At 58.7% G+C, this 57,671-nt stretch carries 53 protein-coding genes and 3 pseudogenes (1 of these 56 running past the window's edge); 40 read left to right on the top strand and 16 right to left on the bottom strand.

The window, feature by feature from the left end:
- Positions 1–173, top strand: partial view of a hypothetical protein gene (locus LCF40_RS15000; protein ID WP_224829051.1) — the 3' end only. The gene continues 280 nt to the left of window position 1, outside the view; only the last 173 of its 453 coding nucleotides appear in the window; its start codon lies beyond the left edge, outside the window; the stop codon is at positions 171–173.
- 60 nt (positions 174–233) lie between these two features.
- Here LCF40_RS15000 and LCF40_RS14995 read toward each other — a convergent pair whose 3' ends face one another.
- Complete coding sequence (locus tag LCF40_RS14995; RefSeq protein ID WP_224829050.1) at positions 234–422, bottom strand: hypothetical protein; 189 nt, start codon at positions 420–422, stop codon at positions 234–236.
- Positions 423–530: 108 nt separating this feature from the next.
- Here LCF40_RS14995 and LCF40_RS14990 point away from each other — a divergent pair, with 108 nt between their 5' ends.
- The 3 genes from LCF40_RS14990 to LCF40_RS14980 are packed head-to-tail and all read left to right on the top strand — an operon-like array spanning position 531 to position 6,536.
- Positions 531–1,709 carry a TrbL/VirB6 family protein gene (locus LCF40_RS14990; protein ID WP_224829049.1) on the top strand — a complete coding sequence of 393 codons (1,179 nt, stop codon included), beginning with the start codon at positions 531–533 and terminating at the stop codon, positions 1,707–1,709.
- Positions 1,710–1,727: 18 nt separating this feature from the next.
- Positions 1,728–5,330, top strand: coding sequence for a VirB4 family type IV secretion system protein (locus LCF40_RS14985; RefSeq protein ID WP_224829048.1), 3,603 nt, complete (start codon positions 1,728–1,730; stop codon positions 5,328–5,330).
- Positions 5,331–6,536 carry a hypothetical protein gene (locus LCF40_RS14980; RefSeq protein ID WP_224829047.1) on the top strand — a complete coding sequence of 402 codons (1,206 nt, stop codon included), beginning with the start codon at positions 5,331–5,333 and terminating at the stop codon, positions 6,534–6,536.
- Positions 6,537–7,359: 823 nt separating this feature from the next.
- On the opposite strand, the gene LCF40_RS14975 is transcribed toward LCF40_RS14980, so the two are convergent.
- Positions 7,360–7,797 (bottom strand): hypothetical protein, encoded by a 438-nt coding sequence (locus LCF40_RS14975; protein WP_224829046.1) that lies wholly within the window; start codon positions 7,795–7,797, stop codon positions 7,360–7,362.
- Positions 7,798–7,923: 126 nt separating this feature from the next.
- Between LCF40_RS14975 and LCF40_RS14970 the strand changes: the two genes are divergently transcribed.
- From LCF40_RS14970 to LCF40_RS14955, 4 genes are all read left to right on the top strand, one after another.
- On the top strand, positions 7,924–11,163 hold the full coding sequence (locus LCF40_RS14970) for a helicase HerA domain-containing protein (RefSeq protein WP_318247901.1): 3,240 nt from the start codon (positions 7,924–7,926) through the stop codon (positions 11,161–11,163).
- A gap of 108 nt (positions 11,164–11,271) precedes the next feature.
- Positions 11,272–12,174, top strand: a complete 903-nt coding sequence (locus LCF40_RS14965) for a bifunctional DNA primase/polymerase (protein ID WP_224829044.1) — start codon at positions 11,272–11,274, stop codon at positions 12,172–12,174.
- Positions 12,175–12,179: 5 nt separating this feature from the next.
- Entirely contained in the window at positions 12,180–13,712 is a 1,533-nt protein-coding gene (locus LCF40_RS14960; protein ID WP_224829043.1) for a primase-associated protein, read from the top strand.
- Between the two features lie 1,106 nt (positions 13,713–14,818).
- Positions 14,819–15,310, top strand: coding sequence for a hypothetical protein (locus LCF40_RS14955; protein WP_224829042.1), 492 nt, complete (start codon positions 14,819–14,821; stop codon positions 15,308–15,310).
- Between the two features lie 431 nt (positions 15,311–15,741).
- Here LCF40_RS14955 and LCF40_RS14950 read toward each other — a convergent pair whose 3' ends face one another.
- Both LCF40_RS14950 and LCF40_RS14945 read right to left on the bottom strand, forming a co-directional pair.
- Positions 15,742–16,668 (bottom strand): hypothetical protein, encoded by a 927-nt coding sequence (locus tag LCF40_RS14950; protein WP_224829041.1) that lies wholly within the window; start codon positions 16,666–16,668, stop codon positions 15,742–15,744.
- 219 nt (positions 16,669–16,887) lie between these two features.
- On the bottom strand, positions 16,888–17,880 hold the full coding sequence (locus tag LCF40_RS14945; protein ID WP_224829078.1) for a transposase: 993 nt from the start codon (positions 17,878–17,880) through the stop codon (positions 16,888–16,890).
- Positions 17,881–17,990: 110 nt separating this feature from the next.
- Between LCF40_RS14945 and LCF40_RS14940 the strand changes: the two genes are divergently transcribed.
- The 7 genes from LCF40_RS14940 (at position 17,991) to LCF40_RS14910 (ending at position 24,095) form a co-directional block, all read left to right on the top strand.
- Positions 17,991–18,383, top strand: coding sequence for a hypothetical protein (locus LCF40_RS14940; protein ID WP_224829040.1), 393 nt, complete (start codon positions 17,991–17,993; stop codon positions 18,381–18,383).
- Positions 18,384–18,385: 2 nt separating this feature from the next.
- On the top strand, positions 18,386–18,946 hold the full coding sequence (locus LCF40_RS14935; protein WP_224829039.1) for a hypothetical protein: 561 nt from the start codon (positions 18,386–18,388) through the stop codon (positions 18,944–18,946).
- A gap of 959 nt (positions 18,947–19,905) precedes the next feature.
- The gene (locus LCF40_RS14930; RefSeq protein ID WP_224829038.1) at positions 19,906–20,766 is read left to right on the top strand and encodes a DNA-binding protein; all 861 of its coding nucleotides are present in this window, start codon (positions 19,906–19,908) and stop codon (positions 20,764–20,766) included.
- A 332-nt stretch (positions 20,767–21,098) separates the two neighbouring features.
- A complete protein-coding gene (locus LCF40_RS14925; protein ID WP_224829037.1) occupies positions 21,099–21,407 on the top strand; it encodes a toxin-antitoxin system TumE family protein in 309 nt (102 codons plus the stop codon).
- Positions 21,388–21,822, top strand: coding sequence for an HVO_A0114 family putative DNA-binding protein (locus LCF40_RS14920; protein ID WP_224829036.1), 435 nt, complete (start codon positions 21,388–21,390; stop codon positions 21,820–21,822). Before LCF40_RS14925 ends, LCF40_RS14920 begins: the two co-directional genes overlap by 20 nt.
- Positions 21,823–22,203: 381 nt before the next feature.
- Positions 22,204–23,352, top strand: coding sequence for a transcription initiation factor IIB family protein (locus LCF40_RS14915; RefSeq protein WP_224829035.1), 1,149 nt, complete (start codon positions 22,204–22,206; stop codon positions 23,350–23,352).
- A 71-nt stretch (positions 23,353–23,423) separates the two neighbouring features.
- Entirely contained in the window at positions 23,424–24,095 is a 672-nt protein-coding gene (locus LCF40_RS14910; protein ID WP_224829034.1) for a hypothetical protein, read from the top strand.
- Positions 24,096–24,404: 309 nt separating this feature from the next.
- On the opposite strand, the gene LCF40_RS14905 is transcribed toward LCF40_RS14910, so the two are convergent.
- Complete coding sequence (locus tag LCF40_RS14905; protein ID WP_224829033.1) at positions 24,405–24,935, bottom strand: hypothetical protein; 531 nt, start codon at positions 24,933–24,935, stop codon at positions 24,405–24,407.
- A gap of 210 nt (positions 24,936–25,145) precedes the next feature.
- Between LCF40_RS14905 and LCF40_RS14900 the strand changes: the two genes are divergently transcribed.
- From LCF40_RS14900 to LCF40_RS14890, 3 genes are all read left to right on the top strand, one after another.
- A complete protein-coding gene (locus LCF40_RS14900) occupies positions 25,146–25,451 on the top strand; it encodes a DUF5789 family protein (protein WP_224829032.1) in 306 nt (101 codons plus the stop codon).
- A gap of 151 nt (positions 25,452–25,602) precedes the next feature.
- A complete protein-coding gene (locus LCF40_RS14895; RefSeq protein WP_224829031.1) occupies positions 25,603–25,872 on the top strand; it encodes a MarR family transcriptional regulator in 270 nt (89 codons plus the stop codon).
- A gap of 376 nt (positions 25,873–26,248) precedes the next feature.
- Positions 26,249–26,635 carry a hypothetical protein gene (locus LCF40_RS14890; RefSeq protein ID WP_224829030.1) on the top strand — a complete coding sequence of 129 codons (387 nt, stop codon included), beginning with the start codon at positions 26,249–26,251 and terminating at the stop codon, positions 26,633–26,635.
- Positions 26,636–26,656: 21 nt separating this feature from the next.
- On the opposite strand, the gene LCF40_RS14885 is transcribed toward LCF40_RS14890, so the two are convergent.
- From LCF40_RS14885 to LCF40_RS14870, 3 genes are all read right to left on the bottom strand, one after another.
- A complete protein-coding gene (locus LCF40_RS14885) occupies positions 26,657–28,423 on the bottom strand; it encodes a glycoside hydrolase family 13 protein (protein ID WP_224829029.1) in 1,767 nt (588 codons plus the stop codon).
- A 377-nt stretch (positions 28,424–28,800) separates the two neighbouring features.
- Positions 28,801–31,107, bottom strand: coding sequence for an alpha-amylase family glycosyl hydrolase (locus LCF40_RS14880; RefSeq protein WP_224829028.1), 2,307 nt, complete (start codon positions 31,105–31,107; stop codon positions 28,801–28,803).
- Between the two features lie 702 nt (positions 31,108–31,809).
- Entirely contained in the window at positions 31,810–32,865 is a 1,056-nt protein-coding gene (locus tag LCF40_RS14870) for a TrmB family transcriptional regulator (protein ID WP_224829027.1), read from the bottom strand.
- Positions 32,866–32,984: 119 nt separating this feature from the next.
- Between LCF40_RS14870 and LCF40_RS14865 the strand changes: the two genes are divergently transcribed.
- Positions 32,985–35,003: a DUF7997 domain-containing protein gene (locus LCF40_RS14865; protein ID WP_224829026.1), complete on the top strand. Its 2,019-nt coding sequence runs from the start codon at positions 32,985–32,987 to the stop codon at positions 35,001–35,003.
- Between the two features lie 424 nt (positions 35,004–35,427).
- Here LCF40_RS14865 and LCF40_RS14860 read toward each other — a convergent pair whose 3' ends face one another.
- Complete coding sequence (locus LCF40_RS14860) at positions 35,428–36,558, bottom strand: ABC transporter ATP-binding protein (protein ID WP_224829025.1); 1,131 nt, start codon at positions 36,556–36,558, stop codon at positions 35,428–35,430.
- Between the two features lie 250 nt (positions 36,559–36,808).
- Here LCF40_RS14860 and LCF40_RS14855 point away from each other — a divergent pair, with 250 nt between their 5' ends.
- The 13 genes and pseudogenes from LCF40_RS14855 (at position 36,809) to LCF40_RS14805 (ending at position 46,398) form a co-directional block, all read left to right on the top strand.
- Positions 36,809–38,140 (top strand): extracellular solute-binding protein, encoded by a 1,332-nt coding sequence (locus tag LCF40_RS14855; protein ID WP_345777855.1) that lies wholly within the window; start codon positions 36,809–36,811, stop codon positions 38,138–38,140.
- Positions 38,141–38,148: 8 nt separating this feature from the next.
- The gene (locus tag LCF40_RS14850; protein WP_224829023.1) at positions 38,149–39,114 is read left to right on the top strand and encodes a carbohydrate ABC transporter permease; all 966 of its coding nucleotides are present in this window, start codon (positions 38,149–38,151) and stop codon (positions 39,112–39,114) included.
- Positions 39,111–40,193, top strand: coding sequence for a sugar ABC transporter permease (locus LCF40_RS14845; RefSeq protein ID WP_224829022.1), 1,083 nt, complete (start codon positions 39,111–39,113; stop codon positions 40,191–40,193). The genes LCF40_RS14850 and LCF40_RS14845 overlap by 4 nt, the downstream gene beginning before the upstream one ends.
- A 594-nt stretch (positions 40,194–40,787) precedes the next feature.
- Positions 40,788–41,291, top strand: coding sequence for a DNA cytosine methyltransferase (locus tag LCF40_RS23255; protein WP_263623716.1), 504 nt, complete (start codon positions 40,788–40,790; stop codon positions 41,289–41,291).
- Positions 41,276–41,320: pseudogene (locus tag LCF40_RS23720) on the top strand (hypothetical protein); the annotation flags it as partial. The gene LCF40_RS23255 and the pseudogene LCF40_RS23720, both read left to right, overlap by 16 nt.
- An 18-nt stretch (positions 41,321–41,338) precedes the next feature.
- Complete coding sequence (locus tag LCF40_RS14840) at positions 41,339–42,415, top strand: DNA cytosine methyltransferase (protein ID WP_380683541.1); 1,077 nt, start codon at positions 41,339–41,341, stop codon at positions 42,413–42,415.
- A gap of 194 nt (positions 42,416–42,609) precedes the next feature.
- Positions 42,610–42,957, top strand: coding sequence for a hypothetical protein (locus tag LCF40_RS14835; protein WP_224829021.1), 348 nt, complete (start codon positions 42,610–42,612; stop codon positions 42,955–42,957).
- A 5-nt stretch (positions 42,958–42,962) separates the two neighbouring features.
- Positions 42,963–43,367 (top strand): DUF7567 family protein, encoded by a 405-nt coding sequence (locus tag LCF40_RS14830; RefSeq protein WP_224829020.1) that lies wholly within the window; start codon positions 42,963–42,965, stop codon positions 43,365–43,367.
- 351 nt (positions 43,368–43,718) lie between these two features.
- Positions 43,719–44,210 (top strand): AbrB/MazE/SpoVT family DNA-binding domain-containing protein, encoded by a 492-nt coding sequence (locus LCF40_RS14825; protein WP_224829019.1) that lies wholly within the window; start codon positions 43,719–43,721, stop codon positions 44,208–44,210.
- The gene (locus tag LCF40_RS14820) at positions 44,207–44,650 is read left to right on the top strand and encodes a PIN domain-containing protein (RefSeq protein WP_224829018.1); all 444 of its coding nucleotides are present in this window, start codon (positions 44,207–44,209) and stop codon (positions 44,648–44,650) included. Before LCF40_RS14825 ends, LCF40_RS14820 begins: the two co-directional genes overlap by 4 nt.
- Before the next feature lie 245 nt (positions 44,651–44,895).
- Positions 44,896–45,735, top strand: a complete 840-nt coding sequence (locus LCF40_RS14815; protein ID WP_224829017.1) for a hypothetical protein — start codon at positions 44,896–44,898, stop codon at positions 45,733–45,735.
- 49 nt (positions 45,736–45,784) lie between these two features.
- Positions 45,785–46,012 carry a hypothetical protein gene (locus LCF40_RS14810; protein WP_224829016.1) on the top strand — a complete coding sequence of 76 codons (228 nt, stop codon included), beginning with the start codon at positions 45,785–45,787 and terminating at the stop codon, positions 46,010–46,012.
- A gap of 68 nt (positions 46,013–46,080) precedes the next feature.
- Entirely contained in the window at positions 46,081–46,398 is a 318-nt protein-coding gene (locus LCF40_RS14805) for an SWIM zinc finger family protein (protein WP_224829015.1), read from the top strand.
- 481 nt (positions 46,399–46,879) lie between these two features.
- Here LCF40_RS14805 and LCF40_RS23715 read toward each other — a convergent pair whose 3' ends face one another.
- Both LCF40_RS23715 and LCF40_RS14795 read right to left on the bottom strand, forming a co-directional pair.
- Positions 46,880–47,437 carry a transposase gene (locus LCF40_RS23715; RefSeq protein ID WP_224829077.1) on the bottom strand — a complete coding sequence of 186 codons (558 nt, stop codon included), beginning with the start codon at positions 47,435–47,437 and terminating at the stop codon, positions 46,880–46,882.
- A 14-nt stretch (positions 47,438–47,451) separates the two neighbouring features.
- Positions 47,452–47,931, bottom strand: coding sequence for an IS630 family transposase (locus LCF40_RS14795; protein WP_224829014.1), 480 nt, complete (start codon positions 47,929–47,931; stop codon positions 47,452–47,454).
- Between the two features lie 181 nt (positions 47,932–48,112).
- On the opposite strand from LCF40_RS14795, the gene LCF40_RS14790 reads away from it, so the two are divergent.
- The 3 genes from LCF40_RS14790 (at position 48,113) to LCF40_RS14780 (ending at position 50,901) form a co-directional block, all read left to right on the top strand.
- Positions 48,113–49,084, top strand: a complete 972-nt coding sequence (locus LCF40_RS14790; RefSeq protein WP_224829013.1) for a DUF7995 family protein — start codon at positions 48,113–48,115, stop codon at positions 49,082–49,084.
- Positions 49,085–49,684: 600 nt separating this feature from the next.
- Positions 49,685–49,960, top strand: coding sequence for a PadR family transcriptional regulator (locus LCF40_RS14785; protein WP_224829012.1), 276 nt, complete (start codon positions 49,685–49,687; stop codon positions 49,958–49,960).
- A 263-nt stretch (positions 49,961–50,223) separates the two neighbouring features.
- Positions 50,224–50,901 carry a helix-turn-helix domain-containing protein gene (locus LCF40_RS14780; RefSeq protein WP_224829011.1) on the top strand — a complete coding sequence of 226 codons (678 nt, stop codon included), beginning with the start codon at positions 50,224–50,226 and terminating at the stop codon, positions 50,899–50,901.
- A 151-nt stretch (positions 50,902–51,052) separates the two neighbouring features.
- On the opposite strand, the gene LCF40_RS14775 is transcribed toward LCF40_RS14780, so the two are convergent.
- The 3 genes from LCF40_RS14775 to LCF40_RS14765 all read right to left on the bottom strand — a co-directional run bounded on the left by LCF40_RS14775 (position 51,053) and on the right by LCF40_RS14765 (position 52,645).
- Positions 51,053–51,271 (bottom strand): hypothetical protein, encoded by a 219-nt coding sequence (locus LCF40_RS14775; RefSeq protein ID WP_224829010.1) that lies wholly within the window; start codon positions 51,269–51,271, stop codon positions 51,053–51,055.
- A 95-nt stretch (positions 51,272–51,366) separates the two neighbouring features.
- On the bottom strand, positions 51,367–52,218 hold the full coding sequence (locus LCF40_RS14770) for a VOC family protein (RefSeq protein ID WP_224829009.1): 852 nt from the start codon (positions 52,216–52,218) through the stop codon (positions 51,367–51,369).
- Positions 52,219–52,228: 10 nt separating this feature from the next.
- A complete protein-coding gene (locus tag LCF40_RS14765; protein ID WP_224829008.1) occupies positions 52,229–52,645 on the bottom strand; it encodes a DoxX family protein in 417 nt (138 codons plus the stop codon).
- 163 nt (positions 52,646–52,808) lie between these two features.
- Between LCF40_RS14765 and LCF40_RS14760 the strand changes: the two genes are divergently transcribed.
- Complete coding sequence (locus tag LCF40_RS14760; protein WP_224829007.1) at positions 52,809–53,165, top strand: winged helix-turn-helix transcriptional regulator; 357 nt, start codon at positions 52,809–52,811, stop codon at positions 53,163–53,165.
- 180 nt (positions 53,166–53,345) lie between these two features.
- On the top strand, positions 53,346–53,954 hold the full coding sequence (locus tag LCF40_RS14755) for a trimeric intracellular cation channel family protein (protein WP_263623719.1): 609 nt from the start codon (positions 53,346–53,348) through the stop codon (positions 53,952–53,954).
- A gap of 209 nt (positions 53,955–54,163) precedes the next feature.
- On the opposite strand, the gene LCF40_RS14750 is transcribed toward LCF40_RS14755, so the two are convergent.
- On the bottom strand, positions 54,164–55,078 hold the full coding sequence (locus LCF40_RS14750) for a transcription initiation factor IIB family protein (protein WP_224829005.1): 915 nt from the start codon (positions 55,076–55,078) through the stop codon (positions 54,164–54,166).
- A 106-nt stretch (positions 55,079–55,184) separates the two neighbouring features.
- Here LCF40_RS14750 and LCF40_RS14745 point away from each other — a divergent pair, with 106 nt between their 5' ends.
- The 3 genes and pseudogenes from LCF40_RS14745 (at position 55,185) to LCF40_RS14735 (ending at position 56,149) form a co-directional block, all read left to right on the top strand.
- Positions 55,185–55,418 (top strand): DUF8129 domain-containing protein, encoded by a 234-nt coding sequence (locus tag LCF40_RS14745; RefSeq protein WP_224829004.1) that lies wholly within the window; start codon positions 55,185–55,187, stop codon positions 55,416–55,418.
- Between the two features lie 147 nt (positions 55,419–55,565).
- Positions 55,566–55,868, top strand: a pseudogene (locus LCF40_RS14740) (hypothetical protein); the annotation flags it as partial.
- Positions 55,869–55,951: 83 nt separating this feature from the next.
- Positions 55,952–56,149, top strand: coding sequence for a hypothetical protein (locus tag LCF40_RS14735; protein WP_224829002.1), 198 nt, complete (start codon positions 55,952–55,954; stop codon positions 56,147–56,149).
- A gap of 204 nt (positions 56,150–56,353) precedes the next feature.
- Here LCF40_RS14735 and LCF40_RS14730 read toward each other — a convergent pair.
- Positions 56,354–57,538, bottom strand: a pseudogene (locus LCF40_RS14730) (IS4 family transposase); the annotation flags it as partial.
- Positions 57,539–57,671 lie beyond the last annotated feature (133 nt).

Below are 57,671 nucleotides of genomic sequence, written 5' to 3'. Positions count from 1 at the left end.
GTGGCGCGATCGAGGCGCTGCCGGTGAGTGGCTGGTGGATGCAGACCGGCTACTCAATGATGGGGCGAATCCCGATTGCCGTCGGATTCGTCCTCTTCGGGATCAGCGTGCTTGTGCTCGCTGTGGGCGTCGGTAGCCTCAACGTCCCTTCGTGCATCCCGATTCTGGGGTGATGTCCAGTGCGCCGAGTTAGTTGGTTCCGTGTCATCCTCCTCATCGGGTTGGTACCCGGTCTAGTGCTTGCGCCAGGGATTTTTCTCGACGGAGTCACTGCTCAGGAAGGAGGCAATGAGACGGACGACGATGGGCCAGTGCCCGACGTCGAGGATGACAACGAAAGCGATGACGGGGCCGGTGGTGACGAGAACGCGAGTGGTGACGGCATTCTCGACGGTGGAAGAGGAGATGAAGTCGCTGACCAAGAGGGAGACGACGCTGATGACAACGAGAGCGATGACGAGGGCGGGATTGGAAGAGGCGGCGGTGGGTTTGGATTCTCGCAGTTAGACCCACGAAACATCGCCGTCGCGATGGTCAATCACGTTGTTGAGTGGATCGATGAGACGGCTCAATCCACGTTTGAGGCGATTCTCGAGGGCTCAATCGAGTTCGCTACGAGCACGCCAACGATGGATAACGACGGCTGGATGGGTGTCTTTGGAACGCCGACAGACGACCACTATAACGCGCTCTATGACGAGATCTACATCGGAGCGGTGTCGCCGGTCGTCCTGTTCTTCATGGTGCTATCGATCATGGTCGTCGCGACGATCCTTCCGTTCGGGACGTTCTTCAACTCGTATCAGGCATCGTCGTGGGCGCTGATGATTATGGGCGGTATCGTTGCGTTCGCCCTCGCATGGCCGCTCACTTCGCTCCTGCACCTCGCGGCAGACTCGATCGCTTCGTGGTTCGGACCGACAACGGAGGAACTGACCGCCAACCTCCCGCAGTTGGGGAGCGCGTCAGTCGCTGCAGCCGGTGGGATCTACCTCTTCGGATGGCTGAAGGCCATCGTCTTCGCGCTTCTCTGGGGCTTTCGCTGGACGCTCCTCTACATGGTCATGCCGTTCCTGTTCCCGTTCGCGATCTCGTTTGCCTTACTCGGCCCCCACAAGATCGTTCGCCGGATCGGGTCGTTGTTCATCTGGTCGTATATCGGGCTGTTGATCATGCCGATCCCAGCAGCTGTGCTGTTCAGCGCAGCGATCAGCATCGAGTGGGGCTTCAATGCGAGTGGCATGGCTGGGGTGATTCTCACGTTGGGGACGCTCGTGATTGCGATCCTGGTCCCGCTCGCGATCATGAAAGCGATGTTCGTTACGAACGCGCTCATGGCTGGTTCAGCAGGAGCGATCGGTGCAGGACTCCAGCGCCGAAGCCGGATGGGTTACGACGTGAAGACCCCACAACAGGCGAGACGCGCTGGGGGCCGTGCTCGTGACATCGTGTCAGGTGGTGCAGCCGCTAGTCGAAGCAGGGCGGTGAATATCGGGGAGCGGATCGGACTCATCTCGACCGAGAAAGAGCCGTCGCTGGATCCGCGTGTCCACAAGCGCGGTCCAGGTGCCGGAAGTACGCAGGCCGAGCGGACGACGATGGTTCGCCAAGCGTCTCGCGACCGTGAGCAGGCGTCCTCGGCGCGTGCAGTCGGTTCAATCGGCGGGCGTCGAGACGACGTGGATGCCTATCGACAGGTGTCCGACTAGGAGGCTTCAGATCACACCATGACTACTGAACAATCGGAACGACGGCGCGATCAGGTACTGAATACGATCGTGAAGCAGCCGGAGATCGCCGGTCGAGCGCTCTCCGAGTTCGTGATCGTGTACGCGGTGGCGTTCGCGTTCTGGACGGTCGCGGTCGTCCTGTCGCCACCGGGAATGACGTTCCCGCTCGGGGCAATCGGCCTCCTGGCGTTCATCGTCTCGACGATCCTCGTGTTTGCGGCCCCGTCGCACCGTCGGATTCACCGCTACGTCATCGACCTGTACCGCCACTACACCGATCAACCGGAATACGTCCATACCATGAGCAACGAGACCACCAGCGACCGCCAGCCCGAGCCAGAATCGTTTGTGAGACGAGTCGCGTCCCTGCCGCTCATCAAGTGGAGTGTGTTCGGATCAGGGACAGACGATTCGACCCAGGAGTTTATCGAGGTCAAGAAGGCGTACCGGGACTCTCATGCAGTCGAGCGGTCAGACGGGACGCTTGTCGGCGCGGTGCGCGTGACGCCCGCGAACATGGCGACGAAGGACGAAGACGAGTGGCGGACGAAGGTCAACCGTCTCGCCCGATCGCTCGCGTCGAAGGTGCACTATGGCGCACAGTGGTTCAACACGATGCGGTCGGTCGATTACGAGAGCCGGGAGAACACCTACCGACAGCGAGGGTCTGAGTATCGGTCGCAGGCAATCTCTGCTGAGGAGGACGGCGACGACCAGACGACACTCACCCGGAACGTTCTCACGGACATTTGCGAGGAACGAGCGTGGACGGTGAGCGTCTTACAGGAGACGACGATGACCCGCGAGTACTATTTCATCGTCGCTGTCGATCCCGAGGACGTCGTTATTTCGGTGGACGACGAGGGGCTCGCAGCGGTGCCAATCCTCGGGAAGTTCGTGACGGCAAAGCGGCTTGCAGAGCGTGAGGGCTCCGAAGAGCACCTCCAGGAGATGGTCGAAAAGCTTGAGATGCGCTTGAACGAGGTGGCGGAGCTCGCCCGCTCGGTTGATTCGGACATTACGGCCGTCCCCTTGTCGTCGTCGGCATTTTCGAAAGTGCTCGCGGACTACTACCGAGGCGACGACGTCTACGAGTACGAGGATTTCACGTCGCTCGTTCGCCAGTGTCCGGTGCCGGTAGACGACGAGGAATCCGGTGATCCCGAGCACGACCTCGACTATAGCCATCTCACCACGGATCGCCCAGACCCGGGAAACACCAGATCACGGCGTGAAGCGGCCCCAGGAGTCTCCGCGTCGGCGACAGCCCCGGACGGTGGGACGGTCGTCGGGCAGGATCAAGAGCAGAGTCAGGACCGAGAGCATGATCGGAAGGACCGAGGGCGGAGTCGAAGTTCAACCCGTGGCGGTGGCAGTGATCTCTCCACGTTGCTCCGTGAGCAGATCAGCGGGGACGGCCAGAAAGGAGACGAAAGACCCAGGAGCGACTTCGGTCCCAGTCCCGACCCGGAGGACCGTCCCGACAGCGACCGCCGCCCCGACGACGATCGAGGAGCAGACGACGGCGAGCAGGGCGACGACACCGACGACCAAGAGGGGAAAGAGGAAGGCGAAGACGACGACAGCGAGTTTTCCGAGATTGAGTACGAGCCCGAGGCGTTAAACAACGGTGCGACCGTCGGGATCGTGACCGACGAGGACGAACTTGAGTGGCGCTACCAGTCACTCCTCTCGCCGGACTCAATCAACCCTTCCGAGAGCCCGCGCTACGTCGTTCTCGACGATGATACGTACTCGACAACGCTAGCGATCCGTGACTGGCCGGGACGTCCTCCACTCGGAATGCTCGAGCCAATCTTGAACTTCGATGAACCAGGGGTTCGAGCCACGACCTCGACGCACTTCCAGGGTCTCGACGTCGATAACAAGCGTCGGGAGTTGAAGAGTCAGGTCGATGCGATGGAGCAGAAGACGGCGAATGCCGAGGAGAAAAACAGCCCCTTTGCCGAGCGTTACAGGCAGAGCTACGAGGCCGCCCGCGACATCAAAGAGTCCGTCGAGCAACCCGACACGGGACTCTTCGAGAGTACAACGTATATCGAGCTTCGAGCTCCTTCGCCGAAGCTTCTGAAGAAGGCCATTCGCTCCGTCCGGACGAGCCTTCGCGAGTTGAACGCCGACGCGAAGGAGATGAAATACCATCAGGTCGAGGGCTACCAGACGGCCGCCCCGCTTGCGAAGGACGACACGGGGGAGGAAGTAACTATGACGAGCAATGGGCTCGCAGCGCTCATCCCGTGGACTTCCGAGAACCTGATCGAGCCGGGCGGCGTCGAGATTGGAACCCATGCCGATCGGTGCGAACCGACGGTCCTCGATCTGTTCAGCCGAAGTACGGGCTACAACATGGGGATCTTCGGCAAGATCGGCTCGGGGAAGACAACCACCCTGAAGACGTTCCTGCTTCGACACAAGATCCAAAATCCGGAGACGCGGATGGTTCTCATCGACCCGGTTCGCGAGTTTACGGGACTCTGTGAGATCTTCGATGGCAACCACGTCGTGATCGGTGGAGAAACGCCAATCAACCCCCTCGAGATCGAAGCAGTGCCCGAGGAGAAGCTGAAACGGATCGGCGAGTCGACCCCACTCAAGGACGTCAAGCGCCGGGGAATGACGTTCATCCAGACGTACTATCGGCTCGAGGATCTGGATCTCACGGACAAGAAGGGAACGTGGCAGAAGGCAATCGAGGTAGCGTTTGACCGAGCGGGGATCACCGAAGCCCCTGCCACCCACGACCGCCCGAGTCCGACGATCACCGACGCCATCCAGGTACTCGAGGACATGGTGAACGACCCGGACCAGTTCGTTCGCGACGAGATCGCTGACGACGAGGAGTCCTGGGAGGATCGGAAGGAGACGGCGATTCGGATTCTGAACAACGACATCTCAGCGTTCGAAGAGGGTGGGATCTACCACCACCTGACGAAGCCAACCGAACTCGATATCAGCGAGTCCGATACGCTGTACCTAGACCTCCAGCGCTACGAGGGCGAGGCGAAGACGGGCCTGATGATGCAGACGCTCACCTCGCTGGTTTATCAGCAGGCCAAGCGGAGCGAACACCCGACGATCATGGCGATGGACGAGTCCCACTACATGACCAAGCACTCGTCAGACCTCTCCTTCCTCAAACAAGCGATCCGTCACTCGCGGCACTACGATCTCTCGATGATCTTCAGTACGCAGTCGGTCGGGGAGTTCTACGGCGAGAAGGATACGGTCGACGACGAGAATCGCGAGCAGAAGCAAGAGGACGCCCAGATCATCATCGACCAGATGAGCGTGAAAATCTTCCACTATCTCGAAGAGATGGACGACACGTGGGCCGAGCGGTTCGATCTCACCGACTCGGAGAAAGAATACATCCAGGGAGCGACTCCCGGGAAAGAGGAGTACGGCTTCTCGGAAGCACTGCTGAAGGTTGACCAGAAGGGCTGTTATCCGCTTCGCGTCGAGATGGGGGATCATCACAATCCGTGCGAGTTCGCCTTCGTACAGTACGACCCGTCGAATCACGGGGAGAACATGGCGTCATTTCTGCGCGAGCAGACGGACGAGTGGAGGTGGCTGTAGATGGCGACTCGAAACCGGCGGCGAACGCGACCACGGGATACGGTTCCGCCGATTGAAGACGCGTTGAAATCTCACACGGACGATTACCCGCCGCTCGTCCATCGGACCGACCGGCTTACGCTCCGAAACGAGTCGCAGACGCCCGTGGTGTATGTGGATGATGATCCACTGATGACGCTCGCCCCGGACGCAAAGACACTACAGGATGATCCGCTTGCGATCGATCTCAGCGATATTCGTCATCAACACTACACCGTCGACGCCGAGACGCTCGCTGAGAGCAAGACGGTCGTTCGAGACCTCATAGACCAGTTCGATGCTGATACCGGACGGAGCTTCTACTATACTATCGCGGGTGAGCGCGCACAGATCGGTGGGAACGGTCTGGACGACTATTTCGAGGCGACCGAGAACGTTCGACGGATCTATACCGATCTTGAAACCCAACTCGACCCTCCTGGCGAGCGTCAGCGTCCCGGCTTCCCCCACGGAAACCAATACATGACCGTTCGCTGCATCGGGCTTACTGCCGTTGAGGGTGTCTGGTTACGCTTCACAATCCGATTGACCGAATCTCCCGACGAAGAAGTCTATTCGTGGACGTCAGTTTCCGTCACGACGCTCGAACAGCACGGCCCGCTCGTGACACAATGGCTGAACGATCGCCTCAGCCACCCTGCGCTCGGTAGCCCGTCGGCAGTCGATCGACAGCATACAGAGGCTCAAGCACGCCTCCTGCTCGGTCCTGGCCCACTTGTGAACGTCAGCGAACACCGTCTCATTGGTTACAGGGGTCGCGAGAGCCCAGTCGAGTGCATTTCGTGCGCGAACCCGTACTACCGCCCTCGAACGGCAGCAGACGAGCGTAACGAGCAGTACGATCGCCTCGACGACGCAGGCGTGACGCGTGAGGTGATCCCCCAACTCCTCTCGATTGATCGGTTCCCACTTCGCCCGAAAGGTGGGTCCCACGGGGTTGATGAGGACTATTTCATCGGCAGCGAGGTTGCACTCACACGATTCGGGACGGGCAAGGGGTGGGGAGGGGATCACGTCACACTGCTCTCTGGGAAGACGACGCCCGTGTTGAAAGAAAAGTATGCAAAACAACATCAGGAGACCGCCGAAAGCGATCGAAATAGCAAACTGGGCAGATCGTTGCGCGGCGTGAGGAACGTTCTCGATTTCAGAGGTGACTGTCGATGATGCCGGCGACGCTCGCACCCTGGACACCGCTCGGTTCATCCACCCGATATCTGGAGGTGGTTCACGCATGACCGTCTCAGCCGACGCCGATACGTCCATACCCGAGAACAGCAGTATCACCGATCACGAGTCCCTCGAGTGGATCGTCGAAGAAGACGACCAAGTGACTGACGTCGCCGATCTTGAGGTCCAGTGGGTCGGCAGTCCGTTGGCCCGGAGCGGCATTCGTGCATACGTAGGTGCGATTCTTCTCGCCGGGCTTGCAGTCGCCCTTGCGACGACTAGCTTCGCTGGCTATCAGACAGGGCCGAACGTCGTCGGACTCGCACCGAACGAGATCGGACTGATGGAGGCCTCTGTTGTGATTCCACTGAGGTGGGTGGGAGTAGTCCCGGTTATCTTCGGAGGCGCGAGTGTTGTCGTCGGCGGATTCCCACTGGTGCGGTCGGTTCGGACGGAGTACGTTCTCACTCCAGACACGCTCTACGCGCGAACGCGACGCATCCGAACGGATCGATTCACGAAGCTTGATCTCGAACGGGTGGTCGAGACAACCTGCCAGCAGTCGATTGCCGGGCTGCTCTTCTCATATGGGACGGTCACGTTCCGTACCGTCGACCCAGATATCCCGAAAGTGGCCTGTAAAGGCGTTCATGATCCGAAAGGCGTCCATTCGACCGTCCTCGCCCTCGACGCTTCCGCTGACTCGCCCCTCGATCGCAAACAGGAGTACGTTCGCGTCATCCCCTCGACGGGCGAGCGAGCACCGTCCGAGATCGTCAACCAGATTCGCCCCTTACATACGCTGAGTCCGGCAGAGGAGTCAGTCTGGCAGACGATGAACCCGTTTACTAGCCCAGAGCCGCTCACGTTCGAGTTTACGATCTACAGCAACGGCACGGACGCGCCGATCGAGTTCTACTATTCGACTGATCAGCACCTCTCGACGCTTTACGACCGCCTCAACTCGGCCTATCCGGATACCGTCGAAATCGATCGAGTAACTGTCGACCTCGCCGAGAAGCTTGTCGCTCCAGAGCAGTACAGCTACGACGAGTTCGAAGCGGCACTCCAAAACGGAGCGCTGCAAACGTCGGTCGAGGAAGTCGAGGCGATCACACGTGTCCACAACGATCAGTCCCTCGCAGCTGATGGAGGGGTTGCCAGTACCAGCGCGGGTTCGGAAGGGGACGCCCCACTGGGACAGCAACTTCCCAGTGTTGACCTCGATGCCCTCCGAGCCCGAGAAGAGGCGGAGCATCGCGATCCAGGCTCGCTCACGTTCGGACTCGACACTCCCGTTGATACCGGCGAAGGTGTCCTCGCTCGGCCCCACCCGGACGAGGTCGAACCGTACAGTATCCGGTGGACGGGCAGCGGCGATCCCATGACGCCGATCCGGCGTTTCGACGAAGAATTAGGCGACGAAGACTTCACGAAAGACTCCTCGCACGCGCCGCTGACAGTGCTGATCGACCACTTCGCAACGACTGACCACCCTATCGTCTTCCAAGCCGCATTCGAAGGTGGGCCGGACTCCACACGAAGCGGGAATCAGCGGATTGAGCACATCAGAGGCGACCGAGACACTTGGCGAGATGTGTTCGTTCGAGAGCTCGAAAATATCGTCTCTGGAGACGAATCCCCGCACGAGCGCCGGCAACGAGAATCCAAACCGATTCCCGAAGCCGATCGCGATCTAATCGACAAGCTCCAGACCGAAGACTGGGGCCATACGTTCACCGTCAATTTGCGAGCGGTGATTGTCCCGTCGAACTCGGCGAGCAGCGACAAATCCGAGCTCAAGCACACGCTTCGGAACATCAGTACGGTGTTCGACCCCCTGGAAGGCGAGTTCTATTCGATCGAGAGCGAGAAACTATACGACAAGGGGCTGGTCGCCCGTCGTAGCCGGACGTACTCGCGGCGCTGCTTCAACCGTGTCCTCGATCGCGATGTCGTGGCCGGCAATCGTCTTGGCCGTTCGACGCCCGACCTCCATCTCGATCCGAACGAACTCTGCAACGTAATCATCGTCCCGAGCACGGAACACCTCACCGACGAGGCCACCAAGGAAACCCACGCGAATCCCGAGAGTCGGACGTCACTTCCCGGCCTGGAGACCGCCCAGCGCCGGCAGTACACGACAGGAATGGTGCTCGGAGGAGACCCCACCAGTTCCGTTGATGGCCCGCTTCGATTACCACCGGCTCAACAGACGCGCCACTGGCTTGTCTGCGCGACGACTGGGTCGGGGAAGAGCCAACTCGTCAATCGGATGCTCCGCTCGCTGACAGAGACGACGCCGGGACCAAACATCCTCTTCGAGCCGAAAGGCGACGGAATGTGTACTAATTACCTCATGGGCCACTACAAGAAGTACGGTTCACTTGAGGACGTCTACTACTTCCGTGAGCCCGAAACACTCCCAGCGGTCTCGTTTTTCGACCTTCGACCTGCGCTCGAAGCCGGACATGATCGGGAGACTGCGGTCAAGGAGAAAGCAGACCACTTCCACGCGCTGATGCGGATGATTATGGGTTCAGAGCGTCACGAACAGGCGTTCGTCGCGAACGAGATTCTGACGTTTCTCATCCACGCGCTGTTCGATCCCGTTCACGGTGACGACGTGTTCGGGCTGGACGATCTGGTCGAGGCGGCAACGCAGATGCAGCGTGCGCGAGAGCTGCCGGACGTTTCGGGGATCAACGACGATATCCACGAGTCGTTAGCCAGCCAGTTTGACAAGGAAGATCACCAGTTTCACACGACGATGGGTGCGGTGCTCAATCGACTCAACCGACTGAAAGAGGACCGTCACCTGTACTGGATGTTGCGACACAAGCCCGGTCGGGAGGCCGAAGGCGACAGCCTCTACGGGTTCCACGATCAGAACGTCCATTTCGATTTCCGCGACATCCTCGACGAGGACGTGACGATCCTGTTCGACCTTGGCGACCTCACGCTCGACGCTCAGCGTGGATTGACGACCGTCCTATTGAGTAACCTGTGGCACTCGATTCAGCACCGGCGGCGGGCGTCGTCGGATAACGTGGTGAACGTAATTCTCGAGGAGGCAGCGCCGTTCATCGCGACGGAGTTGGTCGCCGATCAGCTGCTCCCACAGGGCCGTTCCTCTGGATTGAGCCTGGGATTCGTGATGCAATATCCCGAACAGGTCCAAAGCTGGGACACCGGCAACGGTGCCTACGAGGAATTGTTGACCGAAGTGCACACGAAGCTCGTCGGGGACATCTCGATCACGGACCGGTTTGCGAAAACGTTCACGCACGACGAGCTCTCCGTCGAGGACGTTCGCAACCGGAACAACCGGATCGCTGCTGGCGAGTGGTTCACGAAGCTCGGGAGTCCCAAGTTCGGCGAAGACAGACCGGCACCGCTCACATTGCATTCGCTACCGATCATCAGCGGCCATCCCGAGAGCGATGAGCCGCTCTCGGTGGCCGAGCAGAACCGCTTCGACGAGGAGATCCTGCCGGAGGTCATCGAACGGACTGACGAGGAGTACGGGTTGGACGTGCCGACGCACGAGGACACGCTCGAGTGGTCGCCGTGGAACGATTCTGGAACCGAACGCAGTGTTGGATCGCCGCCAGCACCAGATACGGAATCGACACCGGAGGCATCCCCAGACTCGGTGACAGAGCAAACGGGGACACCTGGGCTCAATACAGAACTGGATTCCGAGTCAGACACGCCAACATCTTCGTCAGCGACCGAAGTTGCGGGCGATGAGACGGCTGACCCTCCCGAACGGGCAACGTTCGAGGAGATCGAAGATGACGGAGACTCCGACTCGACAGCAGACACAGAGGGCAACGACGAGTCGTCGGACGAGGCAGCAGGGAGTTCGTTCTTCGGTGGTCATGAGGAGACGACGGACACCTGCCCGATCGACGACGAGACGCTTCGAGCACGGGGCCTCTCTCGCGATGACGCGACCTTCCTGAAACGGGTAGTGGATGCGATGAACCGGGAGCTTCCAGACTATACGCTCTTGGAGGGGATGGACAAGTTGAAAGAGGACCTCTCTGGGCTTGACGTCGAGGTGCTGATCGAGAACGAGTTCCTCGAAAAAGTAGAGGTTGATCGACGGCCGTACTACACAGTTCTTCCAGAGGGAAGGGAGCTACTCGATGAAACGATCACGGCGGAAGCCGGCGTCGGTGATCTCGGAGAGAAGACACCTCACAAGGTCGGTGTAGAATTGCTGTTTCAGTGGCTGAGGGGGAAAAAGGACGTCGAGCGCGCTGAGCGGTATTACCAGCAGGATCCCGAAACGATATTCGATGTCGCTGGATTCGACGCTGATGGCGATCTCATTTGGGTTGGTGAGGTCGAAATGATGTCGAACAACCCGACCGCAGCCGGGGATGATTACGATAAAATGGCTGCTGTCGATGCCGACGCAGTGTGGGCTTTCCGCTCGCGGAGTGATCTCCTAGAAGTAGTGAATCTCCTTGCTGAGGAGGGTCGGCTTCCGAATCAAGTAGCCGGTCGAGCAGCCCGTTCAGTTGTCAAGATACAAGAGAAAATTAGCGAATTTGAATCGGATGGCATGACCACGGTTCAAACTTTCCGACGACTGGAGGATGATCTGGACTGATGACTCCGTCAGTTTCCTGCAGAAGTCTATTTCAGAATTGGGCAGTGTTTCGCCGGCGATCTCTCAACACATGCTGATCGCCGGATGCGGGATAGCGAGAAGAGAATCATGATCTGGAGAGAAGCGACCCGAAGTGAAATCTACGCCTACTACGATCAAGAGTTCCCGGAGTACACGGATCAGCTTCCGGGGTTCATCACAGCCACTGGACCGAAAGAGTTCGGGCTCAGTTTTCGGGATCGTCACCCAATCCGCAAAGACGAGCGTCCCGATCGAGACTTTATCCGACGGGCAACATGGCGGACGGACTCATCTGGCGAGCGGATTGCACAACATTTCGATGGGTTCGAAGAGGTTCGCTCGTTCATTCAAGCCCCCGCACGCAACGATCCCTTCGGTGACAGCGAGTACGCGCTTGCCGATCCCGGTCTCCTCGTGAAATCTGACCCCGTGTCAGCAGGCGTCTACTACGGGTTGGATAACTGGGAGCGCCCCTGGGTGCTCGCCGTCGACATCGACGCGAAAGACATCGCCATAGCACGGGCCGACCGAGAACTCAAGGACGTCGAGATCGATAGCCACGACGACGATCGGTCCCGTAACGAGGTCCTGCTCACAGAATCAGGCATTCAAGCGACTGCTCCCGCCGGCTATCCCTACGCGTTCGAAGACCTCAAGCGGACCATCGAGTACGGCTTTGAAACGCGCGACATCTTCGAAACCGAGTTCGACGCTGACGACACGATGGTCGTCTACTCCGGGCAAGGCGTCCACGTCTACCTGCTTGATGACGATCCAGAACATGACTACGATGAAAGCAGCCGCGAAGTGCTCAACGACCTCCTGATCGAGCGATACGAGATCCCAATCGATCCCGTCGTGACAGCCGACCGAAGCCGGCTGCTTCGGGTTCCCTACTCGCTGCACGCGGAGGTGTGCCGAGTCGTCCAGCCGATCGATAGCTCTGCATTCGATCCCCGAACGGAAGCCCGACCGCAGTTCCTTGAGTGATCCCAATGGTTGATCCGCGTAACTCCGAACGAGATGCCTACCTGGTCGCCGCAGTTCCAACCCAATACACAACGAGCGAGATCATCCAACTGTTCGCCCGTGGCTACGATCGCTATCTCGTCGAGGATGAACCGGATCCCGATGCGGTGCTTTCGGACGTTGAACGGTTCGTGACCGCCGCGTTTGAGCCGGCCCAACGCGAACGGACACTCGAGCGATCGTTCGTCGATCGGCCCGCGACACTCGTTTTGGTCGCGACCGTGGGGACGATCTGCGTGATGGAACACTCCCGGTTCGACAATACGCCCATTCGGCGCAACCAAGCCATCCACAATATCCGCGAACTGTTCGCCAACAACCTCATTTCGCTCATCCGCGAGTACAACGACCCCACGCTCTACCAAGACGGTGCAGAAGTCCTCTACGCGAAATCGCCCAGCGAAGATGGGCCACATCCGGGCCGGGTCTGTACCGACGTTACGACGATGTCCCAGTTCGACACTGACGGGTTCGACGAAGACACTCTCTACATCGAGATTCCGATGGCAGCGGCCTCACGGGCCTGTCTCACCCGGACAACCGACGAAGCGACCAGTGCCGAAGAAACGGGCGAAATCAGGACACCGCTCGTGAACAACAGCCTCTACATTTCCATCGAAGATTTCGAGGGGGACTATCAGGAGTACGCCGAAACCGGGTTCGCTCGCTTACGGTCTGCCCAAGAGGAGGAACTGGGCGAAGACGAGCGCAGTTGGCTCACAGCCAACGAAACAGCGATCACCGACCGAATCGAACGAGCGCTTCGCGGCGGTCACTACGAGAAGCTCTGGAAGAATTGGAACCAGGGACAGCGTCTCGTGCGGCTCCTTCGATCGGCCATCAGCGCCAGTCCGAACATCCAGGTCGGCGAGTTCTACACCTCGCGAGAACTTTACGACGCTCTCGAAGCGTACGACCCTGAGAGTAACGGTGAGGAAGCACAACTGCAGCAGTTCACTAGTCCGCGAACGGTCGGAAACACGCTCGCGAATAAGGATGCACACCAGTCGATTACGATTGATCGGGGTGGGCGAATCAACACTTACCAAGTTGCACATTCAAGTAGTGGAGCGCGGCTGGTCGAAGTCGACGAGCTCGAAGACCTGTTCGAACTGCCGTGTCTAGCCGCTCTGGACGAACGCCTGCATGAAGAGAAACCAGTCCGGAAAGACCTCTTCAACATCGTCCGGATGGTGATGTGGCTTCCACAGTACCAGGAGGCATCTCTCGAGAAAACTATCGATGATCTTCAGGATCTCTTTAGTCGGTGGCCGTGGCATGATCCCGAGATCACCGAGTACCAGATCAAATACGAAGCGCGTCGCGGAGAGCGCGGGATTGGCCCCAAGGGCACAACACCACTCCCGATGAACTGCGATAACGACGACATGCAACGGTACTGTATCGGGCAAGACCAGTGCCCCTACTCGATCTACGGCAGCCTCCCATTCCCCGACGACATGTATGATCAGCTAGATGGAAACGACGACTGGTTTTGAGGCGCTTTTCCCACTCGTTTCGCTGCGTAGGAAGGAGGAATACCTTTTCAAAATAGCATCGTCTCCCCATGATTGAAACAAGATTTGTATACTTGATAAAAACGTCCCATTGGAACAATTTCTTCGCTCACTGTGCCCCCAAATTGTGTGGTGTGATCTCTCGTATAGAGACGAACCACTACCGATTATACCTAAGAGAGGAACTGTACTTTTGAATATCACTACTTGTGCGCTACCATCCCGTCGAGCGTTTACTGAGGCTTGAAACTCCGGAAAAACCTGTTCGAGCCATTTTGGTCCAGAATATCGGGATCCCAGTAACCATTAGCTGTCCATAGCAGATTAACACTATTGGCCTTATTCAGTCTATATCGGCCGTTTCACCCCCTCGTCGAGCAAAATATCGATTTAATCTCTAAAATCTGATTCCGTCGACCACCGATTAATGGCTTTAGCGGCGCCCGACGGGCCTATAATCTATTCTGAACTCGTTATATTGGCTTCGTATACCTCAAAATCGTCCAAAGGATAAGGGGGGTATGCAGAAACTAAGCGATGCCCGACGGGGTGCGAATAGCGGACGGTGAGGGAGGTGGAGGAGAGAGGATGTATCAGATCGCATAAGAAGAGTGAAGGGGAAAGGTGGGGTGGATGGCGACGATGTGAGATGGGGGGAGATAGGGGTAACAGAACGGCGGGGAAACAGGGTCGGAGGCCAGCTGGGAGAACAGTGTGATCAGGGAGGGTGAGAGAGCATGGAAGAGGCGTCTTTCTGAACAGGAGAAGCGGGGGAAGTACGAACGAAGAGAACGGGGTTTTCGGGGGGATGTATCAGATACCTAGGCAGAGCGGGGGGAGGTAAGAAGAGGCGGAGAACGGTGCGGCATAACGAGCGGACAAGTGAGTGGATTCCAGGCTCGAGGAACGGGGCTGGAGAGGGAGCAGATTCCAACTGGGTAGACTCGAGTGCATGGTGGTGACTCGATTGACAATCTGGCACCCCGTGAGAGCGTGGTACAAGATATGGAGCGCGAGAGACTGAGCGACCAACCGTGCTACAGCGTACGCGGTGGTGTCGGTCATCCCCTGGGAGGGGTAGAGGTCTCATGAGTTGGAGTGATCGGCACGAGGCAGACGACGAATCGGACGACGATCAAGAGCAAGTCCTGGGCGACGAGTTCGACGAGTGGGCTCGAGAGGGGAACCAGCCAGTGTCAGAGGGTCGGACGGAGTCCAGCGGAGACGACGTCGCAAGAGGCCGGGAGCTCCGACCACGAGAGGGGGCAGACGAGCCACTACAGATGACGCAGTGCCCGCGCTGCGACTGTCGGGAATTCGTCTCGAAAAAACTCGTCTACGAGGAGTTCCACTACAGCGAAGGCGGCGACCTCGAGCATCATCAGAATCGGGTCCGGGCAGAGTTCGAGTACACGTGTATTGGGTGCACCAAGCGGTTCCATGAACTCCCCACGGGAGCGCGATCGTACTACTCGGAGGTGGCCGTCCTCAAGCAGGACCTGCGGCGGGCGATCCGAGTGCAAGTACGAACGTGGCTCGACTCACTCGGGACTCTCGTTCGCAAACCCTTCCGGGACTGACTCGAGGGGTGCACCTCGGCTGGAATCCTATATCCATTATTGACCGGAGTCAGACAGTATCAGACGGTCAGGAGAAGTGTGAGTAGAGAGATCCAACTCCCAGAGAACGATTCGACCGCACAGCACAACACCGCCCTCCCACGATCCCCCACCACCTCCAGGGTCCGGGCTGCTCATCTCGCTCTAATCGCTCCCTTCGGTCGCTGTGTTCGCTCGATCGCTGCCGGGCTTTCCCTGACTAGTGCTTGCCTCCGCTTCGAAACTCGCTCGCCGTGGCGTGGGCTCTGGGGTGGGTTGTCTTCTTTCAACACTGCCTGTCCAAGAATCTCGCGTTACATCGAGCGTGCGAATGGACCGTTCTGGTATATTCGGATTCTCAGAATAGGATTAAGGGGTGAGGAGATTGCTACTATGCGACACCTCCTTCAGGGCTACTGCGTTGCAACGAGAGAGAACGCGATAGTGTGCTGGTAGTCGGTGATCCCTTCACTGTCTTCGTCATCAACTCCAAACTCCGTAGCGAACTCGAACTCCGAGGGAACCGTCTCCGGGAACTCTTTATGCGGTCGGCGTATCAAGACGATTTCCCGAGATCGTGTTTCATCTGGTTCGAGTTCTCCCACCAAACTCGCCGCCCCGTAGCTGATTGTCTCGGTCGCAAACCACATTCGTTCCTCCTCGTCGAACGAATACTCATGTTTTTCACTCGGTCTCGCGCCGCCTCCCCCTCCTAGCTCCGGCGCCGAACTTCCCTCGAACGTCGGAACCAGAAAAAATTCACCATCAGTTTGATATATTCCCATGACCGGACGCATGCTTCCATAGGAGATCGTCTCGTCGGTCGTATTCGAGATCGAGACAGTGACCGTGAGCGGCGAGTCCGGCGAGTGAATGTCGGGCTGAGTGACTTCGAACTCGTGTTGAATCGGGCTCTCCGATGACGTCTCCGCTTCTATCTCGTAGGTCCGTGATTCACGGTCGTGGTCGTCCTGATCGGTCCTGTTTCCATCCTTCTCTTGGGCTGACCCGTTCGTCGCGTTGTCCTGGGCCGTCCCGTTTGACGTGTCGGTCTGCTCGCTCTCGGGTGAGTCGTTAGTGTGACCCGATCCGTTCGTTCGATCATCCTGGTCAGTCCCGTTTCCGTCGTCTTCTTGCGCTGATCCGTTCGACGTGTTGTCTTGATCCGTAGTGTTCGAGTCGGGTTCCTCGACGGTTCCGTTCGATTCGTCTCCCTGATCTGTTCCGTTATCGTTCTCCTCTTGGTCAGTCCCGTCGGAGCCTTGCGTGTTTTCTGCCCCGTTCTGGAGGCAGCCACCGAGGACACCGACACCTGCGATCAGAAGTGCGCGTCGTTTCATGATAGCTATGTTAGGTTACCAAGGGATATATGTTGGTGACGGTGAACGGCGCGTATGAGCTACCCGAAAGGGTATATAATAGAAGCAGGACGGCCAGAACGTTTCGCCCTTTCCTGAACGTATTTCTCGCGTTGCCTGAGCCCTCTGTATGTAACGATGGGTGGTCCGGTGAGCGTGATTCAACCGGATGCTTACTGAGAGCGTGTCATAGAATGCATCTCATAGCTTCTCGCAGCCCGGATCGTTTCCTCGCTCGTAGTTGGTGATTGCAACGACTAGTCGGAGGCAGAGCGCAACGTACACTTCTGTTCGAGCGTGGACGCGGCCTCGGGCGCGAACGTGCCCGAGGCCGCAGCCCTTGACTGCATCGTTGGTTCGTTCGACGCCTGTCCGGTGGTTGTACGTCTCGTCCAAGATGGAGTGGTTCAGCTGAACGTCCTCACTGTGTTCGGCGATGCGGTTTTCGACCCTGTACTCGATATCGAGTGGATCGTCGGCGTTTCGCGGGTTGTACGGAGCAATTGGCACGACCCCTGCGGCCAGCAGGTGGTCGTGCCAATCAAGGATATCGTACGCGCTGTCTCCAAGCATCCAGATCGGTGTGTCGACGGCGAGCGCGTCACGCGTGACGCGCATCGCCGTCTCTTGATCCGCTTGTTTGGTTTGTGTGAATTCCGCTGCTATCGGGATCTTTTCGCCAGTTGAGACGATCGTACAGCCGAAGCCGTAGTAGTGCTCCTCGGCTGTTGGATCGTAATTCCACGAGGCAGCGTCGTTGTATTGGATCGCTTCGACATGGGTCGAATCGATCGAGTACGTGGAGTCGAGCAGGCCGCGGGCGGCGGCCTGCTCGACGAGCCTGTCGAAGACGTTGTCAACAACGTGTTCGAGGTCGGTGAGAAAGCGGTCAATGGTGTCTCTGGAAGGCGGTTTGTCGAGTCCGCAGTAGTACCAGACGAGGCTGTGCTGGAGTTCGCGTGTGACTAGCCGTGTACCGTAGATATTCTTGTAGTAGCAGTGTAGAAAGCCGCGAAAGAGATCTGGCGGTTGATGAACTCGTGTTCGCCCCCGGCGAGCGGGGGCGAACACGTCGTACTCCAGGAGAAACTCGAACTCAAGGTGTTTGAACAACGGCACTGTTTCGGTAGCCGCCGCATTCAAGAAGTCGTCTACCGATGCTGCGTCTTGCAGGGCGTTGGTACTGCTGGACACAGTTTCCAAGCCCTGCGGCCTCCCTTGGGAGGCTTTCTATGACACGCTCTACTGATCGAATTCTGGGTTCCAGCATCAGCCTTATTCATGTGTAGGTTCTACACATAGCCATGACGCCAGAGGAGAAAACTCGGGTCGATTTCAACGCCCCCGTTTCGCTCGTCGATCAGGCGGACGTGGTCGCTGAGCTTCTCGATGTCTCTCGGACCCAACTCCTCATTGAGGCGCTTCGGGACGAAATTGAAGAACTCGCCACCGATGACGGTTTCCGGCGGATGATCAGCGACGCGTACTATTCCGGGGAAATTGACTTCAAGACCGTCGAATCGATTCTCGGGACGGAGGAAGCGATGCGGATGAAACTCTTGCGAGCCTCACTGAACCGCGATCCACCCGAGCCGCAGATCAAGGGCGAACTCCCACCACCAGCGGAATTTTACGACGGTGACGTTCCCGAGTGGACTCCTCAGGACGAAACGGACGATCCGGAGTCACGCGCATAGCGATGGGCGAACGGGCCGTCATCGTCGTCGATACGAACGTTCTCCTCAACCTTGCAACACCAGTGGTTGACGGACGCTCTCGGGCCCCGACTGGTGAAGACCCACTCAAAACGGTATTAACGGGATACGACGTCCACGTCCCGTCGAGTGTCCTTGGCGAAGTAAGCGAGGCACAGGGAAGCGACGATCTCCTCTCAGCAGCTGCGGATCTAGTGTTCCAAGCGTCGCATCATCTGACCACGCACGACGTCGATGCCGACATTGGCGATCCACTCGAGTTTGGGCTAGACCGGGGTGAGTCACACGGAATTTGGCTCGCAAACGAGCTGTCCGCTGCGATGTTCGTCACGGACGAATTCAACACGACGAACTATCTCTTTGTTTCCTTGGCGCTCGATGACCGCAACATCTTGTTCACGACGCCACATATCCTGTGTGTACTGGCCGATCGCGGATTTCTCACCCCTCAGTATGTCGATGCTGCATTGACGTACTATATTGAGACGAAACAATGGGACCGGCAGTACGTCGACCAACTGCGAACCATCTATCTCACCGAGTAACCCGATCTCACGGATTGGTTCGAACGAGATCAAGCAGTCGAGTGGTTCAGTTTGTCGTTTCAGTTGGCACGTTGAACAAGGCGATGAGAGTGAGAGCGAGATAGAAACCAGTTCCGTGAATAAGTGTCTCGGTGAGGAGTTCTTCTGGTGTGCTGATCCCGATGATATGAGTGAGCCACATATCACTGAGGGAGATGAGAAACGCGACGGAATAAGTCAATACCGCCCGACGAATGCTGACGAGACGGCTTTCCTGCAGATTTACAACCACATTGTCAATTCCCTACACAGACAGTATAGTCTTTTCCGATATGCAACGCTGTGCCCCTCTGTGACCTCCTGCATCAGTAGCTTCTCGACGTCGGAGTGCTTTCGAGCCGTTCTCCACAAGCCCTCGCCCGCTCGACATCCCGCGACCCCGCTGCGCTCCTCACTCCGTTGTGGTGCTTACAGGGTCGGGGGACGATCGAGGCGGGGCTCGCCCTGTGTATCCACCAGGCGGAGGGATCGATAGCCGGCTGTCCTCGAGGCGTCTGCCCGGTATGTTCGAGACGGCACGCCCCGCTCACCGCGTGCCGCCCTCCGCGTCGCTCGCGACCGACCATTCCGGGCTGCTCGCTCCCGATGGTCGCTGCGCTGCCGGGCTAAAATGGATGTGGTTTCGGCGCCAGCGCTTCACCCGTTCGGGTCCTACGGACCGCGGCTGCGCCGCCCGCGACGGACGTGGTTGCGTCGCGGCGAACGGGGAATGCGCTGGACGCTCGCTCCGGGCGGGTCGGCGCGCGGTGCTGGTTGGGTCCCCTCCTGAGGCGCGCTCTCGCTCGCGCCCAGGGGCGCTCGCGAAGGCGCAAGCGAGAGCGCGCAGACGAGTCTGTCGGACGGTGACGTGCGTTGAAAACCGCGATGTATAGGCATCGCGGTGTCGGGCGCGTGAGCGCCTTCAGGATCGGTGAGATCCAATGTCTAGTAACAACCCAAGCGACAAGGACGTTTCGGTCGATGAACAGACGGACGAACAGAAGGGCGGACGAGCGGTCGATGAGGATGGGTTCGAGGTCGTCGATGAGACGCCGGAGTTCGCGGCGTCGGTCGATCAGGAGGTGCACACGAAGGTCGAGACGAACCACCCAGAGACGGTGGTCGGACGGGACGAGAACGAGTTTGGACACCTGCCGTTGGCCCAGGAAGAGGAGATTCGGGCTCGGGAGGAAGAGCTCGATCGGATCAGTGCGAAAGCGGCGTTCGGCCAGCAAGAGGGGCGTGAAGAGCGCACCCGAGAGGTGGTCGTCGAGCAGCGTCGCGAGCGGCGGATCGAGCGGATCGATCCCCGGTCGGAACTCGAGCGGACGGAGGTTGCAGAGGTGAACACGCAGTCGGTGCGAATCACGGAGAGCGTGCGCAGTGGACCAAGCCGGGCGGCGGTGAGCCGTGGGCTGGCCGAGAAGGTCGAGAAGGGGAAGTCGATGATCGACGCGACCCTCGAGCAGATGGACGAAGTGAAGGCTGAAGCGGGGACGATCGTGGACATCGCGGACGTCCCCGAAGTGGAAACGGGCGAAGTGGACGTGGAAGGCGAGATCATCGAACTGTGGAAGCCCTCGAAGCCGTCGATCCAACAGGTGGGACTGATCGCGGACGAGACGGAGAAGATCAAGTTCACGGTCTGGAAGAACTCCTACCAGACGAAGGTGAGCGAGAGGGACACGGTGCGACTCAGGAACGTCAAGAAAAACTGGTACGACGAGACGTGCAACCTGGCCGTGACCGGGTGGAGTCGGATCGAGTTCCCCGAGCACGGCCGGTGGTGGACCGAGGAGTAGCCGACACGACCTCTCTTTTTTGTGTGTCCGACCACACGCTCGCTTCGCTCGCGTCCTCCCCACCCTCCTCCCTGCGGGGCGCACTGGCGTGCGCGTCCTCGGTCGTCCCTCGCGCGTTCAGCGCTTCACCAGAAGCGCTTTCATCGCGCGCCACCGCAACTCTACTGTCACCGCGCCCGTTGGCGCGACCGGCAATTGTGATGCTCCCAGGCCGTTCTCGAGGCCGAGGATGGCGATACTCGAGGGGTAACGCCTCCGTCGTCGATTTTGTGCCCTGTTCGTGTTGCCATAGACAACAACAGTTATTGTGTTGTGGAGAGTAGCAACACGCGATGACAGATGACGGGGCTCGGGAACTGGTCTCGCACACGGAGGACTTCGGCGGGCGGTACGTCGAAGTGGTGGTGTGGGAGGTCCCGGTTTCCGAGCGGTACCCCGATGGACTCAAATACTCGATGCAGTACGGGACGGTCGGCGGCGAGACGATCATCCGGTACGACAACTTCCCGGACCACCCTGACGCGACCCACCACCACAAGCACACCCGTGGCGGCGTCAAAGACGTCGATTTCGAAGGCCTGGGCCCGCTGCTCGAGACGTTTAAAGACGAGGTGAACGCACATGGCGACACATGGGACTGAAACGCCCGACGACGGATCGGCCGAAAAGCGGACGCTCTACATCCGATTTCGAGAGGGCGACCGCGACGGACTCGAACAGACACTCACAGCGATTGATCGTGGTGAGACACCTGATCCACATTTCGAGAACATCTATCACGATCCAGCCGACATTGATCGAGTCACGCGGCCGAAGAACCTCGAACTCCTCCGGACGATCGCTCGGCACGAGCCCGAGAGCATTCGCGAGACTGCCCGGTTAGTCGACCGCGACGTCCGCCAGGTCCATCGTAACGTGACAGAGTTAGAATCACTTCACCTCATCACGCTCGAAGACGATGGCCACTCGAAACGACCCACCGTCTGGTACGATGCGATCGAGGTCGATCTGCCGCTTCTTGGCGCGAGCAAAGCATACGATGCGGCCGACGCGTGAGCAGCATCGCCACTTTTCGTTTTTGAGACGGTCGGTTACAGGTCGTTGCACCCTCGATCGCAATACGGCACTGCGACCGAACGGTACATCGTTGTAACCGGCCGTATGAGCGACACGCCTCGGAACCTCGACGTGATCACCCCGCGTACCGAGTGACAACCAAGACGAGGAAGTATCCTCATCTCGTCCTGGCCGAGTTCCGCTGCGAGCGCGATCGCTACCGCCCGTGGTGTCGGTTCACCCCCACGAGAGGGGTGAGGGAGAGTCGAAATGGCCTTCTCAGCTCCGTTCAGTCAGCTCGTTGGATCTACTCGAGTCAGATCCGTTGACGTCGATGTTGGCAGCGGCAGTTGCGTGAGAGCCTTCTCCCCGTGAATTTCCATGTCAACAACGCCCACGCGCTTTGCCCAGTTCGACGGGTCGAACGAACAGGAATCCGAACACGACGACGCGACGACCCGCTCGGTTACGAGCACAAGCACGAACACGGAGACAGAGACCAAATCGGAGACAACGCACTCGATCAGAGAGACAGGTGAGCGCGAACCCGCTCACCAGTCAACGTGTGTCGAGTGCGGCGGACGTGTAATCACTGAAGACAACACGTCCCACTGTCAGGAGTGTGGCCTGGTCGTGACCGCAGACCACATCGATCACGGTCCAACCCGGCGATTTCACGGACCACAGAGCGGAGGCGGTCCCGCCGAGTGGAGCTGTGAGTCGGTCACACAGTTGCGGATCGACAAGGGGCTGCACACGACGTTCTACCTTACCAGTGACGGCTACGGGAACGCGCTTTCGAGCGATCAACAAGACAAATACGACCGGCTGAAGCACCGACACAAGCGCTTCCAGGTCGAGAGCAAGCGGGCGATCCGGCTCAACGAGGCGCTTCGAGACGTCCAGATGATCGGCGGGAATCTCGGCCTGCCCTCTCACGTCGTCGTCGACGCCGGACGGCTGGTGAAAGAGGCTGGTGACGCGCGTGTCCCGGGTGCGTGGACTTCGTGGGAAGGAGTCGCCGCTGGTGCCGTATTACTTGCAGCGACCGATGCTGGGGTGAATCGCCCGGTTCGAGAAGTCGCCTGCTACGGGAAAGTAAGCCACGTGCGGCTGTGTGCAGCCGCGCGCAAAATTCGGTGCTACGTCTCGACCGACGTTTCACCGATACGAGCAGACGCGGTTGCTACTGTCCTTGAGACGCTCGACAAGAGCGCGATCGATAGTGGGACCTACCTGCGTCTCAAGGACGTTGCACAGCGCTTAATGGAGGTTGCCGACGAAGAAGCGATTGGTGCGGGCACGCCACGACTGACCGTGGCAGCAGCCGCAGTGTACGCTGGGGATCGGTTGCTCGGCAGTGAGTGCCTCACCATGCAGCAGGTCGCCGATTCGATCAGTGTGATCGTCGAAACGAGCAAAGACAAAATCAATCGGTATTCCTCCACACTCCGGACTGAGTACGCCGAGCGAGACGAGGCTGCCACGCCGAGCGCCCTTCCCCAATACGGGCGGATCGTGATGGAGTAAGAGTCCTTAGACAGCGGTCGAGAGGGGGTCTGGTGTTGGTCGCTCCCTCTAGAGGATGGAGGAAGAGACTCATGCCATCAGATTCGTCAATCACGCTTGATACCGAGACTGCAGTCACCGTTGGGAGCTGGCTCCAGAGTATGAGCCAACATGACTCACTTGAGCCAGCGGTTGCTGAGCCGCTCGCCGGCCTCGCGGCTGCGATCGGCGACCGTGTCCGCGAGCAGGAGGTGTCTGAGGCTGCACCTCTCGAGCTCAGCGTCACGACGGTCGCTCCGTCGAACGGCCCGTCACACTCCAATGATGAGGATCACAGTGCGAGTGCGGGTGAACCCACGGATGAGAACCCTCCAACTCCAACCGGGCACGGCGATGAGGGCAGTCTCACCGAGCCGTCTGCCAGACCTCCGTCACAGGTTTACGATGATCTGCCGGCCCACGCCTGGGACGCCTGCCCTGCTCATGGTGACACCAGCTCGAACCGCGATCATGCAGGGGCGGCCGATGATCCTTCGTCGCCGCTTGGTGGAGCCGGCGGTGAGGCGTGGGAATCGGAAGCAGCACCGCCCTCACAGTTCGTCACAGCGTACGAGTGTGAGGTGTGTGGCGGCGTTCACGAGATGGAAGCGTCAGTGAAAGTCTGTGCGTACGTCGCGGACTGTCCAGTATGCGGCGCTGTTGACACCCGGTTCACGGCGATCGAGATTCCAATGCCGCGTTCGGAAGGAGCTCGTTCGAGCTAATCCAGTCGTGCTCGTTCTGTGTATACAGCCACCTACTCGCTTCGCTCGTATCCTCCCCAGCCGACTCCCTGCAGAGCGCACTCCCCGAGTGCGCGTCCTCGGTCGTCCCTCGCACGTTCAGCGCTTCTGGTGAAGCGCTTTCATCGCGCGCCACTGCTCAGACCGAACGTGTTTGTCACGAGATCGCGGTCGAGAACCCTATCGAGACGCTCACGGAGTCGCCGCGTTCTGGAATCTCCGTAACTGCATCGAGTGGAGGGCGTCGGTATCATCGTGTTGAGGACGCGACCAGACACGATGGGAGCAGCTTCAGGTCGTATAGTCCTCGACGATATTGGTGAGCGGTTGGCGGACCTGTCCATCGCCGTCGACGTCTCCGGTGGGATGGATGTGGTACTGCTCGTCAAATTTTTCGACGGTCAACAGGAGTCCCTCTCGTTCTGTCGTCCAGTCTGCATCCTCGAGATGGGTTTGGAGGGCAGCCATATCGACAGTGGTCTGTGCCTCACGGAGCGCGTCAGCGTCCTCAGTGGGGACTGTTGTGAGTCGTGTCTCGGGGAACGTGTATCGTTTCACGTCGTGGTCTCGTACCCCATCTTCGAGTTCGTCAGGAGCAGCGTCGGTCCAGTCAGGCCACCCTGTGTCGAGTCCTGTGACGAAGGCGACGACCACAGCTGGCATCTCAGAATCGTACTCAGGGTTGTCGTCAGCAACCGTACGTGTGTCGCCATCCCCTGTAGTGACTGGTCGGTCTGCGATCGTCCCTTCAGGTCTCTCAACGACAACAGCGAGGTCCGGGGACTCATCATCGGTATCGATCACGTAGTCACCAGGATTCATAGCCGGCCGTACTGGTCCAGCTGCGTTAACTGTTTATCCTCAAGTGGATCTCACCAAGTGTCATAGTGATGTCTGGTAGTGGAAACAGGCCCAGGCGACGATGGGGGAACGTATCGGTTTCACCCCTTCGGTCAATTTGCTCTTCCAGGGGATCCATGGTCAAGAGAACATACACGAAGGATTATGCAGCTCGAACCACTGTGAATAATCATGCAGATAGAAGACCTTCCAGAGCATTTCGACGAGCAACTCACGTATCCGGCCGACAGAGCAACTGTTATTGAGCAACTCGGAGAGGTTGAAGTTGAAGCCCCAGACCAAGGCGATTCTGAAACGGTTTCCACTATTCTCCGCCCTCTCACTGACGAAACGTACGACTCGTCAGATGAGCTGTACACGACCATCATCGGTAATCTCAACGAAGAGTATATCGGACGGAAATTCTACGATGATCGAGGCCAGCAAACTATAGACACGTCTGAACGATCGGAAGACGAACGTGATATCTCGTTCTAACAATAATCGGCAAGGGCCCCTCTCTCGCTCTCTCTTCGTTTAGCCGTCGTTCTCAGGACATTATCGACTTGATCCGCGAATAACGCTATTACTATACGTCATTTGCAAAAAGGGAAATATTATTATCCTGTATGTCAAAACCTATAGTGCGATGACTGATTCAGAGTCAGTACGCCAAGACACTCATCCTCGTGGGACGTGGGATGATATCAAAGAGTTACCTCCGAGTGCGAAACTAGTCGCGAAAGTTCTCGAGCAAAATGAGGCGATGACTCAACAAACGATTGCAGAAGAGACGCTCTTGCCCGATCGAACGGTCAGATATGCTCTGAATCGTCTCGATGAGAAGAATACCATCTCGTCTAGGTTTTCAGTTATGGATGCCCGCCGACAGCTGTACACACTCGACATCAATCCCTAAGTCGATCAAGTATGTCGGCAAGGAAGAAGTCCCTCCAACTCTTCCCCGATTCCAATTGACCTTTGGATCACATGAATGGCTTCGCCTTCTATGAAGGCGCCCTCCCGGTTCATTGTCGCTCATTTACAGGGCCCGGGCTGCTCACATCATTCACAGCACTCCCTATCGGTCGCTGCGTTCGCTTGTTGTGGCTGCCGGGCTTTCCCCTCGATTTATCCCTCGGACGGTACTAACGCGCCTCAGCGTACGTCTCTGTTCGTGCGTTGCCTTCTCGCTCGATCCTGCCGCTCTTCTACAGCCCCCAACTGGACAGTGGCCGCACCGGACATCTGGTGGCGTTAATTCCCTCCCTGCGAGGGAGTGGAGGCGAACAAAAATGGCAACACTCCGAGCAGTGACCGCTTCGAGCGGTGCGATGGTCACTGACCCAGATGCAGTCGAACAGCTCTGTGAAGCACACTGCTTCGGCGGCCTCAAATGGCGGCTCACCGACGACGGCGAGTTCTCCGTGTGGGGCTACGAAGCGTTTCGAGTCTACGTCCAGGCAGACGACGGCACGATGGATCTCGACGCCAGCGAGGTGACGCGGGAGTTCCTCTGGAAGCTCGCCGAATACATCGAGGAGGGTGACGAACTCGACGTCCAGAGTGCCGGGTTCACGAAGTGTCGGTATCCAGTACACGCCTGTCGATACGTCATCCGGAACGGCGCCGTCCTGCGCGCAAATCTTGGCGGGCTCGAATCCCTCGAATGCGGGACTTGATTCGAAGAGTGCCGATCGGCCCTACTTCCAAACCGCGCCCGACATCGACGGTAGTTCGAAGACTGAGTCGCCGTCTCGCGGAATCTCTGATTCCGTAGTGGCCACGAGGGTCTCGGGAGTGGCTTCCGACGGAACCCGAATCTTGGCCGGTGACTCGCCGCGGTTGACGCCCACGGTGATTCTTTCCGCGGCGTCACGCTCCGAGCACGAGTAGACGACTTGGTCGCCGTAACATTGATCTCTATCGAAGGAGAGGGTTCCCCGCCGGAGCGGTCGGTGGCGCGCTCGCATATTGATGAGGTCGGACACATACCGGTGGAGGTCCCGATTTTGATCGGCTTCGTCCCACACCATCGTCCGTCGACAGTCGGGGTCTTCGCCGCCGGTCATGCCGATCTCGTCACCGTAGTAGAGGCAGGGCGTTCCTCGGAAGGTCAGCAACATGAGTAGCGCTACTCTGACTTTTCGCTCGTCTCCGTCATATCGGTGTTTGAGACGAGCGGTATCGTGGCTTCCGAGCAGATTGAACAGGACTTCGTTGACCTGTTCCGGGTAGCGCATGAGGAAGCGATTGATTTTGTTAGTGAACGTCGCGGCGTCTATAGACTGCTCGCCGAGGAAGTCGTCGGCCGCGTACGTGAACGGATAGTTCATCACGGCATCGAATTGGTCGCCCCGGAGCCACGGCCGCGAATCGCGCCAAATTTCGCCCAAAATGTAAGCGTCAGGCTTGACTTCCTTGACCGCCCGCCGGAACTCGCGCCAGAACTCGTGGTCCACTTCGTTCGCCACGTCAAGACGCCACCCATCGATGCCCGTCTCCTCAATCCAGTCCGTCGCCACGTCGATGAGATAGGACTTGACCTCGGAGTTCTCGGTGTTGAGCTTGGGCATGTAGCTCTCGAAGCCGAAGGTGTCGTAGCTCGGTCGGGGCTCGAATTCGATGGGAAACTCGTGGATATGGAACCAATCGACGTACTCGGAATCACGACCGTTTTCGAGTACGTCTTGAAACGGCTCAAACTGTCGTCCACAGTGGTTGAAGACTGCATCAAGCATAACGCGCATGTCCCGATCGTGGGCGGCGTCCACAAGTCGCTTCAAAGTCTCAGTGTCGCCGAAATGGGGGTCGATGCGTTCGTAGTCAGTCGTGTTGTACTTGTGATTCGACGTTGATTCGAAAATGGGCGTGAGATATAGCGCGGTGATGCCGAGATCGTCGAGATAGTCCAGATTCTCGATGATCCCCTGTAAATCGCCCCCGAAGAAGTTATCCTGTTCGGGGTCTCCGCCCCAGTCTTCGACCCCGTCGGGGTTAATGTCGGGGTTCCCGTTAGCAAATCGCTCAGGAAAAATCTGGTAGAACACCGCGTCGGCGACCCACTCAGGCGGGTCGATGACGTCCACGGGATTGATGAATGGATACTCGAAGTAGTGTAGCGGCTGGTCGGTCCCGGCAGTCGGCAGGTCGTTGTCGGCCTTCGACTCGAAGCCCCACTCGGTGAACCACAGCTCCTCGCCGTCGGCTTGAACGAGAAACGCGTAGCACAGTCGGCGATGGTCGGGTTTGACCGACGTCTCCCAGTAGTCGAAACGCGAATCGCTCCGAACCTTTTCGAGGCCGGTCAGATTCCGGTTCGCCCAGTCGAACTTGTCGGCGTGGAGCACTTGACAGCCATCGAGATCTCCTTTCTTCGCTCGGAGACGGAGGCGGACGGTCTCCTCATCCTCCGCGTATGCGAGGTTGCTCTTGGGTCGATGGTGAATAGCTTCACGGCAGACTGACATTATGCCCCCTCCGTGCCCGTTCGGCCCGCTTTGTCATACGTGTTCGCGTACATTACAACCAGTTCGTCACGAGACTGGGAAAAAAATGTTTTGTATAGATTCTTCAAACTTATAGATGGGACAGACGAGGCAGAGTAATTGGGCTAAGACCTGAATACGCTGCTTTGTCGAAGGGCGGATGAACCAGTCGACACCGTCGGTTACAAGCGGGTAAAGTCGAAGAATCCGATTTGGTCCATGGAAGTCGCACTATCCGATCTCGTTCGACAGTGAAAGCGTCTAGCCAAACCACAGTCCGCAGTATCGGGGCCCGACCCGTGGGATCGGCCTTGCATTTGCCTGGTACGGCCCGGCTCCGGGAACGATATGTACCTTCCCTACTCGTCTTCCCACCCCTGGTGATCCGGGTGGCGGTCGTCCTCGTCGTGGTTCTCGCCGGCCTCCCAGACGTCGCCGTCCTCGCCTTCGGGTCCGCGTCGGGTCTTCCACTCGAAGGTACCGGGATCGTCGATCGTGACCGCCCAGACCTCGTCCTCGGTTCGGGTCGCCTCGACTCCGCCGCCCCACTCCGTGAGTGACTCAGGACTTCCGGTGAAATACACCGACTCGCCATCCTTTATCTCGACGGTCGTTCGGAGTGTGATCTCTCCGTCTCCGTCCTCGTCTTCCCCCTCGTCCTCGCTGCCTCCGCCATCGCCACCGTCGAACCCGTCTTCCCACCCCTGGTGGTCGGGCGAGCGGTCGGCGGCCGAGTGATTCTCGCCGCCCTCCCAGACGTCGCCGCCCTCTCCCTCGGGACCGCGTCGGGTCTTCCAGGCGAAAGTGTCCGAGTCCTCGAGCGTGACTTCCCAAATCTCGCCTTCGATGTGGTTGCCCTCGATTCCCTCGCCCCAGTCGGTGAGTTCCTCGCTGCTCCCCGTGAAGTACACCGACTCGTCGGGGGCCGTCGGCGCCTCGATCCGGAGCGTGATCACCTCGTCCTCGCGGACAATGAGGGTCGAAACGTCCGCGTCGTCCGGGGTCGAACCGATAAGTTCGTACTCGCCCTCGTCGCGATCGGTATCAACCTCGAACGTGACCGTCATCGATTCTCTCGCGCCGAGACAGACCCGCTCGCTCGCCACGGTCTCGCCTGAAAGCGAAACAGTCAGATCGTCGTAGAGGTCCTCGCGGCCGGCGCGAACCACGGCATCGATGGTGGCGGTCTCACCGCCCTCGGCAGCGTACTCGAGGGAGCGAAACGAGACGGTAGGCTCGGTCGGCGGGCAGTCGGCGACGTACATCACGTACCCCCTGGCGGGAATCTCGATGGTCGCCTCGCCGTCGGCGCCGACCGCGACGAGGTCCCCGGTACCGGTCGCGTCCGAAAGATCGGTTCCCCTCCAGGCGGTATCAACCGTCACTGATGCGGGTTCCTCGCCCGTGTTGATCCCCGCTAGCAGGCTTCCGTCGCGCTCGAAGACGTAGTAGTCCTCGCTGACGGCGCGGTCTACGACATAGCCCTCCGCGTGTTCGTCGGCGATCCCCACGAGCGTCGCCAGGTCGTCGTCGGCGAGTTCGTGGTACTCCTCGGGGCCCGAGCGATAGATCTTGGGCCGGCCCGCGTACGCGAGGACGAACGCCTCGGCGAGTTCGACCGCCCGCCCCTCCGGAACGGTCGCGGCATCGTCGGTTGGCTCGACGCCGGGACCGATGGCATCGTGGTTCTGGACAAACGTGACCGCCGCGTCGGGGTCACGGTGGGCGACCCCCGGCGCGACGCTCCGGGAGAGATCCGCGAGACTGCCGCCGTCGAAGGCATCGGCGATGGCCGAGTAGAGGGGGAAGTCGAAGACGGTCATTCCCGTGTCGGCCCACTCCACGAGCCCCTCGACGTCGCTTTCCTCCCAGACCTCCGCGACGCGCCAGAGGCCGAGGTCGTCGGCCAGCGGGTTGACGTGCTCGGCGAAGTACCACGGCCAGACGTGGGCCGCGGCATCGTACCGGAGGCCGTCGGCGCCCAGTCCGGCGATCCGCTCGATATACGCTTCGTGGGCCGCCTGCACATCGGGGTGGGAGACGTCGAGCGAGGGCAATCCGAGGAGATCGCACTCGTAGTCGGCGGCCTCGCCCTCCAACTCGCAGTCGTCGCCGAGCGTCCCGTTGTCGTGGAAGTGTTCATCGGTATCGAACTGAGGCCACTCGACTGTTCCATCGGGACCGTCGGGGGCAGCCATGTGGTTGAGGACGACATCCACGATCACCTCGATCCCGTGGTCGTGGGCGGTCCCGATCAGGCGCTCGAGTTCGGCCTCTGTCCCGAGCGCAGAGTCAAAATTCCGGAGATCGACCGGCTGGTAGCCGATCGGCGGGTGCGGATCGCGGTGGCCGTAGGGACCGACTTCGTCGTAGAAACCGATCTTGCCGTCGTAGGAGAGGTCCTCCCAGCCGAGTTTCGACGCCGCAGGCTGCTGTATCCAGATCGCGTCGAACCCACTCCCCGCAATCTCGGGGATCCGCTCCTCGATCGTCGTCCACTTGCGGTGAAAGACTTGAAGGAGGACGCCCTCGCCGGCGGGCGGCTCCGAGAGGGCCCTGGCGTTTCGCGAGCCGATCGAAACGCCGGCGAGCGAGAGCCCGCCGAGCGCTCCGACTCCCCGGAGGACGGTTCGGCGACCGATATCGTGACTGTCGTTATCGAGCATGACGGATCGACGTTCAGTATATGGTGTAATAAAACATCCCACTTTTTACTCGAGTCGGTAATCGCGTATGGTGTTTCAGTTATAGCCGACTTTCAGTACCTCTTCTAGGTTGACAACGTTATTTCTGCTGAGGAGTAGGATCAATTCTTGAGAGGTCAGACAAATTCACGGTACAGTGTGTTCGTTTGAGAAAATCCTGGCGCCAGGCCCTTCATTCGTGCCGTCTGTGCGGAGAGCGGCGTCATTGATGTTCTCGACGAAGAACTCACCTGAAATGAAGACCACTCTCAGCTTTCGCCTGGGTTGCGGCTCATGACGTTAATCTTGAAATATCTAACCGAGGAGCAGCTGATGGAGTGGTCTGGTTCACTACGGTCGCACGCCCAGCTCATCCTCGATAAACTGAGGGAATATCTCGCCTACTCATCCTCATCACTGTTACAGCGACTGATCGAAGGCGGTCGGAAAATCCACCAACAACGACCACTTCTCCAGGAACAGCTTGCTACCATCCTTCAATCGACTGTTGAAGCTTAGCTAAAGACCAATGGCCTCTTTAGAGGACCTGAGGGTATTCCCCCAAGCAAGCTAACGTGTATGCGCAAATATTGGTTCGATTAGGCACATTCTCTTAAATTTATGTGTTGCAGTAATGACCTTGCGCCATCCATTCGGTGGCTGAGAAGCGTCGATTGTCGGCAGTTATTGAGGAGTAAGAGTGATCTTGGAAGCCTCATACTCTTCAAGGAACGACCCCGGGCCGCCCACAGTCACTCGTCCTCCTTCCAGTTCCACGACGAGGGTGTTCTGGACCGGAAAATCGTTCGTCATGGGTTCAATCAGCCCCTGATAAGTATCTACTACCGTTCCAGTGAGCGTCTTGTGGTCGGGATCGCCCGATGACGGGGTGACAGTGGCCTCGACAGTGATTGGCCGGTTGTCTCGAAGGTGGAGGGTCGCATCGAGTACCGCATGTCGAAAGCTCCGGTACTCCGCCGGGAGCGACCGGGGTTCAGCGATGTAGACCTCATCGGCCATCGACCAGTAGTTGCCCATAAACGATCCGACCAGCACGGGGACTATCTGTTGCTGAGCGAAGGCAATGGCCCGCTGGTCGGTATTCGACCGTGCCACCATCTCGACGGGTGCCACCACCCCGTACTGCTGGTCGACCGTCAGAATTAGTGGTGTCGCATGCTCCCATGTCCGGACGACCGTTGCGACGCCATCTACCTCCTCGATGTCGAACCCACTCGGAGGCGTGTCGTTGACCAGTACGAGTGCGAGGACGCCACGCTCAACTGCCTCTTGGAGTTCGTCTCGAACCTCTGTGAGATGCTCGGAGGGAACCGACAGGGTAAGCTCGCTGTCGGCTGCCGAAATAAACTCAGCGATTCGCTTGACGACCGTAACCCGCGATTTGACTACGTCGAACTGTTGAACGTCGCGTTCGGTCCGGGAGTATCGCTCGGAGAGCGCAGGCTCCATCACAGCGAGTTCATCAGTGAGCGTCGCCATGACCTCCTCGGGGGGCCGAGCCCAAATCTTCGTCGGCACCACGTGGTCATCTACATCGACGAATCCCCGGTCTTCGAGTGCTTCGCTGATGCTGTAGACATATCGCTTCGAAACCCCGGTGACGTCGGCGATTTCGCTCGCCGTCGCCTCGCCCTGTTCGAGAATCGCGAGATACGTGTCCACCTCTTTTTCCGATAGTCCGAAGTGACGTAGCTGCTCCGAGAGCGTCAGGTCGTTCATTACTGTCTATTTCGTCCGCCGGTTTTTTAATCTACGCGATTAACGGACTCTCGTACGGTATCAAGGGGGAGAAAATATTACAACAAATTTTATTGCAGAGCATTGCGCGTCTTTCGAGTATGAAGTTGCGACATGCACTGAACGACTACAAGCGTCACCGGGACCACGATACGAAATTCCCCGGTGAGCGTCGGTCGACGACCGGCATCTTTTCCGGGACTGATGGCCGCCTCGTCCACGTCAGCCAAGAAGGCGCACTCTGTGACTACTCCGACCCGCTCGTCGAGTTATCCGGCATCGAGCGGTCCCGCTTCGGCGTCGAGATCGACGACATCCGATGGTTCACCGAGACATCAGAGCAGGGGTACGTTGGCGACTCGGCGATAGTCAAGACGGTCCACGAGTTTGACGACTGGAGCGTAATCCAGTACGATCTTACGATCGGACTTGCCCACGTCACACGGTTTGAGCTGTCGGGCGACCCACCGCTCGACGCCCGTCTGCGGGGCGTCATCGGGTTCGCACCCGATGGCCAAGAGGGTCAACTAGCAAACCTGATCCATGAGGATGCCATTGAGGTCTACCATCGGGACGAACACGATTATGTCGGCGTCTCGACCGATCTGCGCGATATCGCGGGGCAGGTGCCCGAACGTCTAGGAGATCTGGTTTCTCCTGCACCCGTAGCGTTCCCGCGATCGCTCGACGCATCCAACTACGAGGAGCCGACGCTCTCTGGCACTGTGGCATTCGCTGCACCGTTCGAAGACGGCGGTGTGACCGTGGTTTCACTCCTCGCCGACAGCGGCGAGCTCCCTCGGGAAGCGGCACTGACACGTGTAGAGGAGCTGCTGACGAGACATAACGATGTGTCTACGTTGCGGAATCGCGGTGACGAACGTGCGCTTTCGGTCGGCGAGGACGTTCCGAATCGGCGGGCTGTGACCGCAGATCTGCGCGCACTCTCGTTCCTTTCGGCGTCGTCAGGGGCTCGAATCGCGGGTCCTGACTTCGACCCGTTCTTCGAACACTCCGGCGGCTATGGATATACGTGGTTCCGTGACGACGCCGAGATATCGCGGTTTTTGCTGACCGCTGACCAGGTTCTGGCGCTCCCCATCGACGACTGGCATGCACGCTCGGCGACGTTCTACCGCGATACCCAACTCGAGGACGGAACGTGGCCTCATCGGGTCTGGCCCCAGAGAGGGATACTTGCACCTGGCTGGGCGAACGCGCGACTCGAAGCCGGGAGCAACGCTGACTACCAAGCCGACCAGACTGCGAGCGTCGCGTCGTTTCTCGCAGCCTACCTTCGCCAGTGCGATGGTGATGACGCCGACGCCGTTGAAACCACGCTCGGGAGAGCGGTTGGTGCGCTCGACACGACGCTGGCCGATGACGGACTCCCGGTTGCCAGCCAGAACGCGTGGGAAAACATGCAGGGTCGATTCGCTCACACGGCCGCCACCTTCCTCCACGCGTACAGTGCGGTCGCGCGCGCACCTGTCAGGGAGAACATTCGGAGCCACGCACTCTCGCAGGCCGAGACGGTACTCGCGAGTCTCGACCGGCTTTGGACAGGCGACCACTACGCGCTTCGGCTTGCTAATGGTGAGCCGGACTTACGACTCGATTCGAGTACGCTCGCGCTCGGTGCCGCCCATCGGGAGTACACTGCAGTGGGCACCCTCTCCAATGAGGAACGCGACCGACTTCTTGCACACGTCGAGACGACGATCGACGGTCTGTACCGCGAGACCGATTCAGTCCGTGGACTTGCGCGCTTCGAGGACGACCCGTGGCGACGACGCTCCCAGGATGAGCCAAAGATTTGGACCGTCTCGACCGCATGGGGGAGCAACGCGGCCGCGCAGACCGGGACGCTCCTTGCGGATTCGGACGACGACCGCGCGGCACGTGCCTACGGTCGTGCGCGCGGTCTCCTCCGAGAACTGCTTCCTGGGGGGTCGCTCGTCCAGTCAAGCGGCTACCTTTCCGAGCAGGTGTTTGACGACGGAACTCCCGATTGTGCGACCCCACTGGGATGGCCGCACGCACTTCGACTCGCGACGGTAGCCCACCTTACCGAGGTCGACGAACTTCGGGCTGAGAACGCGGTCCCACAGACGGACTAAACAGAAACGTTCGGACGGAGTCCCCGGTCGGGAGAAACGTTCGGTTGAGCGTGTCATAGAATACGCCTCATACCCTCTACCTGCGATTTTACAGCCTTCATTTCGCGTATAGCCTGGTGAGTCTCGTCAGTCATGGATTTTATTCGGGATCGAGACCGTGGATAATGGCTGTTGGGAACCATTGTATGACACGCTCTTCGGTTGGTTTTGACCCTTCGTCCGGTCGCGGAAATCTGGTAACGAACGCTAAGGGCTCAGTATCGCCTTTAGACGTCCAACCGTGGTCGGAATGCTTTCCTCAGGCGAGTACTGCACTCTCAGCAAGAACAAACATCGTAACCTTTGGCAAGAGCCTAACCGCCCGCGACCGAACAACCAATTTCGAGTTCGCCTCGCATTTCGAGTTGGGGTCGACAACAGTGTCTCAAGCGGTCACAGCGTGCTGATCGGGTTCAGCCTCGAACAGGACCGATTCGCCGTCCTGGTCGAACAGGTGGACGTCCGACTGGTCGAACTCAACCACGACGGTGTCGCCCCGGGTCGGTTCGAGATCGGCGTCTACGCGCGCAATAAAGTTCTTACCTAAGTCAAGATAAAGGTAGTTGTCGCTTCCGACGGGTTCGACCACGTCCACGACGGTTTCAATGCCATCGCCCGACAGGTGTTCGCTGACGATGATGTTTTCGGGACGGATACCCAGACGAGCTTCTGCTAGGTCGGCGTCGGCGACCCGCTGGCCCTGGTCGCCGTCGAGTGTGTATGTGAATCGGTTGCCGTTCGCGAGAATGGCCCGATCGCCCTCGGTTGTGACCGACACGTTGAGCATGTTCATGGCAGGCGATCCGACGAACGTGCCGACGAATTCGTTGGTGGGATTCTGGTATACCGATTTGGGGTGGCCGGTCTGTTGGAGGATCCCGCCATTGAGGATAGCGATGCGATCGCCCATTGTCATCGCCTCCTCCTGATCGTGAGTAACGTAGATGGCGGTCGTACCAAGTTCGTCCTGCAGTCGCTGGATTTCGGTCCGCATCGTGGTTCGGAGTTTGGCGTCGAGGTTCGAGAGGGGTTCGTCGAACAGGAACACGTCGGGTTCACGAACGATGGCCCGTCCGAGCGCAACTCGCTGTTTCTGGCCGCCCGAAAGCTCGCTGGGCCTGTCGTCAAGCAGTTCCTCGATATCCATCATCTCCGCGGTCTGATGTACCTTCTCTTCGCGCTCAGCCCTCGAGAGGTTTGTACTCATCCGGAGACCGAACGCCATGTTCTGCTCAACCGTCTTGTGTGGATAGAGCGCGTAGTTCTGGAACACCATCGCAACGTCCCGGTTCCGCGCATGAACGTCGGTCACATCCTCGCCGCCGATGAATATCTGCCCCGACGTGGGCTGTTCGAGTCCGGCGATCATCCGAAGCGTCGTGGACTTTCCACACCCCGAGGGGCCGACGACAGTGACGAACTCACCGTCTTCAACCTCCAGTGAGAGATCGTCAACCGCCACGATTCGGCCGTTGTCGAACTCCTTCCTGAGTGATTGGAGTGTAACGGTCGCCATTTGAGATGAGTATTGTTAAGCAGCGGGATAGTTCTTACGGAAATGTTGATGTATGATTTCGTATTACTTTCTGGGATGGTGCGGTTAGTGACCACGATGATTGGGTAACAGACTATTTGATCTAGAAGAACTCAGACTGGTTCTCATGGACTGACAATATTCATCCTGGACGGCGGTGAACGATATGAATATTCGTGCAAGAGTCCAAAAGGTTTAATAGATGAACGACTATTTCCTCACTCGTACACTCATGGCACTCGACCGTAGAAAGCTACTGAAGCAGATCGGCGGTGCGGGCACTGTCGTGACGCTCGCGGGCTGCGCTAGCGTTCAAGAGAACTCCCAAGACACGGAAGGAAACGGAGGAAGCGACTCCGATAGCGACAGTGACAACGGAACCAATGGGAGCGATGAGAATGGAGGCAATGAGAGCAACGAAAGTGACAGCACCGAATCGCAGGGACCATCCGGGACCGCGACGGTCTGGTATTCGCTCTCGGATACCGAAAAGCCGCTACGTGAGGACATTATACAGGCGTTCAACGACGAGTCTCACCACTCGGTCGAGGGATCGGATATTTCGGAAATGCAAGATAAGACGACGAGTTCGATTCCCGCCGGACAGGGACCCGAAATTTTTCAGTGGGCTCACGATTGGGTCGGCGACTACTACGAGCGCGACTTCGTGGTTGACCAGAGCGACCAACTCTCGGTCAATATGGACCAGTTCTCTGAGGCGGCGGCCGGTGCAGTTCAGTACGACGACGCAGTCGTCGGCCTTCCATTCTCCGCGGAGACAGTGACGCTCATTTACAACGCTGACATCGTAGACGAAGCCCCCGAAACCTTCGCCGACATGGAGGCCGCGATGGAAGACCACCATAATCCGGAGAACGGCCAGTACGGTCTCGCGTACCCGTTTGATCCGTACTTCGTGAGTGGCTTCGCGCAGGCGTTTGGCGGCTACTATTTCGATCCCGAAGAGGACCCAGCCCTAGGTCTCGAGGCGGACGAGACGATTCAGGGTCTCGAATTTGCGGTGGACAACCTCACGCCGTACATGCCCAACGACCCCAGCTACGAACCCCAAGAGGCGGCCTTCTTAGAGGGGAACGCCGCGTTCGCCATCAGCGGACCGTGGTATCTCGCGGGCCTCAACGACAACGACATCAACTACGAGATTATGACATTCCCCGAGATGGACGGCGGGCAGTTCACGCCGTACACCGGCATCAAAATCTGGTACTTCTCGAAGGCGATGGAGGAAGATGGCGCGGACGCCGCCGCAGGCAGGGAGTTCGCCGAGTGGTTCGTCACCAACGAGGATCACCTCTTGTCAAGAGCCGAGAACCAGGGACACATCCCGGTTCTGGCCGATCTCGTTGGAAGCGACGAACTACCCGGCCCGGTGCAGGTGTACTCGGAGGCGGTTGACCAGGGTGTTCCGATGCCGACCGACCCGCGGATGAACGACGTATGGGCCGCCTTGGAGGAACCGATGGTACAGGTCTTCAATGGGAGTCAGTCTCCGGAGGAGGCGCTCACCGGTGCCGCCGAAGAAGTGCGAAGTAATTGGGAGTGAACTGATACATGAGTACGGCTTCACGCGTCGTACACCGATTAGAGGAAGTACCGTTCCTCGAATCGCGAGACGCATCGCTCCTTTTCGTCCTTCCGGGACTGTTCGTCTTCTCGACGTTCATGCTGTTTCCCGTCTTGTATCTCATTGGAGTTTCATTCACCAATGCAGCACCGTCCAATCTCTTCGCTGGGGAGGGTGTGTTCTCAGTCATGACGTTCGGTGAGGCGACGTTCGTCGGGCTCCAGAACTATACCGACGTGCTGACCGACCCCGAGTTCTGGAACTCGTTCGGTGTAACGTGGCTGTTCGTCGCGACGAGCGTCGCGCTGAAAATCTGCCTTAGCCTCGGGGTCGCACTGGTCGTCACCAACGAGCGAGTACGCGGACGGCGACTGATGCGGTCGTTCATCATTCTTCCAATGGGCCTGCCCGCAATTTTCACCATCACGGTGTGGCGCGGCATCTTCAGTTCCGCAGAGTTCGGGCTCGTGAATCAGGTGCTTGGTATCTTCGGGGCTGAATCGGTTGCGTGGCTCTCGACGAGGTGGCCTGCGTTCTTCGCGTACAACATCACCGAGATGTGGCTGGCATACCCGTTTATGGTCATCATCACAGTCAGCGCACTACAGGACGTGCCCGAGGAACTCCACGAGGCCGCCACCGTTGACGGTGCAGGTCTCATCTCTCGGTTCTTCCATGTGACGCTCCCCTCGATAAAGCGGCCCGTGTTGTTCGCATCGATTCTGACTGCCGCGGCGTCGTTCCAGCAGTTCCTGATTCCGTACGTATTCAATCAGGGTGGTCCGGCGCGGGCAAACGAACTCATCGTCGTGTACGGTTACCGGGAGGCCCTATCGTTCTCAGAATACGGGCGCGGCGCCGCGGTGAGCCTCATCGCTGTCGTGTTCATTGGCGCGTTCATGTGGATTAACGTCAAGCGTGGAAAACTCGCAGATGGGGTGAGCGACGAATGAGTCTGCTCTCGGGTATTGTCCGGAAACTGTCTGAAGACATCAAGAACATCCTTACGGTTCCGGCCGAGACAGCGCGAGATATCACCTACACGGTCGAGGGCATCCGAAGCGGAAAAATATCGCCGACCGAACCACTCAAGACTGTCGGAGCGACTGCGGGCGCGCTCGTACTCGTGCTCGCGCTCCTGTTTCCGGTCTACTGGATTCTGCAGGCAGCACTGTCAGGGTCGGGGGCATCGCTCTACTCGGCAGACGGAATCTCGATATTCCCTGACGACCCTACACTCCAAGCATTCGTATGGGTGGTCGGAGACCTCATCATTCCGGGGTATAGCATCGCATTCGACGTTCCGCTGACCAACGTTTCGCTTGTGTTCGACACGCCAGAGGTCACGCTGCTTGACGCCTCAACGTACGGGGTTGACAGACCGTCCAGCTTCAAACACTTCTTATGGAACAGTATCACGGTCGCGATCCCGACCGTCATCATCTCGATGTGTCTCATCGTGCCAGCGTCGTACGCGCTGTCGCGGCGACAATTCATCTTCCGGCGCAAAATTCTGTTTCTCTATGTACTGCTGACGCAGGTAGGCGGCGGTCTCGGAGTCGCGCTTCTGATCGGCTTGTACGCCATCTACGTCCAATTTGGCGTCAACGACAGCAAACTCGCGCTATCGGTGTACTACGCCGCGACTGCGGTCCCGTTCAACACGTGGCTGTTGAAGACGTACATGGACGGGATCCCAGTCTCCTATGAGGAGGCCGCCGTGGTAGACGGCGCGCCACCGTGGCGCGTTGTCACTGAGGTCATTATCCCGCTCTCAACCGCCGGTCTCGCGACGGTGTTCATTTTCACCTTCCTGACTGGGTGGACTGAGTTCGTGGTCGCCCAAACATTACTCGGGACGGACAACTACACGCTCCCAGTGGGTCTCTACTCACTAGTGGACGAGTACTCCATCCCGTGGGCGCGGTTCTCGGCGTTCGCGCTCACCTTCGCCATGCCGATTATGCTTGTATACCTGTTTGCACAGCGGTACATCGAGGGCGGCCTCTCGTTCAGCGGAATGGAAGGCTGAGGACACAGCCGTTCCGACCGAATCTTGCCGTTCACCGCCTTTCGTCGTTTGGCCGCTTCTGGCAAATTCGAGAGATCACCACCCATCTACAAGCATGTAGAGCGATATAGAGCGCTCCTAGCTCGACAAGTTGGAGTTGGGTCGCGACAACTAGTGGCCGGCTACGCTCCCGGGATAGGGACGTTTGTAGGATCGTACCCAGCGGTCACGTTCAAGCGCCGGCCTTCGAGACGGGATTGACGAGGCGGCTTCGAGAATTCGAGACGCGCCCCATAACGAACACTGATCCTAACCGGCGGCTGTATCGCCGGCTTGCTCATCTCCTCTCTTGATGGGACTCCCTTCGTTACCCCACAGAGTTGGCGTTTCCAGCCACCAATGAGACACCCACGACGGACCGACTGTCCACACTGAAGTTTTCACCTCTGTAGAGAACGTCCCGGTCACATTCTCAATGAAAACCCCAAAGAACAGAATACGACGGCGTGGGGTAACTTGGAACCTTGCCGCTGTTCCTCAACTCGACGGGACGCTGACTGCACCACACGCAGGTGGCGTTGGTCGCCCCCTCAGAGAGGGTAGAGGATTTGAAAGATGACAGATCAATCAGACGAGACCGTTCGTGCCGTGGACCTGTTCTGCGGCGGTGGAGGCCTTTCAACCGCCCTCGCTGAAGCCTGCGAGGAGTTGGACCGCGACGTCGAACTCGTCGCAGTCAATCACTGGGGCAAGGCGATCGAAACCCACCAGCGAAACCATCCGTGGGCAACCCACCTCAACGCGAAAGTCGAGGAACTCCACCCGCCGGACGTCGTCGACCCTGGAACCGTCGATATTCTCATCGCTGCCCCCGAGTGTACGCACTTTTCAGCGGCCCGAGGCGGGAAGCCGGTGACCGAACAGCAGCGGGCGAGTCCGATGCACGTCCTCGACTGGGTCGGCAAACTCCAACCCGAGTCGGTCCTCCTCGAGAACGTCCCCGAGTTTAAATCATGGGGCCAATCGTCGATGGTGAGCCGACACGTGACGGGACGAAATTCGACGCCTGGAAGGCCCAGCTGGAGGCCGACCGCTATTCCGTTCGACACACGACACTGAACGCGGCGGACTACGGTGACGCAACCTCTCGCCGCCGCTTCTTCGTCATGGCGCGTCGGGACTATCGTCCCGCGTTCCCCGACCCAACTCACAGTCAGAACGGCGACAAGCCGGGGACCGACGAGTGGCGTAGTGCGGCCGAGATCATCGACTGGAGCGATCTCGGCGACTCGATCTGGACGCGCTCTCGGCCCCTGTCGAACAACACGATGCAGCGGATCGCCGAAGGCATCCGCCAGCACTGTGCCGACAGTCTCGCGCCGTACGCCGACGCCATCGCCGAGATCACTCCCGAGGACGTCGAAGCGATGCAAGAGAACGTGGTGGCTCTCGACGACCTCGAGCACACAGCCGACGAACGCGACGACCCGTTCCTCGTCGAGGGGCCAGCAGCCGGTCCTGACGCCGATGAGACCGAGCTCTCGACGACGATGGTGATGGGACAGCACTCGAACGCATTAGCGAAGGACGCCACGGAAAGCCCCGTCTCGACGATCGCCACGCGGGGGGCGATCCCTTGTATCCACGCTGACCCGTTCGTTCTTCCACGAAACGGCGCGTTCCGAGGGCTGCACAGCAACTCCACGTACGAGCCGGACGAGCGTCCGCTCCACACGGTGACAGCGAAAAACCACGACGGCCACCTCGTCTGGCCGTTTCTCGTCCCGTACAAGAGCGAACGAGAAGGGCAGTGTCCCCGGACGCACGAGATCGAGGAGCCGTACCCGACGATCACCGCGACGGGTTCTGATCCGTACCTTGCTCGCCCGTTCCTGGTAGAATACTATGGGAATTCCGACGTGGAGTCACTTGACGAGCCGCTCCCGACGGTGACGACGAAAGACCGTCACGCGCTGTGTATCCCAGACTGCTACCCGTGGGGACTCGACCTCCGCTACCGGATGCTTCAACCACGGGAGCTTGCTGCAGCGCAAGGCTTTCCCGAAACGTACGAGTTCGCTGGGAACAAGACTCAGACCACGAAGCAGATCGGGAACGCTGTGCCGGTTTGTCTCGGCAAAGCACTCGTGAAGCACCTGCTGCTTCCGACGAACCAGCCGACTGTCACCCAGTACGAGACACCCCAGACAGTCGCCGACGACGGTGAAACTGCCGACGACTAGCCATTACTCCACGGTGCCTTCTCCCGAGATCGTGACCCTCCAGACAGCGTCGGCACGCCGCTCTCTCGACCGAGCAGCGGACGCCAGTGGCGTTGGTCGTCCCTCAGAGAGGGGTGGAGGGTTTCAGAGATGGTTCACACAAACGAACTCGCAGGAGCACAGCTACCGACGACAACCGACACCGGGGGTGGGACATGATGGTCGCCGACTTGTTGGCCCACGTCGACAGTGCTGAGGCCTCTGGGGAGACGTTGACCGAGTCGCAGGTGTGGGAGCTCCGAAACGGCGTTCGGGCTGCCATCGAACACGGTGAGGAGTGCCTGTCACGTCCGTCAGCACCCCTCTCAGCAGATCGGTGGCATCACTGGGGCATCGGCGTCTCCGTCTGGATCCACGAGAGTGGCGTGGTCGTCCTCCAGAAAGACGGGACCACGATCGTCACCGACATCACGATGCTCGAGCACGTCCCACAGGTGCTGGCCGGCGCTCACGGGAACATTGGACGGATCACCCGCATCGAGCCAGACGAACGCGAGGGGTGATCAGCATGGGAATCGTCGAAACCGAAGACCGCTACAGTGGCGCGTTCGACGTTGTGAACTGTCCAGTCTGTGGGTCCGACGAGTGGACCCACCTCGTGTACCAGGGCGTGTTCTGCAGGCACTGCAACACGAAATGCACGCTTCGGGAACCAGCGGGTGATCAGGGGTTCATCGCGGAGTTCGACGGCGCGTACACCTGGTCTGTCGATGATGGGGAAAACATCCCCGAAACGGAGGAGTATGGTCCGGTCGCTTCCGGAAAGTGGCTTGGGACCGAGAACACTGGTTACCACCAGCACTGGTTTTCGGCGCGCGCAGACCACGTTCACGACGACTGTGAGTGGGAGCCAGCATGGAATCGGGAACCAGAGAACGAGGGTGAGTATAGTTACCCCACGACCGAGGGGTGATCAGCACTCGTGGGGTAACTCAACCAGACCAAGTCTCCTATCAAATCAGTGGCTGCACGGTCGCACGAACGGCCAGCCGGTGGTGATGTTCGTCCCCCGGAGAGGGCAGAGGGACGACGCGATCAACTCGTCCTGACGAGGACCCTCAGATGCAACACCAGTGTTCAACCCCTGCCCACGAGCCGCCTCACCGCACGACGACGTCGGTCCCTCGAGTGCAGTGCTTGGGGACGTCCCGGTCGCACGACCCGACGTTTCTCACGATTCGAACGGCCTCGCCACTCGTCCTCGAGTGCCCGATCTGCCAGCTCACCATCCGGGTCGATCCCGCTGAGGATGACGGTGATCACGATGGGTGAGAAGAAAACTGAAGCGGAGATCCTTGACGATCTTCGCGACCGAGGGGTCACCGAAAGTGCCGAGGAAATCCCCTTCGAGAAGTGCAACTGTCACTTCTGCTCCCAAGAGACACTCACGTTTGAGGAGGGCACTAGCGACACCGTTATCATTGTTCAGGACGTCCCAATCAATGATATGGCAGTCAACGATGAAACACGGAAATTCGTTCGCGTGACCCAGCGCGGTCAGGCAACACTGCCGAAAGAATGGCGTGAGCGGCTCGGAATCGACGCTCCAGACGAGGTCGTGATGATCTCGGTCGATGACAGTATTATCGTGAAACCGTTGCGCTCGCTCGAAGAACTCGCAGGTCGACACGGTGATGCGCTCGAAGAAGGCGAGGCACTCGCGAAGCTCCAAGAGTGGAACACAGAGGAGGAAGAACAGGAACGAGCGGATGAACGAAATCACGGCTTGAAGTCTGAGAACGGATCCGATCTGTGACGACCTACGTCTTCGACACAGAGCCGATCATCGCCTGGTTACACGAAGAGCCTGGGCATGAACGGGTCGACAAACTCCTGGAAGAGGCGACCACTGGAGAGAGTGAGGGGATCATCGCCGACGCGAACGCCGCAGAGATCGTGTACCTGAATGCACGACTCTTGGCTGCATCGAGGGGAGACACAAAACCGATCACGAGGGACATCGCTGAGGGGCTCTACGACATTACAATGCTCGAGCGTGCTGGGATCCGGATCGAAGACGCTAGCTGGGAGCAAGCTGGTCGGATTAAAGCGCCCGGTGGGCTCTCACTGGGTGATGCGTTTGCTGTTGCTCAAGCCTGTGATGACGATGCGACGCTCGTCGTCGGGGCCGACGATGACTTCGAGAACCTTCCTGTGTCTGTCGATATTCTCCAATTTCGCGACGAATCTGCATAGGACGACTCACGAGTCATCACACTATGCCCTTTCTGTAGTCACCCCACGGGGTAGAGGAGTCCCGGCAGCGTGAGGCAACTCGGGAACCAGCCGACCCTGGCCATTCCGCAGATGGTGTTATTCCCCCCTCAAAGAGGGGCGGAGGGAAAGATAAAGATGGTCAGTGACAGCATACGAGCGCGTTCTGCGTCGAACACCGACCAGGAGCGGACCAATCGCTATCAATTGAGACACACCCAGGACCCATGAGCGAACAAACCACCTTCAGCACGGCTAATCGAGACGAATCCGACAGCCGTACTGCTGACGAGGCGACGAGCGATCGCTCCGCTCATCGGAGCTCAACAGACGACGCCCAGATCGACATCCTCCACTCGGAAACGATCGACCAGTGGGTCACAGAACGTGAAGACGCCAATGAGCCCTACGGCTACTTCCACCTGTACGTGGCCGCCCAGAGCGACCTGAGCGGCGTGCAGCGAGCACTCTGCTGGGAGACACGGATCGAGCATGCCACCGACGACGCTGGGGAGCCCTCTCCTCGGTTTGGCACTGGTGGGATTCGCGCTGTGAACGCCCGTGACCGGTTCCTCGAGTGGAAGCTCGGTTTACTGGCTGTCCCGTTGCACCCAGAGCTGCGGACGATCCCAGCCGAGAACCTCCGCGTGTTCGTTGCCGATACGGCCCGCGAGTATCTTGCCGAGGAGAGTATCGAGATCGGGGGCGCCGTTGAGCAGGTGAACACCATCGACGAGCACACCCCCACTGAGGAGCAACTGGCGCGTCGACGCGAGTACGCGATGATGCAGCGCCTGACTGGCGTGTCCGGGCCACTGGACGGACGAATCCGGGCGATCGAGGACACGCTTCGGGCTCGCTTCGAGTTCACCAGTCGGTATGGCTACGACGTCCCCGATCCCGATCCTGTATACGCCGAGAAGTCACTCGACACGCTCGAGGCGATGCTTGAACGGGCACGCTGTGATCACGCAGAGGCAGAGAGCCAATGCGAGGAGCTTCGCGACCAAATCAGGTCGGCAGAAGCCCAGTGGATCGAAGAAACACGCGCTACACTTCGCGAGTAAGCTCCTGCTCCTGGTGTTGATCGCTCTCTTGAGCGCTGAGAGAGTCGAGATGATCACCGCCAGCGAAGCTTCAGATCCGATCGTCGCAGAGTTCACCCCCGAACCAACGCTGACCCTTGACTCCGGGTCAGCTAGTTCCCGCGTCGAGATGTTCGCTGATCCAGAGGAGATGACCACGAGCTGTGATTTCTGCGGACGGGTTGGAGTGGTCGAGACAGACCGCTGCGAAACCGCCGAGAAATTCGACCTGCCGCTGATCTGCACCGACTGTGAGTGATCGATCTGTGTGTTCACTCCCTTCGCCTACAGCACCGCTCACGGGCGCTGAGAGACAGTAACACAACCATGCCAGCACATCCACTTGACCGACTCGACATGACCGAACGGACGCTCCGACGGGCTCAGTACGAAGCCTTCGAGTTTGAACTGGTCGAACAGGGCGTGCTCGTTCGCAACGCGAGCCACGAAAATCCGAGCGACCACGAGTACCTCGTGAGGATCGCCGACGGCTTACCGGACAGCTGCACGTGCCCAGCAGACGAACACCATCAAGGGGCGTGCAAACATCGGGTCGCAGTCGCGATCCGATCGCCCGTCCTCGACTCGGCGTACAATCTCCAGTGCGTTCGAAACCTCTCCGCTCGTCCAGTCGCTACTCAGTGAGCAATACTTGCGGTCGTGTTACGTCTAGGTGCGAACGTAACAAGCAGCAGAAGATTCTCTTACTCTCGAATTGAAAGCTGTAGTATGAAGCCGAAGACAAGGCGGAGACTGCTTTTTCTCGGGGTCTTTCTTGTCATCATCAGTCCACCGTTCTTTTGGACGACGTGTAGTGATGTAGGATACGGACCTGATGGACCACCGGGCGGCTACGAACTCGAAGGGTTTACTGGCGTTACAGTGTCCTATACACCTGATGGCGGAGTCAATTCATGTACCGCTGGTCTGGGCCCGGTGTATCTCCCGCTCGGAATTGCCCTGATACTAATTTCACTCGCTCGTTAGCTACTTGACCTGTATGTAACGCGAAAATCAGACCAGAGCACGCTGGAATTTTCGCACCCCGACCCGCTCGAGAACACGACTCGCATATGAACCATTTGAGTTACCCCACGCTTCCGATCGAAACGCGGTTTTGGTCTTTTCACTGCCAATGAGACTCGTCCAATTCGAAGCCCGCCCACCTGACGAAAGCTCGAAGTAACTCTGGTCGATCGCCGATCGAGGCGAGCGACCTATCAACTTCCCACTCAAGATCAGTGAAATCGAACGGAACGAAGTTCCCGAGCAAGTCGACTTTGCCAGATTTCCAGACTTGTTCGACTGGCATGAGTTCAGGTGCGTAAGCTGGCATCTTGGGGAACGACACAGCGACGCGCGTCGCTGTGTCAAACTCTGGTGTCGTCAAGAGTCGTTGCGCGTACTCGTGCGATGAATCATTATCCCAACAAATGATCGCAGGTTTGTTGTAATAATCCAGAAAATCTCGCAAGAACTCAGCAATTATCCGTCCAGGGAGTCCTTCTGGCGACATCCAATGATTGAGGACAGTCGCGCCGCTTGCAGGCGCGACTGCCAGCACTCCGAGAACCTTCCAGCTCTCCCACTTTCCTGAGCCAACGTGGACCGGTGTCTGTCCCCTCGGTCCCCAGGTCCGAACGACCGTTGATTGCATAGCAAACGAACTCTCGTCGACAAAAATGAGGAACTCATCGTTCAGCCGCGCTTTTTTTCAATTTCTGGGACCGTTTCGTTCAGCCACTCCTCAACAGCCGCTTCGTCGCGCTCACGAGCGCGACGTTGCGGCTTCTGGCAACTCCAGTTGAGACGCCTCATATAGCGCCAGACGGTCGCTGTACTCACAGACACATCAAATTCCTGTTCGATCACAACACGAATTCGATCTAACGTCCATCGATCAGTCTTAAACCCGTGAGCTTGCGGACCCTGCTGGAGCAGCTCCGCAAGCTCCGGGAAGCGTTCTTTCGGAAGGATTGTCGTGGGCCCAGGATGCGGTTTCGAACTGAGACCGTCCTTTCCCTCATCCTCATACATCTTTTTCCACCGGTACACGGACCACGGTGTAACTTCCTCGATTTCAGCGATCTCGTACGGGCTGTGGCCAAGCTCCAGCATGGCGACGGCACGCCGTCGCCGTGCTTCCAATTCTTCTTTCGTTCCGACTGGACGTGTCACAATGTTCAAACTAGGCGTCGAGTGAAGATAGCTCTTTGCTCGATGAAAAGCTCAAGGAAGACGATTCGCGGCGCGTGGGGTAACTGGCTTCAGCCCCTCTGAGCACCGATCGGTGTGCGTTCAGTTTCACTTTCACCGCGGTTCACGGAGATTAACGAGACTCCACCACGAACCATATCATATGAGCTACTACGATGACGACCGCTGGGAGTTCAATCCCGAAGGCGAAGGCCGAATCGAGCCCGATCCGACCAACTCGACCGCTGTTGATGATGGCAGCTACGAGCGCGCTGAGGACTCCCTCGAAGACGACCGACTGAGCTATCCGGATACGCCCGGCCCCGAATCCAACGATGACAAACCGAGCGAACACCGCTGTGCGTGTGGTGCCCCGCTCGATCCCGGCAGAACGAAATGCGATTTCTGCCTCACCAGGGAGGTCGAGTACGAGAACCGCGAGGAGCCCGACAGCGACCGTGAAGTCAGAGGCATGATTCACGTCCTCGTCGACGCGAGCAGTGAAGCCAACGCCGTCTGCATCGCCCAAACTGTGTTCGAGGACATCGCCGAGGATTCGTTGATCGACGGCATTGACGAGTGTGAGCTCGTCGCCCATCTCGACGAGGACCTCGCTGATCGGTTCGCTCACAAGTGGGGCCAGCTGCCCGCTGCTTCCCCAGTCGACTCGAGCGCCGGCCAGCGTCAACTCGACACGATCCGACAGAACGCCGGCCATGACTATATCCGAGCGGAAGACGGCAACACCGAGGACAACGGCCCGACGCTCGATCCCGTCCTGTTCGACGCCGACGGCGAACCGATCACCGATATTGAGGAAGTCGGGGAATTGATCGCCGGCGGCTCGCTCGAGCGGAGCCGCCTCGCGTGGGATATGGTTGACGCCAGCGGCGAGCCCGGTCAAACCTGGATCGTCCCCGCAATCGCCCTCGAACACGTCAGCTGGTCAGAACCCACTGAGCCGTCTTGGGAAGGACGTACGCGCCGGATGCTGGCCTGTCGGGAGTGTGGCGAGCCGGCACGACATACGTTCGCTGGCTGGAACGCGGTCCCTCACCCTGAACTCAACGCCACACCGATCTGGGAGTGTACTCAGTGTCAGTCGCCCCAGCACGGCCCGGATCCCTCAGTCTGATGATGAAGGTTGATGGCTCGGAATTCTTCGGAATCTTCTTGAGCCCTATGAAAGACTGTCTCGGCCAGTCCTCTATCGAGGACTCACTATTTGGCACCAGTCAAAGCAGGAACAGGCGGGTGGCTTAGGTCCGCCTGTGCCAGTAGGGTGCACGGCGGCTTGGTGAATGCGACGCAAGTTCTGTACCGTGCATGTTAATGTCATGCACCCAGAATCATAAGTCCATCGGTCGAAAAGACGGGTGGTTGATTCGGTCAGATGTCTGAGATCAGGTGGTTGAGGATAGCTCTGTCTTCACAACGATCTCATTGAAGGATTCCAGTGTAGAAGCCGCCGCCCCCGTGAGTGGCTTATCCCGGGAGCGGCGATGCGACGCGAGTGGGGAATTTTCGGTGTCGACCAGGTCCGTGGGGAAGGGCCGACAAAGATAGAACCATTTCCAATGGAAATAAATCTTCGTCAGACAGAGGTCAGACGAAGTCATCGTGTTTGAACAGTCATGTAATATACAGAAGGTACGCAATCCATACACATCTACGTGAATCTCTAACACAAAGTAGACGCCTCATTACCATTTGAGTGAGTATCCAAGTGTCTGGTATGCATAATCTCACTGGCTTCCAACGCGATCTCTTGTACGTCATTAATGGGTTCGACCAACCCTCAGGACAGTCCATTAAAGACGAATTACAATCAAACTATCAGACTGAGATCAATCACGGTCGGTTGTATCCGAATCTCGATACGGTCGTCAACAAGGACCTCGTCGAAAAGGGTGAACTCGATCGACGAACGAACTACTACGCGATCACCAAGACTGGAGAACAAGCCATCCACGACCGTCGAGAGTGGGAAGACCAATACGTCGACCTCTAACGGGGGTTCTCTCAACAGGTCCGTGACCGACGAAACAGTACGACTCGTGAAAGCGAGGATCACCCCCTTCATAAACCGCTGGAACAGTCAGGGCCACAACGCAACCGGATGAGTAGTGTATCGATGGCCAGGATCGATCCGGGTGGCCGCGCAGTGTCGGCCCGGTACCTATCCACCTCACCCATGACTGACACCACCAGAGCCGACAGTGTAGGCGTCCCGCTCGCGTATCGGTCACCCGGCCGGATGGCAGGTGAGACGGCATGACGACCGTCACCGAACTCGCGTTGAGTTCCGACGACGTCGCCCTCTCGGAGACGTTCGAGGTGCTGCCGGAGCTGGAGATGCGAATCAAAAGCGTCGTCGCCGAGGGAGCACAGCAGACGATGCCGCTGGTCTGGATCGCCGGCGAGCCCAACGAAGAGATCGAGGAAGCCCTCGCCGACGATTCGTCAGTCGACACATTCGACTGTCTGCTCGAGGAAAGCGGTGATTCGGAGTGGCTCTACCGCATCGAATACGCCTCGGACGTCGGCGACATGTGCGGAGCGATCTTCGCCAACGACGGGACGATCCTCGACGCACAGTGTTCGTCCGACCACTGGACGTTCCGCCTGTTATTCCCTGAGCGGGACCTCCTCTCAGAGACGGTGTCGGAACTCGAAGACCAGGGAATCCACGTCGACGTCAAGCGAATGGTCGAAGCCGGTCGCAACGCCGACCTCGAGGCGACTGCAGCACTGACCGAGGCCCAAGAAGAGGCAATCAACGAGGCCTACGACCGGGGCTACTACGATGTTCCGCGCCGCATCTCTCTCGAGGACTTGGCGACCGAACTCGACATCTCCCATCAGGCACTCTCCGAGCGCCTCCGACGGGCCAATAAGGTCCTCGCCAGCGAACAGGTGGGCGAGCCCAGCCAAGACGAGATCGCTCACTAACTCAGAGGGCGTTTGCTCTCGAAAAGGGATGTCTCCATGAGTAGATCGTAGATTCGTCCGAGGCACGATCTGGAGGGTAGGCCGCGGGAGACGGCCCAGGTCAAGGGGGATATCATATCACCAGTATGATACAGATGAAACAGCTGCCAGCCTACGGCTCGATCACATCGAAATCGTCAGGAGAGTCTCCATAGCCGATCGTGGCTCGTTCGACCCAGAACTCGGCGTGAGGTTGGATTTCGAGAATCGCTTTCCACGCCCCTTGGGGCCCATCGTTCGGGACGACCCTGATACGGCGGCCGGTCTGCTCGTCGTCTCGCTCTGCCCATAGCGACCACTCCATCAGAATCCGCGACTCGTCGTCATCCACAGTGTCGGACGGAGGGTCATTCACAAGGTCGATTCGAGAGACAGAGGAGAGAGTATGGTGCTTGTTGCTGCCAGTGAGCCTGATGATCTGATAGATTAGGAGTCAACTCGCAACCGGACTTCGATCCCGTCTGAATCCATGACTGAGACCCCCTCATCCGCTTCAGTCAGAGAGTATTGACTACCGCTGAATCGCTCTCGCAAGGCGTCGAGTGCCTGTGGCTCGGGAAGAACGATCTCGAACCATGCTAATCCACGACCACTGAGCGGCTCTGTTCGATGCTGCCACGTGTTCGCTCCGATATGGTGGTGATACCCGCCCGCCGACACAAAGGACGCGGCGGGCACGGTCGTTTGCACTTCGAACCTAAGGGTGTCAATGTAGAACTTCCTGAACCCGTCAAGTGAGGAGACCTCGAGATGGATATGCCCGACGTCCGTTCCCGGCGGTGCCCGCGTGCTCCCTTCAGCAGCGGCCTCGATCCTCTCGAGATCAAGCGGTTCAGTACCGATCTGAACCCGCCCATCGTCGGCGGTGGGCCACTCATCGCGTGGAAGGTCGCAATAGATCTCGACGCCGTTCCCTTCGGGGTCTCTGACGTAGAGCGCCTCGCTGACCCGATGATCGGACGCACCACTAAGCTGCCACCGATCCCGTATTCGATCCAACGCAGTACCTAATGCGGCACGCGAAGGCACTCTAAACGCGTTGTGGAAGAGCCCCGCACTTGATCTCTGGCGTTTAGGTGCCTCTTCATCTTCCTCTAAGACGAGTAATGGTGTGTCCTCGACACCGAGAACTGAACTGCTATCAGACTGGTCCAGTACACGGATCCCGACCACATTTCGGTAAAACTCGGACACCTCCTCGAGATCAGTGACCCGAAGCGCAGTCCGTCCGATACGTGTGTCTTGCGGGAGGACGTTTTGAGGTGGTTGGGTGCTCATTTCGAATTCCTTAGAGGCCGATATTGAGTGCGTACGCCCAATGTTCACTGCTGAGGACGAGGAAGACCAGCGACGCACCGAAGAGTTCGACGTTCTTGATGAAGTGCGTCATTTCGGACTGCTGCTGGTCTTCGGGAACGGCCCAGAAGTCGTGCATCATTGGCGTCGTCACGAGGAGGAAGATCGCGACCGCCCCTGCGGCAATCGCAGGGAACGCTCCGAGTATGATGCCAAGCCCACCGAAGATGAGCATGCCGCCGGAGAGCAGGACGCTTGCTCGAGGTGCTGGGACCCCCTTCGATCGGGCGTACCCACTCATTGCCTCGGTATTCTGGAAGTGGTTGAACCCCTGGAACACGAGTAAGACACCGAAGACGACTCGGCCGACGAGGAAGACGAGGCCGCCAGCCGTGGTCTCCAGGACCATTAGGCCTCCACCGTGGACTGTCCGTTCGGCATCTGCACGATCTGACCCGTTACACTTTCGTTCGTTAGCAGGTGGTGGACTGTCGAATTCTGTAGTTCCATCACGTTACCTAGTTGGGTACCAAACCTATATATAGCTCAGGCAATAAGAAGGTGACCAGGTAATGACGACCCAACCACCAACGGCTGAGACGGATGAAGAGACCGACGTCGTGCGCCAAAATGCGGACGTCTGTAACGTCGTTGGGTCGATCAAGGAGATCGGATCGAAGTGGAAGCTCATCATCCTCAATGATCTTCGAGATGGCGAAAAGCGATTCAATGAACTCAAGCGATCGACGGGCGCGAGCTCCTACACACTCTCGCGTGTCCTCGGTGACCTAGAAGAGGAAGGGTTCATCAAGAACCGAAAAGAGTTCGAATCGCCGGTCGCGAGCTACTACACTCTGACCGAGAAAGGGAGCGCGCTCTGTCCTGTGTTCGACGTATTAGACGAGTGGGGCGAAGACTGGCTCGAATAGATACCCGATGTGCTCAGAACGACTGGGTAGCTGGAGCCTTCTCCGGTCCCTAACGACCGGAACTGGAATGCTTGGTACCCAACGGATGGACTCACAGACTCTTCGACGGATGAATTCACAGAGGCGAAGACAGTGAGTGAGGGCCTCATCACGGTACTGTTCGGCGATCCGTTTGCGGTGATGAACACGATCGGCCTGGTTGCATTTGCACTCGTCGGGTCGGCGAAAGCGATCCGTGAGGAGTTCGATCTGTTCGGGATTGCCGTTGTTGGGCTCGCGATGGCATTTGCTGGCGGGATAACACGCGATCTCCTTGTGACTCGAGTCCCACTCGCACTTCAGTCACCACTCGAAATCAGTTTAGCACTGATCGGAGTGGGCTTGGCGATCGCGTTGAGTGCCCTCCTCTCGTCTCCGGATACTCATCCGATTGCGCTCATCTCGGACGCGATCGGACTCGCTGCGTTTGCGACAACAGGAGCGATCGTCGCAACCGAAGCGAGCGTTTCAGCGTTTGGTGTCGTTGCGATTGCAACAATCAACGCAGTGGGTGGCGGTGCAGTCGCGGATATTCTGCTCGATCGATCTCCGTTCATCCTCTTCGACGATTTCTATGCGAGTTGTGCAGTATTAGGTGGGAGTGCGTACTGGGTAGCACTGAGTCTGGGGGCTGCTGGGAGTACCGCCGCCGGCGTGTGTGCGGTAGTGACCGTTGGGACACGGTTAGCAGCAGTGACGTATGGGTGGAATCTCCCGACGATGCAAAATTTAGGATTGATACGAAGCTGACCGACTGAGTGAGCGACAGACGGCGCGATCGCAAACACCAACGCTCCGCTCGTTATCGACCTCTGGACGATGTACTTGGAGGCAAGATACGCGTTCACTCACTCACCCACTTCTCTCTGTGGGCGAGAGAGCCCTCTCTCGATGCGTATGCACGAACAGCGAACCGATCACGATTCGACACAGGTTGGCTCGTCACCGGCGCCCCAAGCTCAATGATCACTCAGCTGGAGATAGGAATCTTCCCTCCCACAGTGCATGCAGCGGACGCGCGTGTTGTGAATTTGCTCATCCAGTTCAAGGACCTCGAATCCGTCCAACTGCTCGCTGAGTTCAGCTGCCGTTTCGTAGCAGCACTGCTCGCGCTCGATCCGCTGGGTGTAGTGGTTGCTAAGGAGATGCCCGTACTCGCCCGTCCGCTCACAGTTGGTGCAGCGGGCGTGAGAGGCGAATAAATCCTCGGCGAGATCGAGAATCGCGAACCGATCCAGTTGCTCGTTGATCGCCTCGGTCGAGAGCCCCGATGCATCGAACGAGGATGCAATCGGGGGCGACCACTTCCGACGGTCGATCCCCACGAGCATTGCTTGCTCCTGATACCGGTTCCGAAGCGTCACCGGAGTCACCTCGGTCGCCTCGACGACCTCGCGTTGAAGGACGTGCTCGCCGGTGACCAGTCCCGCGAGATATAGCGCGCCGGCCGCAGTTCCGATGGGTGAGTGCCCCGACCGGGTGCCAGTCTCGCTCGCCGCGTCGACGACGTTATGGGCGGTACTCATGGTGGACTCGCCAAGATCGAGTTGATCGCCGAATCGACTGACGAACTTGTGTGGATCAGCCGGTTCGACGTCGAGATCGAACTCGCGAACGAGCTGCTTGTAGGTGCGCCCGAGCTCGGATCGATCCACTCCGGCGGCGTCAGCAAGCTCGTCAAGCGAAAGCGGCTGCCCAGCTTGCCGTGAGGCGGTATAGACGGCGCTCGCAATGGTGGTAGTGCCGCCCCGGCCATGGTGAAGCTCCGCATCGAACGCCCGGTGAGAGAGCACACGGGCGAGCTGGGCCTCGCTCTCCGCGACGTTGAGTGTCGTCAGGAGGTGATCAAGGGCGCTTTCCTGCTGGTCGTTCATGTGGGGGGTTCGTCCTACGACAGCGGAAGGAGAAAATATCTCCGATGGTGACAAGCAACGACCAGTGGCGTTGTTCGACCTCACGAAGAGCTGAAGGAGATTCGAGATGAGCGAGGATCCGACCCAAAACACTGCCGAAGCGTCTGACGACGAGTTCCCGCCCGCAAAGCGCCTGGAAGCGCCGAGCGTGCGACTGATCGATGCAGGGATCGCGACGATCACCGACATGGAGACACTCCATGCGTGTGTCGCCTACGAAAACCAACACCAGCAGCGGTTCCCCGTTCTCAAACAGCTTGCCCGGCGTGCCGAAGAACTGCGCGAAGAAGACGTATCGTGAGTGAGCCCACAGCTCGCCTCGGCTATCCCAGCGAGTCGCCTTGTGCAACAGCGAGCGGGGGCCGCCAACAATGTTGCACAAGTCTTTAGCAAACGGCGTCGCCCGATGGTGTCGTTCCCCCTCAGAGAGGGGTAGAGGGGTTCACAGATGGCAAATCGACCAGAGATCACGATCCAGCATCAGGCAGCGTTCACCGACGATGGTGACCTCGAACTGACCGAGGAAAGCGTCGAGACCTCCCTCGAGGATTTCGGCGCCGACGTCAGCCATCGCGACCAAGAGTCGCGTCTCGATCGACCCACTGCCAGCGAGTTCGGCGTCGACGACCGCGTCGAAGTGCGCGAGTTGGCAGGCGATGACAGCGACCAATCGTCGCTGTTCGCGGATACGGCCGACGATCAACAGACACTGACAGGCGAGGACGCCAGCGCACGGTTCCTCTTCGAGGAAATCGAGCCTGAGCGTGAGCGAGAGAGTGTGGGCAAGAGTGAGACGCAGACCGGCAAGCGAGTAACCGACGGCGGTGAGAGATCATGAATCTGCGTCCAGACGCGCAAACCCGCGTTGTGGCACTCGCCGCACGGTCACCCGCGCTGCCGGTCACCGGCGGCCTCACCCACGGTGATCCCTGTCCGCGGTGTGGCGCAGCGACGATGGCCGGATGTGCCGACGCCGACGGCCAGGAGGTCCTCGAATGCGAGCGGTGTCTGTATCGGCCTGCGACCGAGTGAGTGGCCGGACCTAACCTCGATTAGTCACGAGAGTGAAGTCGAAGACGCGCGTTCGTTCGCTGCGGAGGAGGTGAGGACCGAGACACCTCGAAGAAAAACTGCACTGAACCAGCCGCCACATCCTAGTAGAGCGTGTCATACAATGATTCTCAGCAGACATAATCCAAAGTTCGTGGTTTGAATAGAACCCCCATCTGTATTCGGTTAAGCTCCTGACTCCGCATAGAGATCAGCACACACCTCCTCTAACAGTGTCATGCGGGCAGGAGACGGTTGTTTGGCCTCTTGATACAGGAGTTCTGGAATGTTCGGCGGTGGGTATCCGTAGAGATTGGCCAGTTCCATGAGGATCAGCTGGGCGTACGACCGGAAGGTCGTCGCCCAGCGTTCTCTCGGGAACGTGCAGTCGTCGCCTCGCTCCTCAGCATGATCAACCAACAGCCGAAGAATCGCCCTGCTAACGATCAGCGTTAGCAGGGCTGCTACTATCTGAATCTTCACGATATGTTCCTTCGATGTCTCGAACTCATCAAGCGAATACTGTGACTTGAGTTCCCGAAAGAGAAGCTCAACCTCCCATCTCGCTCGGTAGAGTGCACCGATCTCGCGTGGGATGAACTCTTCACGTGGAAGGTTGGTGATATACAGGTGGTAGTCGTCGGTGTCCTCGTTGCGGACACCGACGACGCGGAACTGCTTGGTGGAGTACGACTGTACTCCGTCGTAGGGTCGGCGCTTGAAGGTGACCTCGACTGCGACATCGATGTACTTGCGATGCAGGTCATCGACGACGTCGAAGACCTGCTTCCCTGTCAAGTCGATCGAGTTCCCGTTCCAGGAGCGGAGCTCCTCCGTAATCAGCGGATTCGAGCTCTTTTTCAGTCGACTCACGAAGAAACCGTCGTTCTCATCGATCAGTGCAAAGCGGCGGTACTTGAAGAAGCCGAGATCGAACAGAAAGAGGCGTCCAGCCATCCAGCTTCCGGTTTCGAACAGGGTGCTTTCGTGGCTCTTCTCGTCGGTGATCTCGTCGGAGATCACCGACTGCTCTGTGATATTGTGCACAAGATAGAGCATGACGCCCGACTGATTCTCATGAGTCGCTTTGAACTCCGAGAGGAACTGATTCAGCCGAAACACGGTGGCATCGGTTGCGATGACGTCTCTGAACCGATCGAACTCGGGAGAGAGAGTATGTGGAACCGCGACTTCGTTGAGTGCGTGTTCGAGCAGTTCACGAAGGAGTTCGTGCAACTGCTCGGTAAAGCGGTCGTAGAAGCTGGAGGCAACGATCGACCGGTTGGTTGCTGCGTTGTACGCACGTCGATAGTCGGCGATCGAGCGGGCTTCGCCGCCGACGGCGAAGCCCACAGCGAGCGTCCAGACCAGCATGTGATACTGACGGCTAAAAGTTCATAGAGTTCGAGTCAGTAATGGCCGTATGGCCAATCTGGAGAACGTCTCTACCGAAGACCTCCGCCAGATCTTGGCGGAGGTCGATGACGGTGCAGCAGTACAGCGG

Source organism: Saliphagus infecundisoli, assembly GCF_020177375.1.
GTDB lineage: Archaea > Halobacteriota > Halobacteria > Halobacteriales > Natrialbaceae > Saliphagus > Saliphagus infecundisoli.
The sequence above is the reverse complement of the archived record's forward strand: the minus strand, read 5'-3'. Positions and strand labels throughout refer to the sequence as shown.

Excerpts from the sequence above, each read along its gene's own strand:
- LCF40_RS14780 (WP_224829011.1), top strand. The coding sequence starts at position 50,224 with ATGACGACCGTCACCGAACTCGCGTTGAGTTCCGACGACGTCGCCCTC.
- LCF40_RS14835 (WP_224829021.1), top strand. The coding sequence starts at position 42,610 with ATGATGGTCGCCGACTTGTTGGCCCACGTCGACAGTGCTGAGGCCTCT.
- LCF40_RS14790 (WP_224829013.1), top strand. The coding sequence starts at position 48,113 with ATGAGCTACTACGATGACGACCGCTGGGAGTTCAATCCCGAAGGCGAA.
- LCF40_RS14915 (WP_224829035.1), top strand. The coding sequence starts at position 22,204 with ATGTCAACAACGCCCACGCGCTTTGCCCAGTTCGACGGGTCGAACGAA.
- LCF40_RS14885 (WP_224829029.1), bottom strand. The coding sequence starts at position 28,423 with ATGTCAGTCTGCCGTGAAGCTATTCACCATCGACCCAAGAGCAACCTC.
- LCF40_RS14860 (WP_224829025.1), bottom strand. The coding sequence starts at position 36,558 with ATGGCGACCGTTACACTCCAATCACTCAGGAAGGAGTTCGACAACGGC.
- LCF40_RS14940 (WP_224829040.1), top strand. The coding sequence starts at position 17,991 with ATGACGCCAGAGGAGAAAACTCGGGTCGATTTCAACGCCCCCGTTTCG.
- LCF40_RS14850 (WP_224829023.1), top strand. The coding sequence starts at position 38,149 with ATGAGTACGGCTTCACGCGTCGTACACCGATTAGAGGAAGTACCGTTC.
- LCF40_RS14755 (WP_263623719.1), top strand. The coding sequence starts at position 53,346 with ATGAACACGATCGGCCTGGTTGCATTTGCACTCGTCGGGTCGGCGAAA.
- LCF40_RS14845 (WP_224829022.1), top strand. The coding sequence starts at position 39,111 with ATGAGTCTGCTCTCGGGTATTGTCCGGAAACTGTCTGAAGACATCAAG.
- LCF40_RS14810 (WP_224829016.1), top strand. The coding sequence starts at position 45,785 with ATGATCACCGCCAGCGAAGCTTCAGATCCGATCGTCGCAGAGTTCACC.
- LCF40_RS14865 (WP_224829026.1), top strand. The coding sequence starts at position 32,985 with ATGAAGTTGCGACATGCACTGAACGACTACAAGCGTCACCGGGACCAC.
- LCF40_RS14905 (WP_224829033.1), bottom strand. The coding sequence starts at position 24,935 with ATGAATCCTGGTGACTACGTGATCGATACCGATGATGAGTCCCCGGAC.
- LCF40_RS14925 (WP_224829037.1), top strand. The coding sequence starts at position 21,099 with ATGACAGATGACGGGGCTCGGGAACTGGTCTCGCACACGGAGGACTTC.
- LCF40_RS14920 (WP_224829036.1), top strand. The coding sequence starts at position 21,388 with ATGGCGACACATGGGACTGAAACGCCCGACGACGGATCGGCCGAAAAG.
- LCF40_RS14975 (WP_224829046.1), bottom strand. The coding sequence starts at position 7,797 with ATGCTCCGCCTCTTCTCGGGCTCGGAGGGCATCGAGGTCAACACTGGG.
- LCF40_RS14840 (WP_380683541.1), top strand. The coding sequence starts at position 41,339 with ATGGCGCGTCGGGACTATCGTCCCGCGTTCCCCGACCCAACTCACAGT.
- LCF40_RS14955 (WP_224829042.1), top strand. The coding sequence starts at position 14,819 with ATGAGTTGGAGTGATCGGCACGAGGCAGACGACGAATCGGACGACGAT.
- LCF40_RS14855 (WP_345777855.1), top strand. The coding sequence starts at position 36,809 with ATGGCACTCGACCGTAGAAAGCTACTGAAGCAGATCGGCGGTGCGGGC.
- LCF40_RS14935 (WP_224829039.1), top strand. The coding sequence starts at position 18,386 with ATGGGCGAACGGGCCGTCATCGTCGTCGATACGAACGTTCTCCTCAAC.
- LCF40_RS14930 (WP_224829038.1), top strand. The coding sequence starts at position 19,906 with ATGTCTAGTAACAACCCAAGCGACAAGGACGTTTCGGTCGATGAACAG.
- LCF40_RS14890 (WP_224829030.1), top strand. The coding sequence starts at position 26,249 with ATGGCAACACTCCGAGCAGTGACCGCTTCGAGCGGTGCGATGGTCACT.
- LCF40_RS14735 (WP_224829002.1), top strand. The coding sequence starts at position 55,952 with ATGAATCTGCGTCCAGACGCGCAAACCCGCGTTGTGGCACTCGCCGCA.
- LCF40_RS14895 (WP_224829031.1), top strand. The coding sequence starts at position 25,603 with ATGACTGATTCAGAGTCAGTACGCCAAGACACTCATCCTCGTGGGACG.
- LCF40_RS14815 (WP_224829017.1), top strand. The coding sequence starts at position 44,896 with ATGAGCGAACAAACCACCTTCAGCACGGCTAATCGAGACGAATCCGAC.
- LCF40_RS14900 (WP_224829032.1), top strand. The coding sequence starts at position 25,146 with ATGCAGATAGAAGACCTTCCAGAGCATTTCGACGAGCAACTCACGTAT.
- LCF40_RS14760 (WP_224829007.1), top strand. The coding sequence starts at position 52,809 with ATGACGACCCAACCACCAACGGCTGAGACGGATGAAGAGACCGACGTC.
- LCF40_RS14985 (WP_224829048.1), top strand. The coding sequence starts at position 1,728 with ATGACTACTGAACAATCGGAACGACGGCGCGATCAGGTACTGAATACG.
- LCF40_RS14870 (WP_224829027.1), bottom strand. The coding sequence starts at position 32,865 with ATGAACGACCTGACGCTCTCGGAGCAGCTACGTCACTTCGGACTATCG.
- LCF40_RS14980 (WP_224829047.1), top strand. The coding sequence starts at position 5,331 with ATGGCGACTCGAAACCGGCGGCGAACGCGACCACGGGATACGGTTCCG.
- LCF40_RS14950 (WP_224829041.1), bottom strand. The coding sequence starts at position 16,668 with ATGAAACGACGCGCACTTCTGATCGCAGGTGTCGGTGTCCTCGGTGGC.
- LCF40_RS14805 (WP_224829015.1), top strand. The coding sequence starts at position 46,081 with ATGCCAGCACATCCACTTGACCGACTCGACATGACCGAACGGACGCTC.
- LCF40_RS14830 (WP_224829020.1), top strand. The coding sequence starts at position 42,963 with ATGGGAATCGTCGAAACCGAAGACCGCTACAGTGGCGCGTTCGACGTT.
- LCF40_RS14825 (WP_224829019.1), top strand. The coding sequence starts at position 43,719 with ATGGGTGAGAAGAAAACTGAAGCGGAGATCCTTGACGATCTTCGCGAC.
- LCF40_RS14750 (WP_224829005.1), bottom strand. The coding sequence starts at position 55,078 with ATGAACGACCAGCAGGAAAGCGCCCTTGATCACCTCCTGACGACACTC.
- LCF40_RS14965 (WP_224829044.1), top strand. The coding sequence starts at position 11,272 with ATGATCTGGAGAGAAGCGACCCGAAGTGAAATCTACGCCTACTACGAT.
- LCF40_RS23255 (WP_263623716.1), top strand. The coding sequence starts at position 40,788 with ATGACAGATCAATCAGACGAGACCGTTCGTGCCGTGGACCTGTTCTGC.
- LCF40_RS14970 (WP_318247901.1), top strand. The coding sequence starts at position 7,924 with ATGACGCCGATCCGGCGTTTCGACGAAGAATTAGGCGACGAAGACTTC.
- LCF40_RS14765 (WP_224829008.1), bottom strand. The coding sequence starts at position 52,645 with ATGGTCCTGGAGACCACGGCTGGCGGCCTCGTCTTCCTCGTCGGCCGA.
- LCF40_RS14770 (WP_224829009.1), bottom strand. The coding sequence starts at position 52,218 with ATGAGCACCCAACCACCTCAAAACGTCCTCCCGCAAGACACACGTATC.
- LCF40_RS14745 (WP_224829004.1), top strand. The coding sequence starts at position 55,185 with ATGAGCGAGGATCCGACCCAAAACACTGCCGAAGCGTCTGACGACGAG.
- LCF40_RS14990 (WP_224829049.1), top strand. The coding sequence starts at position 531 with ATGGTCAATCACGTTGTTGAGTGGATCGATGAGACGGCTCAATCCACG.
- LCF40_RS14880 (WP_224829028.1), bottom strand. The coding sequence starts at position 31,107 with ATGCTCGATAACGACAGTCACGATATCGGTCGCCGAACCGTCCTCCGG.
- LCF40_RS14785 (WP_224829012.1), top strand. The coding sequence starts at position 49,685 with ATGCATAATCTCACTGGCTTCCAACGCGATCTCTTGTACGTCATTAAT.
- LCF40_RS14910 (WP_224829034.1), top strand. The coding sequence starts at position 23,424 with ATGCCATCAGATTCGTCAATCACGCTTGATACCGAGACTGCAGTCACC.
- LCF40_RS14960 (WP_224829043.1), top strand. The coding sequence starts at position 12,180 with ATGGTTGATCCGCGTAACTCCGAACGAGATGCCTACCTGGTCGCCGCA.